Source organism: Pseudomonas sp. P1_C12 (assembly GCF_056406435.1).
Window position 1 is genome coordinate 228936 of record NZ_JBFUAE010000001.1, and the last position, 55941, is coordinate 284876.

The window sequence follows — 55941 nt, forward strand, 5'->3', positions numbered from 1 at the left end:
ATAGAAGAAAACGGTATCTAGGGTGACACGGGCTTTTCTGTGATGCGCGCCATGCCGAGGAACGGACTGGCTTCGATGTAACGCATGGCTGACTTCATGTCTTTCCAGCCTACATAGCTCATCAGCGACTTCAAATCCCAGCCACTTTGATGCGCCCAGGTCGCAAAGCCACGGCGCAAGGAGTGACTGGTGTAAAGCTCGCCGGCGATACCCGCCCGCGCCAACGCCTGACGCAATAACGGAATCACGCTATTGGCGTGCAATCCCTCCTCACCCAAATGCCCCCAACGGTCGATACCACGGAACACCGGCCCACGTACCAGTGCCGCCTCGGTAATCCAGTCGATATAAGCCTGCACCGGACACAAGCGTTGCAAGGCCGGCGTCTGATAGGTCTTGCCGAGGTTGTCGCGATCACTCTTGCTGCGCGGCAGATAGAGACTGATGCCGGAACCGGCGCTGGCCTGCACGTGTTCAACCTGAATCCGGCACAACTCATCACTGCGAAAGCCGCGCCAGAAGCCCAGCAGAATCAACGCCATGTCGCGCCTGGCCCGCAGCAAACCCGGCCGGTCGCCTGCGGCCCTGGCGGTTTGCACTTCTAGCTCCAGACAACTGACCACCTGTTCCAGATGCCGAAGCTGCAAGGGTTCGGCTTGTTTTTCCTGGGCCGGGTGCAGCGCACGAATACCCTTGAATACTTTGCGCACCACCGGCGCCTTGGTGGGATCGGCAAAGCCCTGACTGTTGTGCCACTGCGCCAGCGCCGAAAGCCGCAACTTGAGCGTATTGATCGATAACACCCCGGCATGCGCCACCAGATACCGCGCCACGCTGTCGCCGGTGGCCGGCAGAAAACCACCCCATGTCACCTCAAAGTGTTCGATGGCCGCGCGATAGCTGCGGCGAGTGTTGTCGCGTGTCGCAGCCTGCAGGTAACGATCCAGCTCGGTCATGGGGTCAACTCTTGAATTCATACCGCTTTGACGGGTCAAAAACCGGTACTTGGCGTATCACACGGGGTAATACCAGTATATCCCGTGTTAACAGCATCCAGTATTTAACTTTGCTCATTGAATGGTACAATGTGTATTTACGTGGTACGTACCACATCACAAAAACCTGGGAGATCTCATGGCACGCGGCGGTGTAAATAAAGCGGTGGTTCAAGCCGCTCGGTTGGCGATCCTCGCCCGCGGCGAAAACCCCAGCATCGATGCCGTACGCATCGAGATGGGCAATACCGGCTCGAAAACCACAATTCATCGCTACCTCAAGGAGCTCGATGACAGGGTTGAACCTGTCGAAGCGCCGACAGAGCCGATTGACGACGAACTGATGGCGCTGGTGGCGCGGCTCGCGCAACGGCTCAAGGAGCAGGCGCAAGAACCTATCGATCAGGCGCGCACGCAGTACGAAGAACAACGCAAAGCGCTGGAAAACCAGCTCGGCGAAGCCCAAGAAGCCAACAGCGAACTGCACCAGCAATACGAATTTCAGAGCCTGGCGCTGACTCAGGAGTCCGAGGCCCTGCACGAAACCCGCGCCATTCTGCAAACGGAGCAAACCCGCAACGCAGGACTGAACCAGGCGCTGGCCGATTTCGAACTGCGCCTGAAGGACAAGGACGAGCAGATCCGCTCCCTTGAAGAAAAACACCTGCACACTCGCGACGCGCTGGAGCACTACCGCAATGCGGTCAAGGAACAGCGCGAACAGGAAATGAGTCGCCATGAAGGCCAGGTGCAACAGCTACAGATGGAACTGCGCCAGGCACAACAAAGCGCACTGGTACGCCAGGATGAAATCACCCAATTGCACCGTGACAATGAACGCTTGCTGACTGAAAACCGCGGCACATTGCGAGAGCTGAGCCTGCTGCAAGAACAGCTCAAGCAAAGCAATAGCCGTCAGGATCAGTTGCTGGAACAGGCCACCCGCGTCGACGGCGAGCGCACCCTCCTCCAGGAACGCCTGCGCGTTGCCCTGCTGGAAAGCCAGGCACTCAAACAGAACGTCGATGAGCAGTCGCAGCTCAATAGGTCACTGGAAATGGATCTGGCCAAGACCCGGGCGGATCTGGAAGAACGCGTACGTCTGGCCGCGACCCTTGCGGCAGCGGCAGACGCAGCGAAGGACAATTAACCGGCGACCGGCGTACGCATGGTGACGAACTCTTCGGCGGCCGTCGGATGCACCCCGATGGTTTCGTCGAAGTCGCGCTTGGTGGCGCCGGCCTTCAAGGCAATCGCCAGGCCCTGGACGATTTCACCGGCGTCCGGGCCGACCATATGGCAACCCAAGACCTTGTCGGTCCTGGCGTCCACCACCAGCTTCATCAGCGTGCGCTCATGGCATTCGGTCAGGGTCAGCTTCATCGGCCGGAAGCGGCTTTCGAAGATCTGCACCTCGTGGCCGGCTTCGCGGGCCTCTTCCTCGGTCAAACCGACGGTGCCGATGTTCGGCAGGCTGAACACCGCCGTCGGGATCATCTTGTAATCCACCGGACGATACTGCTCTGGCTTGAACAGGCGCCGTGCAACCGCCATGCCTTCAGCCAGCGCCACCGGAGTCAGCTGAACACGACCAATCACATCACCCAGCGCCAGGATCGACGGCTCGGCGGTTTGATACAGCTCATCGACCTCGACGAAGCCTTTCCTGTCGAGTTTGACCCCCGTGTTTTCCAGCCCGAGATTGTCCAGCATCGGACGACGACCCGTGGCGTAGAACACGCAATCGGCTTCCAGTTGGCGACCATCCTTGAGCGTGACTTTCAGGCTACCATCGGCCTGTTTATCGATGCGCTCGATGTCCGCGTTGAATTGCAGATCCATGCCGCGCTTGGTCAACTCTTCCTGCAAATGCTTGCGCACGGAACCGTCGAAGCCGCGCAGGAACAGTTCGCCGCGATACAGCAACGTGGTCTCGGCGCCCAGCCCGTGGAAGATCCCGGCGAACTCGACCGCAATGTAGCCACCACCCACCACCAACACTCGCTTGGGCAACTCTTTAAGGAAGAATGCCTGGTTGGAACTGATGGCATGCTCGTGCCCCGGAATCTCCGGAATCTGCGGCCAGCCGCCGGTAGCGATCAGGATGTTTTTGGCGGTAAAGCGCTCGCCATTGATCTCGACCTGATGTGGATCGACGATCCTGGCGTGACCTTCATGCAAGGTCACGCCGCTGTTAACCAGCAGGTTGCGATAAATGCCATTGAGGCGATTGATCTCGCGGTCCTTGTTGGCGATCAGCGCCGCCCAGTCGAACTGCGCTTCATCCAGGCTCCAGCCAAAACCGGAAGCCTGCTCGAAGTCTTCGGCGAAGTGCGCACCGTAGACCAGCAATTTTTTCGGCACGCAGCCGACATTCACACAGGTCCCGCCCAGGTAGCGGCTCTCGGCCACGGCCACTTTCGCGCCGAACCCGGCGGCAAAGCGTGCAGCCCGTACACCGCCGGAACCGGCACCAATCACATAAAGGTCAAAATCGTAGGCCATTTTCAATCTCCTCGGCAGGTGACCAGCATACCCGCAGACATTTGTGGGGCAAGCGCTGCACACGATATGAGGCCGGAAAATGAAAAAGCCACCCGAAGGTGGCTTTTCAATACAAACAGGTTGCTGGCTATCAGTACGCCTTGCCCGTCTTGTAGAAGTTCTCGAAGCAGAAGTTGGTTGCGTCGATGTAGCCTTCGGCGCCACCGCAGTCGAAACGCTTGCCCTTGAACTTGTAGGCAATCACGCAACCATCCTGCGCCTGTTTCATCAAGGCGTCAGTGATCTGGATCTCGCCACCTTTGCCTGGATCGGTTTGTTCGATCAGGCTGAAGATGTCCGGCGTCATGATGTAGCGACCGATGATCGCCAGGTTCGACGGGGCATCTTCCGGCTTTGGCTTCTCGACCATGTTGCGCACGCGGTACAGGTCGTCACCAATCAGGTCGCCGGCAATCACACCGTACTTGCTGGTTTCTTGCGGGTCGACTTCCATGATCGCGACGATGGTGCAGCGATACTGCTTGTACAGCTTGACCATCTGCTTCAGTACGCCGTCACCTTCCAGGTTGACGCACAGGTCGTCCGCCAACACCACGGCGAACGGCTCGTCGCCGATCAGTGGACGACCGGTCAGGATCGCGTGACCCAAACCTTTCATTTCAGTCTGGCGAGTGTAGGAGAACGAGCACTCATCCAACAGGCGGCGGATGCCGACCAGGTATTTTTCCTTGTCGGTGCCCTTGATCTGGTTTTCCAGCTCGTAGCTGATGTCGAAGTGGTCTTCCAGGGCGCGCTTGCCGCGACCGGTGACGATGGAGATTTCGTTCAAGCCAGCGTCCAGTGCTTCTTCAACGCCGTACTGGATCAGTGGCTTGTTCACCACCGGCAGCATTTCTTTGGGCATGGCTTTAGTCGCTGGCAGGAAGCGAGTGCCGTAGCCGGCTGCTGGGAACAAGCATTTCTTGATCATATAAGTCCTTGTAAGGGCTGTGCGTGTACGAGTTTCGGCGCAGTCTAATCAGGCGGCGTGCACCTTACAATGCCCCCGCGCTGGCTAACCGATGCCAACATAGAGAAATAAACTGGCCGATAGTTCCCTGCGCAAGCCCTTATGCATAGCAGAGACTTGCGCAATTGCACGGCTTTCAACCGCCAGGAACGAAGCACCATACGCCCTTCGGCACCCGTTGAGTGCGTTTGGCGGTATCATGGCGCGATTGAACCAGACAACGAGGCAAATAGATGTCGGCAGTAAAAAGCGTCAACGGATTCCTGATCAATCAGGTGAAAGACGGTCAATGGTGGGTAGCCAGTGTCGCCGGTGAAAATATCGCCGGACCTTTCCCTTCCGAAGCCCTGGCAATCGAAGTGGCCTCGGTGCTGGAGCTTGAGCACCCGGAGCCCAAGCGACGTGGCAAGGACAATAGCTGATCGACGTCCAATGCGAATAGCCCTGCCATTGCGCAGGGCTTTTTTATGAATGCATGCAATAACGTGGCGTTTGGCTATAACCTTTTGCCTGCGGCGCTGTCTCAGCCTTAGCCCCTCCCCTGATGATGATCAAGCCATGAACAAAATTTTGCCTTTGCTAGCGGTATTGGCCCTGAGCGGCTGCGCAACGTCGAAAGAAACCTACCTGGGCAACGGAGAACAAGGCCTATCGATTGATTGCTCCGGGGAAGCCAATTCCTGGGCTGCGTGCTACGAAAAGGCCGATGCGTCCTGTGCCGGCACCGGCTACAAGATTGTCGGAACCGATGGCACGCCCTCGCTCAAGGAGAGCGACAAGACCCTCGGCGCCGATATCGGCAACTACAAGAGCCGCAGTGTCGTGGTGGTCTGCAAAGAAGGCGCTCGGCCCTACAGATGAATTTCGGCGAACTTGATCCCAAGTCCACGCACGGTATCGATCAAATCATCAAGGCGACTGAAAGACTCGACTTCATCATTGTCATCCACCAGGAAATAGCTGCGCCCGGCGCTTTTCTTGAAAAACACGATCCATTCCCCCAGCTCCGCCGGATTCTGAATCACATGAGTGGCAGAGATTAAACCCTCTGCATGGCGCTCCCGGACCTGCTCTCGCTTCATGTTCGACTCCAGAAATGACGATGCCGCCAAAGCATGGCTTTGGCGGCATCGGTGCTGATCGTCGACAGTCTATCAGCCGGAAATGCACTCGTTGGCAGCATTCTGTACGTCCATTGGACGCACCGGGACATTGGACATGCTCTCGTGCAGCTTGATGCTGCTGCCACCCGAACGCTCTTCAATGTCGAATACGGCAGACGGGCCCGAGGAATACTTGAGTGGCACGATGACACGCAACCCATCCTTGTGCGGCTCGATTTGCAAGGCGCCACGACTGTCGGCCAGTTTTTCGCTCAGGCATTGCGCATATTCATGGGGTTTCTTGCCAGAAATCACGTTCATGGTCGGCAGCGACTCGTTGATTTCCGAGACGTTCGCACAACCACTCACCAATACCGCCAGCGAAAGAACCAAAAAACCCCACTTCATACAAAACCTCCGATAAAGAGGCTCGGACAGCGCAGATGCGTTTTTTCTCCGAGACAAACTGCTTTATCGCTCATCAAACGTGAAATTAGCGTTTTTAATTGTCAAAGTGGCCGGATAATAAGCCCTTCGGGCTGATAAACTGCGCCAATCGCCCATGCTATCGTTTTGATTTTGTAGAAAAAGCCCTTCTGGAGGCGCCTCATGAAATTTATCCATCAGCGCGAGCACCTCAATGAAGACGACATTGTCGTCATTCAATGCTCCCAAATGTGCAACATCCGCTTGATGAACGACGCCAACTTCCGCAGCTTCAAGAATGGCGGTCGTCACACCTATCACGGCGGCGCATTCGACACGTTTCCGGCCCGCATCACCGCTCCTAGCACCGGTTTCTGGAACATCACGATCGACACCGTCAACCGCCGCGCTATCAGCGTGACGCGCAAACCCACCCTGACCCACTCGATCAAAATCATTCGCCGTTCCAGCACGAAACTGAGCTGATCAGCGAACCCGAAACACAAGACAGGCAGATACAACCGTGGCCCAAACGACCAAGTACGTCATCAAATACAAACTCAACGGTGAGCGCCGCTTCGAGTTTGCCCAGCTTGAAAACGGTACCGCAGAAGAAGCCAAAGCGGCGCTGGATGCCATTCATGGACAGGACGACGTCATCAGCGAAATCAGCGTCAGCAAAGCGCTGTAACGCGATCCGGAGCGACAATGGACGTCAGCTCCCACTCGCAATTCGACCGCAAGCACCGGAGTGCCTGCTTCATCCTTGCCATGCAGACTGGCCACCTCAACAACAAGAGGCCCGGCAATGAGCGAGCAATATCTGGACAGGCTGGACTGGCCCCGGCTGGAACAGCAACTTGATCAGGACGGTTACGCCGTCATCCCGTCACTGTTGAGCCACAAGGCTTGTGATCAGGTCAGCACCTTGTACCCTCGAACCGAGCCCTTTCGCTCGCACGTGGAGATGGCTCGTCACGGGTTCGGCCGCGGCGAATACAAGTATTTCAACTACCCGTTGCCGGAATTGGTGGCCCGCTTGCGCAGTGCGCTCTACCCGCGCCTGGTGCCCATCGCCAATCGCTGGCAGGAACAAATGGGTTTGCCCGAGCGTTTTCCTGAAACCCATCAAGCCTTCCTCGAGCGCTGTCATGCCGCTGGTCAGAACCGTCCGACACCGTTATTGCTGCAATATGGTCCGCAGGACTACAACTGTTTGCATCAGGATTTATACGGTGAGCATGTTTTCCCACTGCAAGTAGCGATTCTGCTGTCGGAACCCGATGAAGACTTCACCGGTGGCGAGTTTGTCCTGACCGAACAGCGCCCGCGAATGCAATCACGCCCGATGGTCATCAGCCTGAAGAAAGGCGACGGGTTGATCTTTGCCGTCAACCAGCGGCCGGTCAAAGGCGTTCGCGGTTACTATCGCGTGACCCTGCGTCACGGCGTGAGTCGCCTGCACAGCGGCAAACGGCATACCCTTGGAATCATCTTTCACGATGCGTCATGAACCCATGAATCCGCTGACTTTCGATCTGTTTGCCGATGCAGAGCCCGAGCAACAGCCCAGGCGCGGGCAGATCGGTGAACAGTCCTACGTACTCAGAGGCTTCGCCCTGCCCTGGCTGGAGCGCTTGCTGCCCGCCTTGGAGGCGGTGCTGGTGGCCGCGCCGTTTCGGCAGATGGTCACGCCCGGCGGCTTTACCATGTCGGTCGCCCTGAGCAGTTGTGGCCAATTCGGCTGGACCACTGACCGCAGTGGTTATCGGTACACCCGCGATGATCCACAGACCGGCCGGCCCTGGCCAATGATGCCCGAGGTGTTTTTCCAACTGGCGCAAGCGGCGGCGCAGGCAGCGGGTTTCGCCGATTTTGCACCGGACTCCTGCCTGATCAACCGCTATATCCCCGGGGCAAAAATGTCATTGCATCAAGATAAGGACGAACATTCCTACGCAGCCCCCATCGTTTCGGTATCCCTGGGCTTACCGGCGATGTTCCTGTTCGGTGGCTTTGCACGCGGCGATAAAAGCCAGCGCATCCCCCTGCTGCATGGCGACATCGTGGTCTGGGGTGGCGTGGATCGCCTGCGTTATCACGGCGTGTTGCCGATCAAGGACGGCCATCACCCGAGACTCGGCGAGCAACGCATCAACTTCACCTTCCGTACTGCCGGATAAAGACTTCGAATTTGACCGCAAGCGCCGGAGTGTGTGGGAATTGCCCCATGGTTAATGTACAGGCAACCCCTCAATGGACGTGACGCCATGACTACCCAATCGACCAAGATCTCCATCGAAAACGATCCGCGCTGGGCCGCCGTGGTCGCGCGCGATCCCAAGGCTGACGGGCAGTTTGTCTATGCCGTGAAGACCACAGGCATCTATTGCAACCCCAGCAGCCTCGCGCGCTTGCCCAAGCCGCAGAACGTCGAATTCTTCGATAGCGCCGAACAGGCCCGGGCCGCGGGTTATCGTCCGAGCAAACGCGCGACAAAGGATCAGAGCGAACTCGCCGCGCAACATGCCGCCACCGTGGCAGCCGCGTGCCGCCAGATCGAAACCGCCGAAACGCTGCCGGCCCTGGGCGAATTGGCCGAGGCGGCGGGACTGAGCAGCTTTCACTTCCATCGTGTGTTCAAAGCCGTCACCGGCCTGACGCCCAAGGGCTACGCCGATGCCCATCGTTCACGCAAGGTGCGCGAGCGACTGGCAGACGGCGGCTCGGTGACCGATGCCCTGTATGACGCCGGCTTCAACTCCAACAGCCGGTTTTATGAAGCGGCAGACCAACTGCTGGGAATGAAACCCGGGGACTACCGCGCCGCCGGTCAAAACAACGACATTCGTTTTGCCGTCGGCCAGTGTTCGCTGGGCGCGATTCTGGTGGCGCAGAGTGAGCGCGGGGTCTGCGCGATCCTGCTCGGCGATGATCCGCACCAACTGGTTTGTGATCTGCAAGACAAGTTTCGGCGCGCCAACCTGATTGGTGCTGACCAGAAGTTCGAGGCGTTGATTGCCAGGGTCGTCGGCTTTATTGAGGCGCCGGCCATTGGCCTTGATTTGCCATTGGACGTGCGCGGCACCGCATTTCAGGAAAGGGTCTGGCAAGCGCTGCGGGAGATCCCTGCCGGAAGCACGGCGAGCTACGCCGACATCGCCCTACGCATCGGTTCGCCGAAAGCCGTTCGCGCCGTGGCTCAAGCCTGCGGCGCGAACAGCCTGGCCGTGGCGATCCCTTGCCATCGCGTGGTGCGCAGCGACGGAAATCTGTCGGGCTATCGCTGGGGTGTCGAGCGCAAACGGCAGTTGCTGGAGCGCGAGTCGCCGTAATCAGCGATTCACATCCACTACCACGCGCCCGCGCAACTGCCCGGCAAGCAAGCGCGGCGCGGCTTCGATGGCTTCGCTCAAGCCGATTTCGTGACTGATAAGCGGCAACAGGTTGAAATCCAGATCCTTGGCCAGGCGATTCCAGGCCTCTACGCGCTTGGCCTTGGGCTGGGTCACGCTGTTGATACCGGCCAGGGTCACGCCGCGCAAAATGAACGGCGCAACGGATGCCGGAAAGTCCATGCCTTGCGCCAGACCGCATGCCGCGACGGTGCCATTGGCCCTGGTGCTGGCGCAAGCGTTGGCCAGGGTGTGGCTGCCGACCGAGTCGATGACGGCCGCCCAACGTTCCTTGGCCAGCGGCTTGCCTGGCTCGGACAGCGTGGCGCGGTCTATGATTTCGCCAGCACCCAGTTGCTTCAGGTAGTCATGCTCCGACGTACGCCCGGTGGAAGCCACCACCCGGTAGCCGAGCTTGTTCAGCAACGCGATGGCGAAACTGCCGACACCACCGTTGGCGCCGGTGACCAGGATTTCACCCTGTTCGGGCGTAACGCCATTGTGCTCAAGGGCCAGGATGCACAGCATGGCCGTGTAGCCCGCCGTACCGATGGCCATCGCCTGGGCAGCGGTGAATGCCTTGGGCAGCGGGATCAGCCAGTCACCGTTCAGGCGAGCCTTCTGCGCCAATCCCCCCCAATGCCCTTCACCCACGCCCCAGCCATTGAGCAGGACCTGGTCACCGACCTTGTAGTCCGGATGGTCGCTGACTTCAACGACACCGGCCAGATCGATGCCCGGCACCATCGGGAATTTACGCACCACCGGGCTGCTGCCGGTGATCGCCAGGCCATCCTTGAAGTTCAGCGTGCTATAGGCAACGCGCACCGTGACATCGCCCTCGGGTAACTGATCGTCCTGGATCTCTTGCAGTGTGGCCCGGTAACCGCTGTCGTCTTTGTCGATCAAAATACCTTTGAACATTACGGCCTCTCAATGGAATCAGTCTGGTTGGGGTACAGTGGAAATAACACATGGCAGCAGATTGTCGTACTCGACTTTAAGCCAATCTGCCAATTCCATAACTCTTCCCAAGTGATGAATCACTCCTTCGGTGGCGGAGGTGGAGGCTTCCATCGACGCTGAAGAAAGCTTGAAGTACTGAAATGACGACTGGCCTTGCGCCAGTCGTTGCGTTACAAATCCTGTTCTACCGTCCCTGCCCTGCTTCAACGTCGGAGAACACAGCACATGAACCAATGGCCAGATACCCGCATTCTTGACCTGCTCGGAATCGAACTGCCGATCATTCAGGGGCCGATGGCCGGTGCCACGAACTCGTCCATGGTGATTGCAGCCTGCAATGCCGGCGGCCTGGGCTCGATGCCAGCGGCGATGCTCAGCACCGATCAACTGCGCGAAGAGCTGAAAACCATCCGCCAACACACCCAGCGCCCGATCAACGTCAACTTCTTCTGCCATCAACCGCCAGCTCCTGACGAGCAACGCGCGCAGGACTGGAAAAACCTGCTGCAACCCTACTACCAGGAACTCGGCGCCGACTTTGATGCGCCAACACCGGTGTCCAACCGGGCGCCGTTCGATAACGCCGCCTGCGAGGTGGTCGAAGCGTTTCGCCCTGAAGTGGTGAGTTTTCACTTTGGCCTGCCGGAAAAATCCCTGCTTGACCGGGTCAAAGCCACCGGTGCGAAAGTGCTGTCCTCGGCCACCACCGTCGCAGAAGCGGTGTGGCTTGAGCAGCATGGCTGCGATGCAATCATTGCCATGGGCTACGAAGCCGGGGGCCATCGCGGGATGTTTCTCAGCGATGACCTGAGCAGTCAGGTGGGGACTTTCGCCCTGGTGCCGCAAGTCGTCGATGCGGTGAAAGTGCCGGTGATTGCCGCCGGCGGCATCGCTGACGCACGAGGCGTCGCCGCCGCCTTCATGCTGGGCGCTTCGGCAGTGCAGGTGGGTACGGCGTACCTGTTCACCCCAGAGGCCAAGGTCAGTCCGTCCCATCACAAAGCCTTGCGCACCGCCAGGGAAAGCGAGACGGCCGTCACCAACGTGTTCACCGGTCGCCCGGCCCGGGGCATCCTCAATCGGGTGATGCGTGAACTGGGGCCCATGAGCGCCAAGGCCCCGGCCTTCCCCCTTGCCGGTGGCGCGCTGATGCCTCTGCGGGCCAAAGGTGAAGCGGACTTCAGCAACCTCTGGGCCGGCCAGGCCTTTACCCTCGGGGTTGAATTGACCACCGCGGCACTCACTCGACAGCTGGCTGAAGAAGGATTAGCCAGACTGCTACGTCACCCCTGAGCAGCACTTGCGTTAAAATTGTATACAGTTTTGTGACAGCACATTCCGTTCAAAGGCAATTCGCTATATATTTTTGTACATAACGATTAACCTGCTGCAATTGCCTTTAACGGAGCCGTTTCATGACCATTGGTGCCTCACGTTTTGCCCCTGCCTGCCTGACAAGCCTTCTCGCCATATTCGCCTTCGGCTCAGCCCAGGCGGACGAAGTCCAGGTGGCTGTCGCCGCCAACTTCACCGCGCCCATCCAGGCCATCGCCGCTGATTTCGAAAAAGACACCGGGCACAAGCTGGTCACCTCCTTTGGTGCCACCGGCCAGTTCTACACCCAGATCAAAAACGGCGCGCCGTTCGAAGTGTTCCTCTCGGCAGACGACAGCACCCCGCAAAAACTTGAAGCCGAAGGCGATACCGTCAAGGGGTCGCGCTTCACTTACGCGGTCGGCACGCTGGCACTGTGGTCGGCCAAAGAAGGCTACGTCGATGCCAAGGGCGATGTGCTGAAAAAGAACGAATACCAGCACCTGTCCATCGCCAACCCGAAAGCTGCACCGTATGGCCTGGCGGCGACCCAGGTGTTGGCCAGGGAAGGTCTGACCGACAAGGTCAAAGCGAAGATCGTTGAAGGCCAGAACATCACCCAGGCCTACCAATTCGTCTCCACCGGCAATGCCGAGTTGGGTTTTGTCGCCCTGTCGCAGATCTACAAGGACGGCAAGATCACCAGCGGTTCGGCCTGGATCGTTCCAGCCAGTCTGCACGACCCGATCAAACAGGACGCTGTGATTCTCAACAAGGGCAAGGACAACCCGGCCGCCAAGGCACTGGTTGACTACCTCAAGGGGCCGAAAGCGGCAGCTGTCATCAAGTCCTACGGTTACGAAATCTAAATGTCGCTATCGAGTGCCGATTATTCCGCCATCTGGCTGACCCTGAAACTGGCGTCCCTGACGACCGTCATCCTGCTGATTGTCGGCACTCCGATTGCGCTATGGCTCTCGCGCACCCGCTCCTGGCTGCGCGGCCCGGTCGGGGCGATTGTTGCCCTGCCCCTGGTGCTGCCGCCGACAGTGATTGGTTTTTATCTGTTGCTGGCGCTCGGCCCTCACGGGTACATCGGCCAACTCAGCCAATCACTCGGCCTTGGCACCCTCACCTTCAGTTTTGCGGGGCTGGTCATCGGTTCGGTGTTGTATTCGATGCCGTTCGTGGTCCAGCCGCTGCAAAACGCATTTTCCGCAATCGGCACGCGCCCGCTCGAAGTGGCCGCGACGCTGCGGGCCAATCCCTGGGACACCTTTTTCAGCGTGACGCTGCCCCTGGCCCGCCCCGGTTTCATTACCGCCGCCATTCTCGGCTTCGCTCACACCGTCGGCGAGTTCGGCGTAGTGCTGATGATCGGCGGCAACATTCCCGAGAAGACCCGCGTGGTCTCGGTGCAGATCTACGATCACGTCGAAGCCATGGAATATGCCCAGGCCCATTGGCTGGCCGGGGCGATGCTGATGTTCTCGTTTGTCGTCTTGCTGGCGCTGTATTCCAGCCGAAAAACCAAAGTGGGCTGGAGCTGATCGATGATTCAAATGCGCCTGAAACTACGCTACTCGAGCTTCGCCCTGGACGTCGACCTGCAACTGCCGGGGCGTGGCGTCACTGCGCTTTACGGTCACTCCGGCTCGGGCAAGACCACTTGCCTGCGCTGCATTGCCGGCCTGGAACGGGCCGATCAAGGCTTTATCCAGGTCAACGATGAAGTCTGGCAAGACAGCGAAAACAGGGTGTTCGTCGCGCCGCACAAACGCGCGCTCGGCTACGTGTTCCAGGAAGCCAGCCTGTTTCCTCATCTGTCGGTGTTGGCCAACCTGGAGTTCGGCCTCAAGCGCATCCCCAAGTCGCAGCGTCGGGTCGATATGGCCCACGCCACCGAGTTGCTGGGCATCAGCCATTTGCTGGACCGGCACCCACAACACCTTTCGGGCGGTGAGCGACAGCGCGTCGGCATGGCCCGCGCACTGCTCACCAGCCCGAAACTGCTGTTGATGGACGAGCCTCTGGCCGCGCTCGATGCCCAGCGCAAAAGTGAAATCCTGCCCTACTTGCAACGTCTGCACGACGAACTCGACATCCCGGTGCTGTACGTCAGCCACTCCCAGGATGAAGTCGCGCGGCTGGCCGACCATATCGTGTTGCTGAGCAACGGCAAAGCGCTGGCCAGCGGCCCGATCGGCCAGACCCTGGCGCGCCTCGACTTGCCGCTGGCAATGGGGGATGACGCCGGTGTGGTGATCGAAGGTCGCGTGAGCGCCTATGACGCCGACTATCAACTGCTCAGCCTGCAGTTGCCCGACACCACTCTCAACATTCGTGTGCCTCACACACCGATGGATACGGGTCAGACACTGCGCTGCAAGGTCCAGGCGCGGGATGTGAGCCTGAGCCTGCACAGTGCCGAGCAAAGCAGCATTCTCAATCGCCTGCCGGTCACGGTGGTCAGTGAAATGAATGCCGACAACGCCGCCCATGTGCTGATTCGCCTGGACGCCGCAGGCTCGCCGCTGCTTGCACGGATCACGCGTTATTCCCGCGACCAATTGAACGTCCATTCCGGTCAGCAACTCTGGGCACAAATCAAAGCGGTCGCGGTGCTGGCGTAAATCCGGCGGCACCTGAGCCGACGAATTAACCTGCCTGTTTTTTGCACGATCACCAATGGCTTCTATAGTTGATCTGTACACGAATCAGCTGCGGAGACGCCATGGAAGAGATTTTCGTAGTGAAGCGTTGCAACAGGATCATCATCCATGGCCGCCGTGCGGGTGAATATGACCACCTGCCACCGGATGCCGCGGCCTGGTACCGCATCGCCGATACCCGAACCCAAGGCTTCATCGGTGACGGCTACGATGTTGAGGAAGACGCCCAGCGCGTTTGCCGGTTGTTGAACGCTAAATCACAATTGACAGCCCGACAAAGTTGACGGCCCGTCACCATTTTTGAACGGGTCTATACTGAAATTGCAGAAGGATCAGTAACCCATTCGGCAGAAAGCTCGCTCCCGGCGGGCTTTTTGCTGCCACACTCAGGTTTCTTGAACGGAGGTGTCTCCCATGTCCGAAAAAGAGTCCATCACCACCCTGCTCACCTTGCTGGACTCCCGTCAGGCCCGCTTGGCCGCGGCCTGCAAGGAAATCGCCGACTGGGTCGATCATCAAGGCGGGCACCCCACCGCCCTCAGAATTCGTGATCGCCTGAACGACATCGAGAAGGACGCGCCGCTGATTCGGCACACGCTGTCGTCACTCAAACCTGTCGACCCGCCTCTGCCCCGGTTCAGATGATCCGTCGCGGATTTGCGGTACGAGGACAGGTCCGATTCGGGCAGCATGATCGGTGACGGTGACGTCTCCGAACGTTTGGCTGCCTGCCAGGTTTTCACCCTCTCTCACAACCCGACCTGGCGCCGGGATTTTTTGTTGCGCAAAACCAAACGAACGTCACCGCTCACGTGGGGTCAACCGATCACACGTCACCAAGGAGACGTTCCAATGGTCACTCACTTCAAAGTCAGCGGGCACCTGGCCTGCGGTCACAACGGCAACAACCTCGTATCGACCCGCGAGCTCAATCGGGTGAAATGCAGAAGCTGCCGAAACACCGACGCATACAAGGAAGCCCGCAAGACCGAACGCAACGCTGCCCGCCGCGCAGCACGCAAAGCCAAAGCCGTCCACACCGCCAATAACTGGCGTTCAGCCTGGACCGAGCGACTGACTGCGATGGCCGGCCTGCAACGACTGCCGCGCGGCTTTACCGGCCAACCTTTCGTTTAGGAAATTGAAACAACTGCCAGGCTTTTACTGCGATTAGATGTCCCTGCACGCTGGGTCCGTGACCTCGCGCAGGGACATGCGCTTGAACGCCTCGACCAGCGCGCGTCCTTCCTCTGGCGTACAAGTGACAGCCAACCGCATGGTCGCCTCACCCAGGTGCCAAATCAAAAACGCGGACTCCTGAACCTGTAGCTCATCGCTTTGCGGAAATACGCGAAGCATGGCCTGGGCCAACAGCGCTCCGGCAACCCGACTCTCCCCCAGCTCCAGCTGCAACAACTGTTTGTCGGCCTGCATGCCGGACCAGATGTCACGCATCACCGGTGTCGCCATCACGATCTCGTAATACTGATCGAGCAACTGCGAATAAGCCGCCTGCAAACCCTGGGCATCCTCGACCGCCTCCATTGCCTCTGTAATGCAACGACGGCTCTCAGCGTTGTAGCGTTCGGCCAGCATCCGGATGACGGAACTCTTGTCGGGAAAGTACTGATAAAGAGAACCGATCGAGATTTCGGAGCGCTCGGCGATTTCACTCATCTTGAGCTGATCGCTGCCCTTGTCTGCGATCAATTGAGTCGCCATCGCCAATATCCGCTCCTGACGCTCACGGCTGCGCTGTTGCATGGGATTGCGTCGAACCGCTTGCGCAGCAGGCTGTTCGGGGGTTTCAGAGGTTTTTTTGCGCACGAGCGAATTTCCCGGTCAATAACGTGACATGTACTCACCTTAGCATCGCCACTCCTTACGCCCAATATCAGATGTCCACACGTCGGGCAATTCGATCTGATGGGTTGACGACAAAACATGAGCATCTATCATCTTTTAAACGTGAGTATCACTCACATTAACCGATGGAGATGAACGCGATGAAAACCGATCAACCAATCACACTGGTCCTTGGCGCCACGGGCAAAACCGGGCGGCGAATCACACAACGACTCGAAGCGGCCGGCTTGCCCGTTCGCCAAGGCTCCCGCGATGCGAATCCCCCTTTCGACTGGGAAGATCGATCAACCTGGGACGCGGTGATAGATGGCGCTCATGCGGTCTACATTTCCTTCCAACCTGATCTCGCCGTTCCAGGCGCCCTTGAAACCATTCAGGCGTTCACCGACCTGGCAGTGAAAAGCGGAGTCCGCAAACTGGTTTTGTTATCCGGGCGTGGTGAGATCGAGGCGGAACAGGCCGAACGCGTCGTACAGAACAGCGGGATTGACTGGACGATTCTGCGGGCCAGTTGGTTCTGCCAGAATTTCAGCGAGGCGCACTTTCTTGAACCCATTCTGCAAGGCGAACTCGCACTCCCCGTCGGCCGAGTCGCCGAACCCTTTGTCGATGCAGAGGACATCGCCGAGTGCGCCGTCGCCGCACTGACCCAACCCGGACACACCAACCAGCTCTATGAATTGACTGGCCCTCGGGCGCTGACCTTTGCCGAAGCCGTGACCGAGATCGCCCGCTCCACCCATCGCAACATCGAATTCGTGGCCGTACCAGCGGATGCCTATCGACAAGCATTGGAACAGGAACAACTTCCCCCGGAGTTGATCGATCTGGTGCTGTATCTGTTCACGACTGTGCTCGATGGCCGCAACACGCCCGTGACCGATGGCGTACAACGGGCACTGGGTCGGCCGGCACGCGACTTTAGCGACTACGTACAGCGCACGGCCGCTACGGGCATCTGGGGAAATGCAAGTCCGACGTAAAGCAGTGGCGAGAACCCGCTTCGTCGACTAGGGTATTTTGCGTATCGAACTGCGGCGCCTTTATTGGCAGGAGCCTGATCAAGGAGGTACCCATGTCACCCAATCGTAGTGCTGAACAAACCTATCGCCAATGGTCCAGCCCGATCCTGTTGGAACTCAAGGAGCGAGAACATCAAATGAACCCGTCAGACCGCCAGGCTTTGGAAAACGTACTGCTGGAAAGAAGACTGATCAATACCGGCAACCCGACCGGCAGCGATCGCCGCAAGGCAGATCCGGCGTCCTGAAAAACATCAGGCAACCACGATCTAGACAGATGAAATGAAGCAGAAACAACCAAGGGTTTGCACAGCGTTCGCTCGCGAACCCTTGATTTCAGAGAATGCCGGGCAACGGAATCAATGGCTTTGCCGCGCTAAAACCACCCACTACGTTCGTCTTCCAACTCCTGACGACACTGCTTGAGTTGGGCGCTGTAAATCTCTGACTGCTTTTGCACTTTCTGGGCAACCTGCATCAGCCACGGCTTACTGCGATAGGTATTGCGGCTATAGCCCCCACGCCCCTCGTGGTAAGCCAGGTACTGATTGTAGGTGTCCCATTTGGAGATTCCGAGCTGGCGGTGGGTGCCAGTGGTGTACCAACCGATAAACATGATCGCGTCGTCGAAGCTGTCACGCGAACCGCCGTTGCCAGTATCGTCCCTGTACTCGCCCCACACCGGATCTTGAGCCTGCGCATAACCATAAGCCGAACTGACTCGCCCCCAAGGGATCACCCAGAGCAGGTAGTCACGAGGCGGCAATGCGTCAGCCACGTAGCTGCTTTCCTGCTTCATTATCGCCATGGCCACATGCGCAGGCGTCCCATATTCATTCTGCATTTCCAGCGAGTCCTCGTACCAGTCGGGATACTCACGGTAAATACTGCAGAGATTGCTTTGATCTTTGGGTGGCGTAGTCGTGCAACCTGTCAAAAACATAAACAACAAAGCCAACAGCGAAACCTGTCTTTGTTTCATCCAGCACCCTCAAAAAAAATAAGGGCATACAGTGCCCTCTGATTACTGCAAGGAGCTTGAGTCGGCAGTTGCAGGCAAAAACTTCAGAAGACATCCATCTTGACCACGTCACCCTTATTGAGAGACTGCTTTGTAAGTCCCTATTGCAAAGCCAGGCCCTGCAAGGACTTCATGCCTGAGGTGATTCTTTTTGCGTGGGCATGACCGGGTAGTCCGTTCGGATGCGTAACGTGATGGATTGGAGCAGAGGCTGGTTTTTGCAGAGTAAAGAAAAAGGGCCTACATTAGGTATCTCACGCAAGCCCTTGATATTCATGGTAAGAAGCCGGAATCGACCCGGCACGCCCTTACGAGCGGGGGATTTTAATTCAACTCGATATCTTAATATAATTCAATAGCTTACACGAATATTCCTGCCTCAATTCTTTCCGAGGCACGCCGCCACAAGCCTTATACCCAGTGGTTTGAGATTTTTTTGCGGCATCTTTTCGGGGTCGTGCCGAGATATGGTAAAAATTAGGACATCCGCTCTGTAACACAATGAATTAGAAGGTAATTTATAGGTTATTACTTTCTGCTCACCCGCCGTTTGGTTAGATGTCTACTTCAGCGCCAAGGCCAGGCCGGGGTCCATGGCGCACTATAATTTAGTGCAGGGGGACCGTCAGAGGTGGCGCTATGCGTATCTTCAAACAGCTCCTGCTCTTGGTCGCGGGGCTTCTGGCAAGCAGCCTCTCCCTGGAGGCAATCAGCGGTGGCGGCCTCGGTCAAAATCCTCACCCGACCGTTCTGGTCAGTGGGCAGCCACAGCAATGCGGGCAATTCCACCATTTCCACACGGGCCCGTTTCATATGGGAAACCGGCATTTCGTGCCAATGCACAACCGGCATTTCGTACCAATGGATAACCGGCACTTCATACCGATCCACCGGATGAACAGCGTCAAGGTGATCAGAGGGCCCGGGGTCAGCGACCAGCCCTTCGGTTCCAGGCACGTTCACTTTGTGCGCCACTTCGATCCGAGGACGGGGCAGTTTCTGAGTCAACCGGCAACATCCGGGAGGTAATGGACCAGCTTGGTCACACCACCGTAGTGATGACTAAGCAATACATCCGCCACCGCAAAGGGAAGAAGGTGACGTCTACAAAATAGGAATTGCGGCAAGAAAAAACTAAGGGCCTGCATGAGGTATCTCACGCAAGCCCTTGATATTCATGGTGCCGAAGCCGGAATCGAACCTTTCTCTTTGTTATTGAAAATAAAGGGATTTTTTAGTTCGAAAAATTTTTCTACCTCTATGTGTACCCTCAGTCTGCGAGCAGGCTCAGTATTGAGCGTTGCTACCGGTTTCCACCGAGTAATCGCCATGGAAAATTCGGGTGTGGTCATCCACACGGAAGGGGTCACCGATTTCATCGGATTTGATCAGCAGGGAACGACCCAATACTGTCGATGGCGACAGGCAGCATCAGTCGATAAATGCAGTCGATCGGTTTTGCGAAAACCTTCAAACCGCCTGATTTAGAAACCCAAGACCACCCAGCTTTCGTGGACTGAATGGTCTTGGGACTGTCTTACGATAACTCTTTCAGGGCTGTGCCTATAGCTCACAGGGACAACCCTTGTGCAATTCGGCCACCACCACCTGTTCCTATCTGCGTTTGCAACCCACTATTTCAGCAAGCTTCGTCAGCTCACAGGACACTCTCAATGGTGCTTCCCCGCAAAGCATCATAATGGGCATGTCGATCTCAAGGTCGTCAGCAAATAGCTTGGGGACCGCCAATCACGTTTCAAAAATCGCAAGCCGCTAGCACGTCGCCGACACGATGACATCCTGGTGCTGTCTGGTGGTTTGAATGGGGAATGAACACCTCATGACTTGAGGCGAACCAGTGCAGCCATGATGCAATCCTCGGGGTAAGCCTTGATGTGATAGACCGGTGCCAGAACCACGTACTGGCAGGTTCGCGGGGCCGTCGTCACCACTTACACCATGATTATGCCGCAGAGAGAAAAGAAGCTTGGAACCTGTTGGGCGACAAGCTCATTGATATCTTGACAGGTCAGGATGATTAGGAGGGACTTGAGACACAATAAGAGATGTCATCGCCTCCGTCATCTTTATACGATAAAGCGCTGATTATTCAGGGCTTTGTCGTTTTTTGCCTTTTGGAAAAGCCTGCCATCCCACTTCAGCCCACACCTTGGATGAAGTCTCGCTTTTCGACCAGCGACTAATTTTTCGAATGGTCTCTTGCCTACACCTACGGGCCTGAAAAATGAGTTTAGCGGCAGCTTCCGCAGGAAACGCCGGAGCGAAAACAAAATTAGTGATCACTCTTCGATGCAGTCCAGCAAACTTACGTAAACAAAACGCCGCTCAGTGAGCGGCGTTTTTACGTTTTTGGAGGGGCAGCCGGGACGTGCATTGGGTGGTTTAACTGTTGATTTGTATGGGTTTTGTTTTATTACGCTGATGCAAGAATACTTGATGATGTACTTTGTTTTTTGAAATTTTCAAACGCGAAGAGACCAACGGCGCATGCGCCCATCGGTAGCGGTTGACCATTCATCTCCGACGCACGATAGCGCACCAATAGTTTTGTCAATGAAGTCGTTGGCGTAGGTCGTTATCTGAAAGATGTGCTGACACGGCTGCGGACGCAGCGGGAGAGTGAAATTACAGAGTTGCTGCTAAATACGTGGTGCCCGCATAGTATGACTGCGAGTAGATAGTGGCACCGGTACAGCGATACCTAACCCGTTCATGATGATGGCCAGCAGGATGGTCAAACAAGGCCACAAGTAGTTCACGACACCCAGCTAATCGCTTGTGTTCGATTGCTGGCAAAGCCCGGAGCGAGCGAAAGGCACACCTCATACGCGACAAAAAGAGCGATTCCCACTACGAGATAAAACTTGGACGTCGCGCGCAGTCGCGGGCGCCCCAAACTCCCTACAAGCATGAGCGCGCCCAATGAATAAATCATTGCCGCACCGCCCAAGGGGCCGAAAATTTCGCTAATACTCCTGATGAGCCCGGCGGCGGTACTCCATAAAACTATCGCCACTAAACCATACGCCGTGGCGGGACGCTCACCTCTGATCCGCATCATTCCCTCTCGCTCAAATAGCGGTGAGTCTAAGCATTTTGCTTTCCCAATGTTCTCTTAACCAACGGCTACTTTGAGGCGAAAATGAGCGTTCTACCAATATTGATCTCGTACCTGACAGCCGAAAGCTAGTAACCCTTAGCTCGATCTACCACATTGACCAATGGCAGCCCTTCCCGCTCTCTGCGCAGGTTCTCGACTATCACTGCCACACCGCCTTCAATCTGCACATCACTAGCGACGTGAGGGGTCAAGAGGACATGCGGGTGTTTCCAGAAAGGACTTTGTGGTAAGGGAGGCTCTTGTACCAGCACATCCAGAACGGCACCTGCGATTTGACCTGTATTTAACGCGTCAAGCAGATCCTGCTCAATGACGTGGCCGCCGCGTCCTACGTTGATGATTCCAGCGCCATAAGGCAGGCAACCGAGCCTAGCCGCATTGAGTATTCCATTTGTTTCGGGAGTCAATGGCAACATGTTCACCAGGATGTCGCATTGCCCAAGAAAGTCGTCCAATTGCCCCATTCCGACGTAGCAGCGCCCACCAGGAACCTCCTTCAAGGAACGATTCCAACCACTGAGTTGAAACCCCAATGGCTGAAGTCGATCAAGGGCAACTCGCCCTAAATTGCCTACGCCCATGACACCGATCCGCCGCTGTGAAGCATGCACTATCGGCCGTGGTTGCCAACGATTTCGGCGTTGATCCTCCTGGTAGGCGAGGATGTCTCGATGTAAGGCAAGAACACTGAACAGAACGTACTCGGCCATGATGTCTGCCATTAAGCGATTCACCAGCCGAACGAGTGATACCTGACGAGACAGCTGAGCCAAATCGAACTGGTCTACACCAGCCCCGGCAGCGTAAAGGATTCGAAGATTACGAAACTGCTCTGCAAGGTCCCCTAGAGGCTCCCACGCCACGATATAGAGCACCTGCGCCGGGTTGCCAATATCAGGCCACTGGCGGAACTCCAGTTCAGGGGCGAGCGTCGATAAGTAATCCCGCCACACTCCCGCATCGGCTGGGTCTGCGATGTATAGAATGCACATTAGAAGCTCCATGTTCGCAACAGAGAACCGATTGCAGTCTTCGGACAACTCGATGTCAGATAGGGTATGACGGACCTCGATGTTAAGGCGATCCCTACTCGGTTGAACCGACCAATCACGCCGTTTTGGTGGCCCCTTGCGACACGTTAATCAATCAAGGCGGCGATGCATTTGCGGCATGAAAAAAGCCGATCATTTAAGAAAGACGCGCCCTATGAGTTCAGATATGGTTGCATCATCAGGCACAAGCAAAACCACCTCACCTTGCCTCAACGATGCTCCGCAGATCGGCGTATGCCGAGGCGTATTCGAAGAAATCGCGCAACTGACCGGCAGCCTGAGAAAGGAATACAGAATGCTTTATTTTCAGGAAATGGTAGGCATCGCGGTATTTTCCATCACCGGTGTGCTGGCAATTAAAAAAGCCGATGTCGATTTTTTCGGTGCAATGGTGCTGGGCATCATTACCGCTATAGGCGGTGGTACCCTCCGCGACCTGCTTCTGGGTCTGCCTATCTTTTGGATAGTCGACTTCAATTACATTTGGGTGGCCTTGGTTGCCGCCCTGGTGGCGTTTTTCCTTACTCAAAGACTGCACCAGCGTTATCGCCTGTTGCTCTACCTCGACGGGCTGGCGGCTGCCCTATTCGCGTTAGCTGCCACCGAGAAAGTCCTGGCACTCCACCTCGCCGCGCCTTTAGCCGTGATGATGGGCGTGCTGACCAGCATTGGCGGCGGCATAGCCCGCGATGTCCTGGCCGGAAGAGTTTCGCTGCTGATGTCCCGAGACATATACGCGACACCATTATTATTAGGGTGCACCCTCTATGTGGTGTTGCGGGACCTATTCCCATCGATCTGGATCGCGGGGTGGATTGCCTTGATCTTCACTTTTGGCCTGAGGTTTTTCGCCATTTACCAGCATCTGCAGATGCCGGCAATTTTCTCCACCAGGCAAGGATGAGTCACATAGGCGTACTCATCCTCTGTCTGGCCTTCCCTTACTGGAGATAGGGCAACTACTGCGGTGGCGGTAACCTGTTCACCCTGGCGGTGCTCCTCCCCTTCTGCTCAGCATTGTGCTTTGCGCTGTACCAGTTGCTTACACGCAGACTCAGCGCCTATGACAACGCGATCACCAGCAATTTCCTGGGCGGGTTGTTCGCGACGGGAGTCATGTCGCTATTAGCACCCTTTTTCTGGGTTACCCCGTCCATGAACGATGCGGTCATGATGGGAGCATTGGGCACCCTTGGAATGATTTCACACCTGCTGCTCTCACAGTCCTTCCGCTGCGCGGCGCCGGCGGTCCTGGCGCCGTTCAGTTACTGCCAAATTCTCTTTTCCAAGATCCTGGGCGCTGTCATTTTTCAGCAGGTCCCGGAAACGCTCAGCCTTTACGGTATGTTGATCATTGCCATGAGTGGGGCCTGGGCGTTGCTAAAAGGGAGCAAGGCCGCCTGACAACCACAATCAACATTGCATCCAGATACGCTGTAGAACACACAGAATAAATACTATCGCGACAAAACTAACAGCGCTTATACCCACCATGATGCAGTGAACTCCTGGGATTATTAAATTCAGCTCTATGCCAAACCCCATCCTCAAAAGCCTGAGTGTCGCAATTAGACAACGGCCGTCGTTCCAAACAGCCTCGATAACGACAGGTTATCTATAACACCTTGTAAATGTTGTTGGATTTGTCACCAGGATGCTTATAGATTGAAATAAAGTCCGCCCCACGGGCACATAATAAAAACAGGTACATGTCTTGCGTAAATTAATCTTTTATCACTGCCTACCTAATATACCAGCGCTCTAACCTAACTCAATTTAGAGGGTTTGTAGCGTCACGCGCAGAGAAAAGTAAGCGATGACTAATTCAGACACAGTCATGTCGCTTGGTCACGCATAGCCTTTTTAGCAGATTGGACATTGGACGCCACGATGACAACTTCTCCTTTTTCAGTTCCAACGAATGCCCGGCGAATCGACCCCGCCAGGCAACGTGCAGCGGCACTTAAAAAAGATGGCTCCGTCGATGACAACGACCGCGTCGAGATAGGCCCAACTCCCCTGGCTTTTGCGGAGTGGGAGCACTTGGGCCTGGAGCCGCCCCATTTGCCCACCCTACGTTCCTACCGATTGCAACGCATAGTTGATCAGTTGGTAGCCCGTGACCTGGGCGGCATTCTGTTATTCGATCCACTGAATATCCGCTACGCGACCGATACCACCAACATGCAACTATGGACGACCCATAACCCCGCACGGGCATGCTTCGTCGCTGCCAGCGGGCATGTTGTTTTGTGGGACTTCCATGGCTGCGATCACCTTTCTGCCCACTTGCCGCTGGTGACTGAGTTGCGCAGCGGCGCGTCTTTTTTCTTTTTCGAGACGGGCGAGCACACCGATCGACACGCCAGGCATTTCGCCGCACAAATGGACGGGTTGCTGCGCCAGCACGCTGGAGTCAACCGCCGGCTTGCGGTAGATAGAATCGAAGTCGCTGGCGTGCGCGCATTGGATGCCTTGGCTATCGAAATTTTCAGCGGCCAGGAAGTGACCGAGTTCGCGCGCGTGATCAAGGGCCCCGATGAAATCAAGGCGATGCGCTGTGCGGTGGCATCGTGTGAAGCCTCGGTAGCCGAAATGCACCAGGCAATGCGCGCTGGCGCAACTGAAAACGATGTCTGGGCCGCCCTGCATGCCGGCAATATCCGCCGCGGTGGAGAATGGATCGAGACCCGAATCCTCAGTTCCGGTCCTCGCACCAACCCCTGGTTCCAGGAGTCAGGCCCGCGGGTGTTGAGTAACGGCGACCTGCTGTCGTTCGACACGGATCTGATCGGCACCTACGGTATGTGCGTGGACATGTCCCGCAGTTGGATTTGCGGAGGCTTGGAGCCCACGGCCGAACAGAAACGCCTGTATCGAATTGCCCATGACCATATCGTCTATAACACCGAGCTGATCAAGCCGGGCGTGCGCTTTACGGAACTGACCACCAAGGCCCATAGGCTGCCCGAGCCCTGCCGCGCCCAACGCTACGGCGTGCTGTTTCATGGTGTCGGCCTATGCGACGAGTACCCCTGCATTCGCTACCCGGAAGACCTGGAATCCTACGGATACGAAGGCGAACTGCAAGCGGGCATGGCCCTTTGCGTCGAAGCGTATGTGGGTGAAGTGGGCGGCCGCGATGGCATCAAGTTGGAGAACCAATTATTAGTCACTGAAACCGGCTATGAACTGCTGACACGTTACCCATTCGACGACAGCTTTCTGCGGACATGAAGACGGTTGGCTTTGTCCAAATTCTCGTTTAACACGAACGCTACTAAAGAGCCCAGCGACTGATAAAGAATCCAGGCCTGTGTACGGCTATTCCCTTCAGAGGCCACGTCTGAAGCCATTAGTTTCGTTCGGTTGTCCCACTCCGAAATTTAAACACTCACCACCACGCCTCTGCCATTCAAAGAACTATAAATACTCGCCGGAGAAATAATGAATATCAAACAGAAGCTGACTTGGGCGTTCGCGACCATCGCCTTCGTTCCGGTTGTCCTGGTAGCAGTGCTCGTTGTGTTAAACCTGCGCGACGCCGCCAAAGCCAACTTCCTGGAAAGCAGCGGCCGTGAAATCCGTCAGATAGATCACGGCATGAAACAGTTCTTCGACGGCATCAGCCAAAACGTCGAATACATCGCCAAGGATCCACGGGTCACCGCGGCCAAGGGCTTGAAAAACTATTCCGCTGCCGACGCGGCACAAGCACCCTTCCCCGAGATCAATCAACAACTTCTGGGGATGTTCGAGCGTTTTGCCAAAAGCCACCCGAACACCGCTTACCTTTCCATGGGGCAGAACGACGCCGGCTACGCCACCTGGCCTGATGATCCGAAAATGGCCAACTACGACCCGCGCGTGCGCCCATGGTACAAGGCTGCCATAGCCGTCCCCGGTACCACCATTCGCACGGACGCGTACTACTGGGCGCCAGACGACGTCTCACTGATCGGCACCGTACGCACCATTGCCGACGCCAGTGGCAACTCGGTAGGTGTCGTCGGCCTTGATGTGTCGCTCAAGCAACTGACCGAACTGGTCAAGACCATCAAGCTGGGCGAAAGCGGTTACCTGATACTGCTTGAGGGCAACGGCAACGTTTTGGTCGATCCCAGCGATGCCAAGCACAATTTCAAGCCATTGGCCAACCTGGGGCCCAACTATGCCGAGCTGGCCAAGAGTAGCGATGGCGTGACCCAGATCGAGATTGACGGCGTGGCCTACATGGCCAACGTGGTCAGCTCCAAAGACCTGGGCTGGCGTTTTATTGGTCTGATCAAACGTGACGAAGTGATGGCCGAAGCGTCGAGCTTGACTTGGCTGATCGGCGTCATTGCCGCTGCGCTGGCCGTAGTCTTCGCCATTGTGGGCGCCACTTTCGCCAGCGTCATCGTGCGGCCGATCCGCGGTGTTGCCAACGGTCTGCAGGAAATCGCCGAAGGTGAAGGTGACCTCACCCGCAAACTCACCGTACAAGGCAAGGACGAAACCGCCACCCTCGCCAGCTGGTTTAACCAGTTCCTGGGCATGATCGCGCAGCTGGTGCAGCGCATCGGCAGTGCCTCTTTCGACCTGCAAAATGCGGCGGCCGACACCAGCGAAGTGGCCCAGAACATGAACGAAGCCGCCGGGCGCCAGCGCCAGGCCGTGGAACTGGTGAGCACCGCGTTCAACGAAATGGTCGCGACCGCCAACGAAGTGGCCCGCTCTTGCAGCCAGGCCGCCTCCAGTGCGGACGAAGGCTATCGCGATGTACACGATGGCCAGCATCACATCGGCGAGGCTACCGGCAGTGTGCTGAAGCTGAGCGAAGAACTGCAAAAGTCGACCGTGACCATGCAGGCTTTGGAGCAGGACAGCAAGAACATTAACACCATCCTCGATACCATTCACTCGATTGCCGAGCAGACCAACCTGCTGGCGCTCAACGCCGCCATTGAGGCCGCGCGCGCCGGCGACCAGGGCCGCGGCTTTGCCGTGGTGGCCGACGAAGTTCGCGCCCTGGCTCGGCGTACTGCCGACTCTACTGGCGAGATCGACAGCCTGCTAGGCAACCTCGCGCGGCGCACACAAGAAGTGACCCAGCAGATGCAGGGCAGCCTTCAGGTGTCGCAATCCAGCGTCGAACGCATCCAGCAGGCGCGAGACAGTTTCGACAAGATCCGCAATTCGGTGGACTCGATCCGCGATCAGAACACCCAGATCGCCACCGCTGCAGAAGAACAGCACCAAGTGGCCGAAGACATCAACCGGCACATCACGCAGATCCATGCCGATGCGCAGCTGGTCGAGGAGTTCGCCCACTCCGCACAGACGGGTTCAGGGCGTTTGACCGATATTTCCGAGCAACTGAAGGGCTTGGTTGGGCGTTTCAAGTTCTAGTTCAACCTGAGGCAGATATGACCAAAGAGGAGCGCAACCCAGTGCCTACTTCGCAGGACCCTGCCCCACGATCTGTCGGATTCCTGTTGTTGGATGACTTCACGTTCATCTCGCTGGCATCGGCAATAGAACCGTTGCGCATGGCCAATCATCTCTCCGGTAGAGAGCTGTATCGATGGTGCACGCTGGGTAAGAACGCAAAACCAGTGCGCGCCAGTGCCGGCTTGCAAATAACGCCCGACGCCAAAATGGACGAGGCCGCGACGTTGAATACCGTGATCGTATGCGGCGGGATGAGTGTTGAGGACAGCGTAAGCGATGAGCATGTGCTTTGGTTGCAGCACCAGGCCTACCTGGGCCGCAGGTTGGGCGCGATCTGCACAGGAAGCTGGGCCTTGGGCAAGGCCGGACTGCTGGAGGGCCACCGGTGCAGTGTTCATTGGAAATGCCTGGCACAGATGCGCGAAGCGTTTCCCGACGCCGATTTCACTGCACACCTGTTCTCCATCGATAGAAGCCACCTGACCTCTTCGGGGGGCACGGCGCCTATGGACATGATGCTGCACTTGATCAGGAGCGAGCACGGCCGTGAACTGGCCGCGGCAATCTCCGACATGTTCATGTATGAGCGCATGCGAGACGACCAGGATCAGCAACGGATACCGCTCAGGCATACACTTGGCGAAAATCAGCCCAAGTTGCAAGCGGCTGTCCTGTTGATGGAGGCCAACCTGGACACCCCTCTCGAACTCAAAGTGCTGGCGTTTAAGGCCGGGATTTCACGTCGCCAACTGGAGCGCCTGTTTCATAAATACCTGGACGTCTCTCCGTCGCGCTACTACCTCAAGCTGCGTTTAGTCCGGGCACAACAGTTATTGAAGCAGACCTCATCGTCAGTCCTGAAAATAAGCGCGCTGTGCGGCTTTGGTTCAGCTGCGCATTTCGCCAAAAGCTATCGCGACTATTTCGGCTTAACGCCTCGTGATGAACGCGCTTGAATACCCAGGGGATAACCCCCCAAGGCTCCACCATCAATCAGGTTAAGGCCGGCATTGACGGGGGCACCGCAGAGCTCGGATTCGCCAGACACGAATTCGAACGATACAAGAACCTCTCCGAGCAAGGCGCGGGCACGCGTCAAAACTCACAGCAAGCCGGCACCCGGCTGACCAAGGCAACGGCTCAGCTACACACCCGCCAAGCTGCGCTCGAAAGCGCGACCACCGAGACTTCAAAGAACGATTCCAGCCGCTGAGCTGAAATCCCAATGGCTGAAGGCGATCAAGCGCGGCGCGTCCGAGATTGCCAACCCCCATGACACCAATACGCCGCTGAGAAGCGTGCACGATTGGTCGAGGTTGCCAGCGCCCACTGCGTTGATCCTCCTGGTAAGCGAGGATGTCTCGATGCAAGGCGAGAACGCCAAACTGAACATACTCGGCCATGATGTCAGCCATCGAGCTATCTACCAGTCGTATTACCGACACGTGAGCAGGCAAACGGGCCAGATCAAACTGGTCGACTCCAGCCCCGGCAGCGTAGAGGAGTCGAAGATTACCAAGCTGCTCCGCAACGTCGGCAAGAGGCTCCCAAGCCAGGATGTAGTGCACCTCTGCCGGGTTACCGATTTCAGGCCATTGGCGGAACTCTAGTTCAGGGGCGAGCGTTGACAGGCAATCTCGCCATTTCTCCGCATCGGCTGGGTCGGCCATGTATAGGATGCACATTGAAAATTCCCTATTCGCCTTTCAGGTGCGCATAGCTATCAACGAATCGTTTAAATTTGTGTTTACCACATGTGTAGGCTTCATACTTCGCGGGTAACGCCTCACTCACGCAGGTTGGCACAGGCTCAACAACCGCATCGAAATCCAAATCAATAAAGAAAGGTATTGAATAACGCTCTAGACCACTAGTATTTATGACGCGATGCATTGTCGAGGTGTAGCGATCGTTGGTGAGGGTTTGAACCAGATCACCAATATTGACGATAAAAGTGCCTTCAACGGGTGGGGCAGTAACCCACTCCCCTGCACGGTTCCTGACTTGCAAACCGCCAACTGCATCTTGGGATAGGACCGTCAAGAAACCATAGTCCGTGTGTGCCCCAATACCGATCTCCTCTTGGGAAACCCTTCCGATCTGGGGCGGGTAACGCAAAATCCGCTGAATAGTGATGGGCTTACGCTGAAGATGTTCAAAGTAATCTTGTGGTAAACCCAAGCTCAGCGCGATCCCGCCAATAAGCATTCGCGCGAGTGCCAATACAGAGGAATGGTAATCTTCGGCAACCTTCTCAAATTGCGGCAGTACAGACGGCATTTGATTAGGACCAAAAAATGGAGAGACCTCATCATAATGAGCTCCGCAATCAAAACACTCTTTGAAATCACGGGTATTAGCAGGGTCGACGTTTTCCGCGTACATCGGTATATAACCACGTAGCGTTAGCCCGGAGTTCACGACATTAAGCTTGTTCTTCTCCTCATAAGGAAGCTTGAAAAAACTTTTGGTAAGCGCATACATCTTATCTATTAACTGCTGGTCAATACCATGGTTTTTTATATAAAAAAACCCCACCTTTTCGCATGCATTACCTATTTGGCTTGCCACCTTCAGCGGATTTTCGCCGTTTATGAGCGACGATATATCTATGACTGGAATTTCAGTGAACGCTGTCTGTTTGCTAGCCAAGCGAATATCAAATAACTCTGTCACCTATGCTCTCCTTTCCGAAATATCAATAAGGCAGAAGATTAAGAAAGCACGACTGTGCCCTCGTCGATCCCACTGAATCACACCTGAACCATCACCTATAACACCCACTTTCACGTCCATCTCAACGAGTGCGGTTTGCCGCTGCGCGCACTTTCATCACGCCGCGGGCAGACCGCTCAACGCGATGGAAGGCAGGCCCGTACGAGTCAAATCAGTCCTTGTTTTGTCGGATGTTAATCCCGGTTTTTTGGACACGCAAGCAAAATGTACACCTATGTCATCATTAGTTGACACATATGTACATTTATCCTAATTTTAAGTCACCGAGCCTGATGAAGCCCACTTTGGAGCGCACCACGATGTCCAGCGATCCCTTGCTGCAACCCTATAAAATCAAGAATCTGACCCTCAGAAACCGGATCATGACCACCTCCCATGAACCGGCCTACCCTGTGGACGGCATGCCCAAGGATCTCTACCGCGCCTACCACGTGGAGCGTGCAAAAGCCGGTGTCGCCCTGACCATGACTGCCGGTTCCGCTGCCGTTTCCCGAGACAGCCCGCCGGTGTTCAACAACGTGCTTGCCTACAAAGACGAAGTGGTCGGATGGTTGAAGGATCTGACAGATGAGTGCCACGAACACGGCGCGGCAGTGATGATCCAGTTGACTCACCTGGGCCGTCGCACCCGCTGGGACAAGGCCGACTGGTTACCGGTGGTGTCGCCGTCACATCGTCGGGAAGCTTCACACCGCTCCTTCCCGAAGAAAATGGAGGAATGGGACATTGAGCGGATCATCAAGGACTATGTCGACGCCGCGGAGCGTATGAAGGCGGCAGGTCTCGATGGCCTGGAGCTTCAGGCTTATGGGCATTTGATGGACCAGTTCTGGTCACCGTTGACCAATGACCTTGATGGCCCTTATGGCGGCTCGCTGGAAAACCGCATGCGCTTTACCTTCGACATCCTGCGTGGCATCCGCCAGCGGGTCGGCGAAGATTTTCTGCTGGGAGTTCGTTACACCGGTGATGAAGAATTGCCCGGTGGCTTCACAGCCAGCGAGGGCATGCAGGTTTCTCACATGCTCAAGGACAGCGGACTGGTCGACTTCCTGAACGTCGTGCGTGGTCACATTGATACGGATGCCGGCCTGACTGATGTCATCCCGATTCAGGGTATGCGCAACTCACCCCATCTCGACTTCGCTGGCGAGATCCGCTCCTCAACTGGCTTCCCGACCTTCCACGCAGCGAAGATTCCAGACGTGGCCACGGCGCGCTACGCGATCGCCTCGGGCAAAGTGGACATGGTGGGCATGACCCGCGCGCACATGACCGATCCGCACATCGTGCGCAAGATCATCGAGAAGCGCGAAGAAGACATTCGCCCGTGCGTGGGCGCCAACTATTGCCTGGATCGCATCTACCAGGGCGGCGCGGCCTACTGCATCCACAACGCAGCGACGGGTCGGGAAACCACCATGCCTCATGACATTCCCAAAGCCGCCGTCAAGCGCAAGGTGCTGGTGGTCGGTACCGGCCCTGCTGGGCTGGAGGCGGCGCGGGTCGCCGGTGAGCGCGGCCATGATGTGACGGTGCTTGAGGCGGCTGACCAACCAGGCGGGCAGATTCGTCTGACTGCGTTGAGCGAGCGTCGTCGCGAGATGATCAGCATCATTGATTGGCGCATGGCGCAATGCGAACGGCTGGGGGTGAAGTTTCACTTCAATACCTGGGCCGAAGCCGACACTGTGCAAGCCTTCGAGCCTGACGTGGTCATCGTTGCGACCGGCGGCCTCCCTGATACCGAGGTGCTCCGCGAAGGCAATGAACTGGTGGTTTCAACCTGGGACATCATTTCCGGTGACATCAAGCCCGGTCGCAACGTACTGATCTTCGACGATGCTGGCGACCATGCCGCCCTGCAGGCTGCCGAGGTCATCGCGCAAAGCGGTGCGACCGTGGAGATCGTCACCCCTGACCGCTCGTTTGCACCTGAAGTCATGGCTATGAACCTGGTGCCCTACATGCGCAGCCTGCAGGACCTGGACGTCACCTTCACCGTGACCTACCGGGTTGATACAGTGGAAAAACGTGATGGCGGGCTCGTTGCAACCTTTGGCAGCGATTACGGAAAGGTTCACAAGCAGCGCGTGGTCGATCAGGTGGTCGTCAACCACGGCACCCTTCCCCTGGACGACTTGTACTTCGACCTGCGTCCTCTCTCCACCAATGGCGGCGCGGTAGAGCAGCATGACCTGATCGCCGGCACGGCACAGAACATCGTCACCAATCCCGAAGGACGCTTCCAGCTGTTCCGGATCGGCGACGCCGTGTCTGCTCGCAACACCCACGCGGCCATCTACGACGCTTTGCGCCTGGTGAAAGAAATCTGAATCCGAACCTCCATTCCTGTTGGAACGGAGGCTCGCCATGAACAAGAGGGAACCATGTCAGCAGTGACCATTAAATCGAAGGCGGCAGTCGCTTTCGGCCCAGGACAGCCGTTACAGCTGGTGGACATTGATGTCGCACCGCCCAAGGCTGGCGAAGTACGAGTACGAATCGTGGCAACCGGTGTCTGCCACACGGATGCTTTTACCCTGTCGGGCGACGATCCCGAGGGGATCTTTCCTGCCGTGCTGGGCCATGAGGGCGGCGGGATCATCGAGTCGATCGGCGAAGGCGTGACATCATTGTCGGTCGGCGACCATGTGATTCCGCTGTACACGGCCGAGTGCCGGCAATGCAAATTCTGTCTGTCGGGCAAGACCAATCTGTGCCAGGCAGTCAGAGCGACACAGGGCAAAGGCCTGATGCCTGACGGAACATCGCGTTTCTCCTTTCAGGGCCAGCCGGTGTTCCACTACATGGGCTGTTCGACCTTCTCCGAGTACACGGTACTGCCGGAGATTTCCCTGGCCAAAATCCACAAGGATGCGCCGCTGGAACAGGTGTGCTTGTTGGGCTGTAGCGTGACCACAGGCACTGGTGCCGTACTCAATACTGCCAAGGTCGAGGCTGGGGCAAGCGTTGCGATATTCGGGCTCGGCGGGATCGGGCTGGCGGCCATCATCGGCGCGAAAATGGCCAACGCCGGGCGAGTCATCGCCATTGATATCAACCCGGCCAAGCGGGACGTCGCCCTATCGCTCGGCGCGACCGACTTCATCAATCCCATGGACTATGACAAGCCCATCCAGGACGTGATTGTCGAGCTCACTGACGGTGGCGTGGACTATTCGTTTGAATGCGTCGGCAACGTCAAGTTGATGCGAGCTGCTCTGGAGTGCTGCCACAAGGGCTGGGGCGAATCGATCATCATCGGTGTTGCCGGTGCGGGCCAGGAAATCAGCACCCGCCCTTTCCAACTGGTGACCGGGCGCGTCTGGCGCGGCAGCGCGTTTGGCGGGGTCAAGGGCCGCACGGAGCTTCCCAGCTACGTCGAGAAAGCGAGCACCGGCGAAATTCCGCTGGAAACCTTCATCACTCATAACCTTGGTCTTTCGGACATCAACAAGGCTTTCGAATTGATGCTGGCAGGGCAAAGCATACGCACCGTCATTCATTTCTGACCAAGGCACTGCCGTGATATCGGCCAGCGCTCACACCCGCATCACAACCCAAAGGAAATCAAAATGTCTGTTTTTACCCATGTCACTGTCGGTACCAATGACCTTGCCAAAGCACGGACCTTCTATGATGGCGTTCTCAAAGAAATTGGTCTCAACCGTGTTGCCGACCTTGATGAATCCGGCTCCATTTGGGGCGTGGATAAACCGTCATTCTTCGTGCTCAAACCCGCCAATGGCAATCCTGCCAACGTTGGCAATGGCGTGACTGTCAGCTTCGAAGCGCCAAATCGCGCTGCGGTACATGCATTCCACGAAACCGCACTCGCTGCTGGTGGCATCTGTGAAGGCCAACCGGGTTCTCGTAACTGGGCTGAAAATGCCTATGCCGCTTACGCTCGGGACCTTGATGGCAACAAACTGGCTGTCTATTGCTTCAAGGCCGAATAATCGCAACCGGCTGACGCCTTTTACAGCGAAGGCCCTTCAGCGGGCCTTCACTGTATATCCCCTGCCCTGGCTACATTCCCCGCCGCGCAACCTCAGCGCCTGCCATTATTGCCCGCCCCACAATGGACTCGATGTTTTGATCGGCCATCGACTGCAGCGCTGCTGCCGTCACGCCACGGTAAGCCATCAACGATTCAATCATTTGCTGCGGATCGCGACTGGCAAGCATCTGGCCGCCCCCCACCACCACGCCTTGTGCAGCGCGCTGCGCGATGGCAAGGGGAATTCCCGCAGCCACCGCCTGATTAGTCAGAGCCATTTGCAACATTGCCGGGAAGGCCGGCCCAGTCCCGGACAACGCGCTGAGGTAATCAATACAGTCTTCATCAGGCACTTCGTCCGCCGAACCTACACACTCGAACAGTCGCTGCACCCACTTGCGGTCGCACTCTGGAAGGTTTCCGACACTGTACCAAGGCGTGAACGACTGCCTGATTTCCACGGCCGCATTCGGCATGGCCCGCACCACGACATCCGCACCGGTGGCCGCGCTGATGGCTGCCGCCGGAACTCCGGCCATCAGAGAAATCACTAGCTTGCCGCGGACGTTGATCCGCAGTTCGCGAAACTGCTCCGGCCGGATGGACAGCACGACAATATCGCTGAGGTCCACCAACTGCTGGTTGTCGGCCAGCAGCCTCACGTCTGGCTCGAAGGTATTGACGCCGGAGCGGTTCGAGATCAACAAACGGTCAGGCCCGACGAACCCGCTATCGAGCAGCGCCACCGCGATTGCACGCCCGAGCCAGCCGGTGCCCCCGATGATTCCCAGAGTTCTATTCTCCATCGGCAGTGGACTCCTCGAATGTTTCGACCAAGGGAACGAAAACGCCAGGCTCTTTTTCTGCGTAGCCAAACTTTCCATAAAAGCGATCCAGCTCGCGCCTCTTCGGTACTTTGCCGGTAAACACGCTCACGTACTGAGGAATCCGTCGAAATCGAACGACGATATCTTCATTGGTTTTCATGGAGATGTAGCCGATCTGTGTGAGGTAGATCGTCCTGGCCCGAACGTCAGCCCCCTCGCCGTCGTAGCCAAACCGTCGGAACATCGCGGCCAGAGCATTCATCCGCGCCTCATCGGCTAAAGCGATTTCAGCTTTGACCTCGTCCGATTGCAGCGCCCAACTGCGCACAGCAAATTCGAACTGCGAGTCGAACAGCTCAGGGTTCACCCAGCATTCGAAGACGTTGAGAATTGCTTCGGAAATACTTTCTGCATAACTCTCGCATTGGCTGACCATACCGCCGGTGTTCTTGTCCCGCCATCGAGCGAGGAGTGCCGCGAGCAGCTGTTCCCGATCTTCATAGAACCAATAGAAGCTGGTACGAGACAAATTCAAGCGTTTGGCCAGCGGCATCACCCGCACAGCATCCACACCCGACTCTTTAAGAGCATCGTAGGCGGCGTCCAGCCAACCATCGACGGAGCCTCGCCAGCCTGCGTCCTGAGCTTTGGTTTTCGCCCTTCCTGTCTGTGACATTCGGGTTGCACCTTTCTCTGAAAATTCTTCGTCACTGTACACCTCAGGATCTGTGGCGTACACGGCATGTACAGCTGCGTACATTTTCGAGACGCTCAATCGCCAAATCAAGCGCACGCCATCAATAATGCCCCGAATCAATTCACTGGTCGAATTGCGAAGCCCGGCACTAGAACGGCCGATTCTCAACAGGTACTCGCAGCATGTTTCGTGTTGATATCAGTGTTATTGACTCCAGCAGCGCCAACTTTTATCAAGTCTTCGACGACACCAGAAGAAACTCTCGAGTCAGAAACTTTGGATAACGCCACGTTATCTTTGGCCCTGTAAAAAAGTTGCTGGACGCTGTGAGCCATTGAAATTAAATAATGGCTGCGCCAAAAAAACTACCAGGTAGGTTGCCCAATGAAATTCAATAATAAAGTGGTGGTCATTACCGGCGCTGCCGGTGGTGTCGGACAGGCGTTAGCATTATTGTTCGCCCGAGAAGGCGCAAAGCTTGTTTTGTCTGATCTTGATGAAGCCGGTTGCAAATCAATTTCCGCCAAAGTCCGTGACTTGGGCGCCGAAGTGCACTACGTGGCAGGCGATTTACGCAGAAAAGAATATTGTGAAGCGATTGTCCAAACTGCCGTCGATGTTTTTTCCGGGATTGACATCGTATTGAACAATGCGGGCATCATTCCCCGCGGCACGATTGAGGAAACCACTGACGACATGTGGTTTGACGCCATGGGCGTAAACCTGAATGCGGTGTTCTTCATCTGCCGTGCCGCAATACCGCACATGAAAAATCGCCCGGGCGCCGCAATCGTCAACACATCATCTGTCTGGGGAATTTATCCAGGCCCCGCCCACGTGGCGTATTGCACAAGCAAAGGGGCCGTCGCGGCTTTAACCAAAAATCTGGGCCGCGATTGCGCCCCTTTGGGCATCCGTGTCAACGCCGTATGCCCGCACGAAATCAATACCCCAATGATACGCAGCGGCTTTGAGCGTCGTGGCCTGGATCCGGATAAGGCCGTGCAAGAACTGAACAAGAGCGTGCCATTAGGCCGTATCGCCGAGCCTGAGGACATTGCGGACGTCATCGCATTTCTGGCGTCCGACGAGGCCAGGTACATCGCCGGTGAAACGGTAGAAGTCACAGGCGCCAAGCCGGTATCCGGCTAAGGAGAAGTAGCGATGCTCAAAGGTAAAAATGTAGTGGTGACCGGGGGCGGCAGAGGAATTGGTCGAGGCATCACCGAACAATTGCTTGAGGCGGGAGCTACTGTTTTGATCGCTCAGCGCCAGGCACTGGACGACGACTTGCGAGATCACCCCCAAATCTATTTCGTCGAGGCTGATCTCGCCTCGATGGAGTCACCCGGTTTGATTGCACAGTCCGCCCAGGAGCAGCTTGGCGGAATCGATGTATTGGTTAACAACGCCGGGTTCATGTTCGAGAAATCCGTTGATGATATGACCGAACAGGACTGGGATCGCATGATGGCTGTCAATCTGCGAGCGCCAGCATTCTTGTGTAAGGCGTTGGTGCCCCAGATGCGTCAGCGAGGCGGTGGCAGCATCATCAACATCGGGTCGATCGAAGGGATAGGCGCCAACCCTGAACATGCCGCGTACTGTGCCTCCAAAGCCGGCATCCATGGGCTGACCCGAGCCTTGGCAGTCGATCTCGGCCGGGACGGCATCCGCTGCAATGCCATTGCTCCGGGGTGGATAAATTCCGAGCTGAGTGATGCGTACCTCGCCGCTCAAGCTGATCCGCGTGCGGCACGCAAAGCACTCCTGCGTCTTCACCCGGTTGGACGTACCGGACTGCCGACGGATGTTGGCGGGACAGTCGTCTTCCTGGCCTCGGAGTCATCGGCCTTCATCACCGGACAAGTGCTGGTGGTGGATGGGGGGCGCACGGCGAAACTGCCGCTGCCGTTTTGATCGAATCAGCCTGACTTGCGACGGAGGGAGTCACTTACTCTCCTCCGTTGCAGGTTGCGTGGAGCCAGACTGTTGTCCGCTGCAAAATTTTGCGGCGGGCACGCATTGATTACTTGGGTGCTTTGTTCTCTGTCAGACAATTGCCACCATCAATCACCAGTAACTCGCCGGTAATGTAACTGGACTCAGGTGATGCCAGGAACGTAACGGCAGCCGCTACTTCTTCCGGGCGACCTGCCCTGCCAACCGGGACATACTTCGCTGCATTCTCTTCCTCCGGAGTGCTTGACCCTGTAGCGATCCAGCCCGGCGCGACCGCGTTCACAGTGATTCCATAACCCGCGACTTCTATGGCCAGGCTCATGTTCATACCCACCATTGCTGCTTTTGCCGCGGCATAAGCCGCCTCTCCCGGATTACCGGCTCGAGTGCCAGTCGTGGAGCTGACATTGACGATACGGCCGTAGCGTCTGTTACGCATCCCCGGCAAAATTCCACGGGTCAATAGAAAGGCAGTTGTCAGATTCCGAGCAATTGAGAGGTTCCAGCTATCGACACTCATGTCCGCCAGTTCGACAAAAGGCTCGGGGTGACCCTGCGCGGCCATGCCGGCATTGTTCACAAGAATATCAATTCGTCCCCAAACCGATTCGGCCCAAGTGGTCAGCTCAAGGACTTGATCCTCTTGGCTCAGGTCAGCCGCACGCCCTTGCACTTCAAATCCTGCGGCGCGTAACTCCTCCACCCGATCCTGGATGCGAGCGCTGCTGCCTGTGACGATTAATCGCACGCCGAGGCTGCCCAGACGCTTCGCAATCGCAAAGCCAATTCCACGTTCACTACCGGCGCCACTAACAAGCGCAACCTGACCACTCCAGTCCGCAACCACATTTTGCTCCTGTTGTCCGGGATTAGTCCCTGAGCCCATGGCAGTCTAGGGGAGAGAAAGCAGCTGAGCCAATAAGCCTCGAAAGGATAGGTTGAATGTTCACGCCTTCGCTTTAATCGCATACAGCCCACCAATAATCACCAACGCTGCTCCAACAACCACCCACATATCAGGGTGCTCGGCAAAAACGATCACACCGATCAACGTGGCGAACACCAGAAGCGCATAGTTGAAAGGCTGTAGCGTAGAAGCGGTCGCGTATTTCAGTGCTTGAATGAGGAGAATCTGAGCGACTACTCCCGTCAATGACAGTATCGCCATCAAGAGGCCCTGAACGGGAGTCGGAGCAACCCATGCAGGCAGCCCCACAAAAGTGATCGTCAGGGCACCCACAATTGCCATGAAGAGCATGTTCGTAGCAAAGGAGTCGTGCTGGCTAATCCGGCGCGTCAGCACGTTGAACAATGCAAAACCCAATGCAGCTAGCAGGGGAATCAGCGCTGCGAGTTCAAAGACGCCCGCGCCTGGCCGGAGGATGATCAGAGTCCCGGTGAACCCTATGACCGAGGCAATCCAGCGTCGAAGGCCTATAAACTCTCCAAGTACGGCGCCGGCCAATGCCAATGTCATCAGCGGAAATACGGCATAGAGCGCATGCATTTCGGCCAGGCCCAGATAGCGTAGCCCGATCGCAAACAGTATCGTTTCAGCCACGGCTAACAGCGCTCGAATGATTTGGAGCCAAGGGTGCTTGCTGCGAAACGACGCCTTTACCCTACCTTGATAGGCAGCATATCCGAGGGCAAAAACGACAAACACCCAATACCGCACCATGACCAGTTGGGCAACCGGGAAGTCTTTGACAAGCACCTTGGTTATGCCGTCCTGGGTCGCAAAGATAAGCATTGAAAGCAGGCACAGGAAAATCCCGAGTTTGGGCCTTGCGACCCCAGAACTAACGGCAACGGTGGGCGTAGTTAAGTACGCCGTGTTTTTTGTTTGATCGCTCTTCAATCGCACCTCGGTCATGCCCTCCTCCTTAGCGTGTCAGCTGTCGACGAAGCGCTTCTTTATTTCACTAGCCGCGTTTCTCTCGATGGCCGGTAACCAAAATACGAGCTGTAGCATTTGCTGAAATGGCTCGGCGAAACGAAGCCGCATGCGACCAGCACATCAACCTGAGACAGCTCTGTGTGCTGCAGCAATCGTCGTGCTTCGGTAATGCGTAATTCCAGGTAATACCGCTGCGGTGTGGTACCCAGTTGTTCTTTGAACAAGCGCTCTATTTGTCGACGGGAACGTCCGGCATAGGCTGCCAGTTGCTCCATTTGCAATGGCTCTTCAAGGTTGGCGTCCATCAGCTTGACCACCTCTTTGAGGGGGGCGCTCAACGAGATGTTCTGTGTCGGTTTGATACGCCGATACCGCGACTCTTCGAAAGACAGAATGTCTTCGATGCCCTCGACAAGTGCCTTGCCGTGCAGCCCCTTGATCCACTCCAGGGCCATGTGAAAAGCACCCGCCGGACTCGAAGCCGTGAGCCGGTCGCGATCCATGACAAATGCTTCACTGGTGACATGCGTGACTTTTGAAATTTCTGCGAGCGCGGGTCGGTGTTCGGGATGAATCGCACAACGATACCCTTCAAGCAAACCTGACACGCCCAAAAACCACGCCCCATTCCATAGCCCGGCCAGTGTGATACCCAGTTCTGATGCTGTTTTGAGGAGGCTGATCAGCTCGTGATGGACTTTGAGCTCGGTGCGATAGCCGCCGCATATGACCAGCAAATTGAGGTGTTTGAGTGCTGCGACGTCTAAACGCCCATCCGGTCGAATGACCAAGCCAAGGTCGCTGGTGACCTCTCCGTCCTGCAACCCGAAGGTTCGTGAAGAGAACAACGTGGGACGCATGAGGTTGGCAGTGACAATCGTATCCAGAGCTTGCGTAAATGCAGGCAGCGAAAAGTTTTCGAGCAGTAAAAATCCTGCCCGGGCATGAGTCGTCGGCTCATTCCGGGTCTCTTCCACATAGCGCAGGTTTTTACCTTTCATACACCGGCTGAAATCTCGTCGTTCGATCACTTTACGCCTCGCTTCTTTACACTGACGAACACAGCCATTGTGCAAACCACGGTTGAATCTGCGCATCCGAAGAATCAACCGCTGGCGCCGTGACCAAACTTTTTATGCGAGCTGGAAACCGTGGGCTAGAGGGTCTTTGTCATCAACGAAAATAGTGTTGTGACCTATCACCTCAGCCCAGCCGCTGACACTTGGATTCATGCCGTCGAAGGTTCCGACTTTTACCGACGCCTCAACTTTTCCTTCGTAGATCGTGCCGATCAGACTTTCGAGTCGATAAACGTCGCCGACGTTCAGCCGACCCTTTCCGAAGAGCTGAGCCATCCGGGCCGAGGTACCGGTACCGCCGGGAGAACGATCAATAGCTTTATCACCGTAGAACACGGCACAGCGTCCATGCACGGTTCTGCTCTGTGGTTTGTCACACCAGATGATGTGATGAACACCACTGATTCTGCTGTTCTCTGGATGCACTGGGTCACAAATGGCCGAGAGCGCTGCACGCAGCTTCTGGCTCAACCCCACGATGTCAGCCGTCGTCTGCCCTTCGAATCCAGTCCAGCACTCCTGTGGTTCGACCACCGCGTAGAAATTCCCGCCGTAGGCGATGTCCACCGTAAACGTTCCAACACCAGGTACTTCCACCACCACATCGGCGCTGTGCAGGTAGCTGGATACGTTGAACAAGCGAATTGACTCAACAAATTCACCGCCCATGGTGTATTCGACATCGACCCGTCCCGCCGGTGTTTCAATGGCCAGTTTTCCCGGCTCGCGAGGTGTCACCAAGCCCTCTTCAATGACCACGGTCGATAATCCGATGGTGCCCGCTCCACACATCGGCAGGCAGCCGCTGACTTCGATAAACAACGCACCGAAGTCGCAGTCATCACGTACCGATGGATAGATGATGACGCCAGACATGATGTCGTGCCCCCGGGGCTCGAACATCAATGCGGTGCGTACCCAGTCGTGGTCACGCACGAAAATATCGCGCCGCTCCGCCATCGATACGGAAGGCATCAGCGGTGCTCCGCCCGCTACCACCCGAACCGGGTTGCCGCACGCGTGCGAATCAATGCAAAAAAAGCTGCGTCTCATACTGATGCCCTTTCAAAGGAGTTTGCTGGGAGAGTGACGCTGCAACGCGCCCCGTGACAGTCGATCCAGCAGCAGCGCAATAGCGACAATGGCCAAACCTGCTCGCAGCCCCAAGCCCATCTCCATCCTGGAGAGGCCACGGGTCACTTCAGCCCCCAGACCGCCGGCCCCCACCAGACCGGCCAGCACCACCATCGCCAGCGACATGAGGATGCATTGGTTCAGGCCTACCAACAGCGTGGGTGCGGCACTCGGCAGTTCAATTTTGAACAGAATGTCTTTAGGTGAAGCACCGGACGCCTGCCCCAACTCAAGGAGATCCTTGGGCAGTTGCTTGAAGGCCAGGGTCGTCAATCTGAGCATCGGCGGGATGCCGTAAACAATCGTTGCGATGATCGCGGGCACCCTCCCCAAGCTGAACAGCATCACCGCGGGGATCAGGTAAACCCAAGGCGGCACCGTCTGCATGATGTTCAGAATCGGCAGCAACGCTTCATCTACACGCTTCACCCGGGCAGCTAGAACGCCCAGCGGGAAAGCGATGGCCACCGAGATCAGGACCGCCACGCTGACGAGCGCGATCGTCTGAATGGACGCAACCCAAAGGCCAGCGAACAAACAGAAAGCCAACATCACCGCAGCGAAAACGGCGACCCGCTTATTGGCAAAAAAGAAGGCCACAACGACGACAATACCGATGAATAAATACGGATGGGGAGCAAGCAACGCTCCCTCCACTGCACCGAGTACCGCCTCAACGACCAGACTGATCCCTTTGAACAAGCCATGTAAATTCGTGTTCAGCCAATCAACGGCAGGCGCCAGGTAATCGCCTGGAGAAAATTGAATGTGCGTTGTCATTGAGATGCCCCCACCCGCGACTGTGCAGCGCTCTGCGCCAGACGATCCAGAATCATGGTCAGAATGACGATTGCGATAGCTGCGTTGATCGACTTGGCGATATCCAAAGTACGAACGGACCCGTAAATCGCCTCGCCCAAACCGCCCGAACCTACAATGCCGGCGATGACGACCATGCCGAATGCCATCATCAGGCTCTGGTTAACGCCGGCCATGATGCTGGGCATGGCGAACGGTAAGCGGATCTTGAAAAACATCTGCATACCAGTCACGCCGCTGGCATCTCCCAATTCGATGAACTCCTTGGGCGTCATGCGAATACCCAGGGAGGTCAGTCGTAGCGCGGGGGGAAGCGCGACGATAAAAGTCGCCAGCAGCGCCGTGGCAGGGCCGTAGCCGAGCAGCGCAATGGCCGGTAGCAGGTAGATGTAGGGCGGCATCGTCTGGATCAAATCCAGACAAGGATCAACCACACGATCAAAGGCCGGCGCCAGACCCGCGACGACTCCCAGCGGAATGGCGACCGCCAGTGCCAACACAGTAGCGGTGAGCACCAGTGCAAGCGTACTGACTGTCTCTGGCCACAAACCGATAAGGTCGCACAGCAACAATGCCAGACCTGAGAGAATCGCGAAGCGGACGCCGACAACACGCCAGCCAATCAACGCCATGACAATCGCCACGACGTAATGCGCTGGATAAGCAATACACCACAGCACGCCTTGGTAAATGCCATTCAGCCCCGCATTGACGGCATCGAACACGAACTCGCCATTATCTGAAAGCCATTCCAGCCCCGTATCAATGGATGCATCGAACTGACTGGAAAAATCCGGCGTGCTCATGCGGACGCCTCCATCGCATTGGCAGTTGCTACGGGCGCCAATTCATTGGGAATACCTTGCACGCCCCGCAACAGATCACGGGGGGTAATGATCCCCACCACTGTTCCGTTATCGACGACGGCAAGCGCGTCGCGCTCGGACTTCATCGTCAATCCGATAAGTTCATTGATATCGGCATCAAGCGAGGTTTTGGTGAGCCTGGAGATGTCACATGTCAGGTGAGCTGCCTTGTAGGCCAGGACCGACGTCATGACCGAGTGAGCCTTCACCAGATGCAGTCGGGAAATGCCGGCGACAAATTCCGCCACGTAGTCGTCAGCCGGGTTGAGCACGATCTCCTCGGCGGTGCCGACCTGAATGATGGCGCCATCCTTCATGATCGCAATGCGATCACCAATGCGGATGGCCTCGTCCAGGTCGTGGGTAATAAACACCGCGGACTTGCCCAGTTCCTTGGTCAATTGGCGGAACTCATCCTGCAACTGTCGGCGAATCAGCGGATCAAGCGCGCTGAACGGCTCATCCATCAAAATCACTTCTGGATCGGCAGTCAGTGCGCGCGCCAGCCCGACTCGTTGTTGCATGCCCCCGGACAGCTCGCTGGGATAGCGCGAAGTCCACTCGCTCAATCCAACCTTCGCCAACGCCTGCTCGGCCACTTTGTAACGCTCGGCCTTGCCCACACCCTGCACTTCCAGGCCAAACGCGGTGTTCTCAAGAACCGTACGGTTAGGTAGCAAGGCAACGCTTTGAAAGACCATACCGATGTGACGCGCCCTCACCTCTCGCAGTTGTGCCGGCGACAAGGATGAAACGTCCTTGCCTTTGACCAGCACCTTCCCCGAGCTCGGGGTGATCAGCTTGTTCAGCAACCTTATAAGGGTGGATTTGCCACTGCCGGACAAACCCATGATGCAAAAGATTTCCCCCCGGCGAACCTGGAGACTGACATCGGAAACCCCGACTACGCAGCCGTAGTTTTGCAGGATCTGGGTCTTTGAAAGACCCTGCTGGACAACCGCATCCATGGCTGCCGGTGCACTTTTACCGAAGATTTTCCAAACCGACTGGCAATCTACCAGCACTTCGTCAGTATTAATTGTGGCCATTGTCATTTCGCAATCCATCGAACCAGTTGTTTGCTGGTTTCTTTAATTAATCAAAGGGCGGCAGTGGCAAACAAACAAAACTTAATAGTTCTTGATATTTCCCCAACGATTTACAAGATCGGTATGACTATCAATCCAACCCTTGATAGCCTCGTCCATGGTCTTGCCATCCTTGACTTCAGCATTCATCGCGGTGATGTCCGTGATAGGCACATATACGCTGGCCATTAGTTCACGCGCACGCGGATTGGCTTCAGCGAAGCCTTTGTGTCCGATCCAGTAATAACCCTGCAATGGCGGGAAGACCCCTTTTGGATCTTTCAAGAATTTGAGATCAAATTTCTTGGTCATCCACGATGGATCCCAGACGGTTACCGCCACCCACTCTTTGCGGTCGACTGCCGACTTTAAAGCCGCGGTCATGGCGGAAGTACTGCCTTCGACCAGCTTGAGCTTGATGTCGTACGCTTTGACAACGTTGTTCGCGTCACTCATCAAACCCGAACCAGGCTCGATGCCTATGATTCTGTTACCCAGTTTGTCCGCGTTTGCATTCAGCTGCTCGATGGAGTCGATGTCCACGTAACTGGGTACTGCCATGCCCTGATAAAGACCATAGGAGACCGGTGACAGCTTCTCGATTTTGTTTTTGTTCTTTTTCCAGTAATCGGCTGCGGCGTAATCAGTCTGGGATGCCAACACTTGAATATCCCCTTTGCTGAGTGCAGCGTAGGCGATACCCCACTCGGAAAACTCCACTACTTTTACGGTATATCCAGCGTTCTCGAGTACCTTCTTGGTAATGCCGCTGATAGGCACCAAGTCCTCCCAAGACATGGTGCCCATTACTATGTTTTTTTCTTCAGCGTGTGCCTGCAAACTCATCATACCCACAAGCGCGAGCGCGCAGAATGCCTTCCAAATATTCTTCATGGATTGTTCCGTTCTTATTAGTGACTTATTAAACGGCCTTTATAGGAAAAGCCGACAACTTAAACTTGTTAACCTTCTCGCCCGGCCCAAAACTCATGCCAGCGAATAACTGAACTGACGCCCAGCTTCGTTATTATCTTGGGTGGTAGCTTGCTGGGGCCTGGTGCGTGACTGAAGCTATCGAGAAACTCCGAACGCGTACCCGATGCCAACTCCGCAGCCATCACACCTGCCAGGGTGCTTTTCACAGTACCCAGCCCATTCTCGCAGCAAGCCGAGTACAGGTTTTCTTCAATCTCGCCAAATGCAGCGGCGCTGTTACGACTCAGACACAGACGGCCGGCCCAACTGAATTCCAACGCAGTGGATTTCAATTCGGGAAAGCGGGCATCCAGGGAATGTCGCTGTTCTTTGGCCACCGCAGCTACCCGCTCTGGAGTGACCTGGATACTCGGGTCATAGGTGAACTTGGTCCGGATGACGATACGCGAGAGACCGTCTGAAGAGATCTTGCGAACGGTCGCGCCCATTGGATCCGCCGGCAACAACGCCCACCTGGCTTTGCCCGGTACGTCTTTCTTGAACTCATCATCACTGTACGCCGCCGTCATGGAAGCGTAAGTGAAGACGTGCAGTAGTCGTCCTTGATAATGGCCAAAGTCTTCAATGTGCCCGTTGACCCCCAAGATGACCTTGGGTGCGTGCACCGTCCCGTTATGAGACCGAGCGCTCCAACCGCTTCCCTGCTTGGTCAATTCAATAATCGGAGAACGTTCGAACAGCGTGATTTTCCCTTCGAGCCCTGCTGCCAGGTCTCTAATGTATTGCGCGGGTTGAATCATCACTGCGCCGGGGGTGTAGATCCCACCGTGGTAATAGGTGGACCCGGTGATTTCGCGCATTTGCGCGGCATCAAACATCTCGAACTTTTCGCCAATGCGCTCAAGGGATTTGGCGTAATTGACGTTCAGCTTCAGTCCACGCTCAGTGGCGGCCGCGTTGATCTTCCCTGAAGGGTCGAAGGTGTCTGGGGACATGCCGTACTCGCGTGCGGCTTCAGCGGCAAAAGCAATTGCAAAACGATTTTGGGTGATTTCCAGCGCCGTTGCAGACTCACTCGCTACGGAGTATTCCCCGGACGACAGACTGTGCGGCACATCGATCATGAAACCAGAGTTTCTGCCCGACGGCCCCTTGGCGACTTCATGCGCATCGACCACAACAATGCTGTCACCCGGGTGTAGCTGTGAAAGTCTGCGAGCGGCGGACAGGCCGGCAAAACCGGCCCCGATAATCAGCCAGTCCGCCGTCACGTTTCCATCAAGCATGCGGACAGGCGCAGTGCGTGCGGAAATCGCCTCCCAACCTGAAACCCCGGTGTCTACCGGCAGGCGCTTGATGGTATGGGTGCTCATTTTTCGGTCTCTTCATCCGACCGATCAGACACATCGATCCAGATGGTTTTGATTTCGGTGTATTGATCGTGGGCAAAAATCGATTTGTCCCGACCGCCGAAGCCCGACTCCTTGTAGCCACCGAAAGGCGTGGATGCATCGCCCTCGCCAAAGCAGTTCACGGTGACGATGCCGGCGCGAATTTCCCGCGACAACTTGATTGCCCGCCGCAGACTGCCGGTGTAAACAGAGGCCGCCAAGCCATAGACCGTGTCATTGGCCAGCGCAATGGCTTCGGAGATCGTGTTGAAGGAGGTGACCGAGAGAATCGGGCCGAAGATCTCTTCCTGAAAAAGCCGGTTGTCTCGACCTACACCGTCAATCACCGTTGGCTCTACAAAGGCACCGTCTTTGGTCGCGCCACCGTAAACCACTTCAAGCTTTCCGGCGGCGGCGTGCTCAAGGTACGACTTCACTTTGGCAAAATGCTCAGGGCTGACCAGCGACCCTACGCGGTTTTCCGGATCGAGTGGATCGCCCATTTTCCATTCGCGGATGTAGGTGCCCATGCGCTTCAGTAGCTCGTCTTTAACAGACGCGTGGACGATCAGACGAGAAGTCGCGGAGCAGTTTTCGCCCATGTTCCAGAACGCGCCATTGACGACGTGTTGAGCGACGAGATCCAAATCCTGGGCATCGTCCATCACCACGGCCGGGTTTTTCCCGCCGCACTCAAGGACGATGCGTTTCAGGTTCGAATCGGCGGCGTAATGCAGGAAGCGGCGGCCGGTTGCGGTGGAGCCGGTGAAGCTCACCATGTCGACATCGTTATGCAAACCGATCGGCTCTCCGACGTCCTTGCCCGTACCGGTCACAATGTTGAGTACACCAGCGGGTATACCGGCTTCAAACGCCAGTTGCGCGACACGCAAGGTGGTCAGCGAGGTTTGTTCAGCAGGTTTGACGATGACCGAACAGCCCGCAGCGAGGGCGGGGCCGATTTTCCACGCTAGCATCAGCAGCGGGAAGTTCCAGGGCAATACGCAGCCCACCACGCCGATCGGCTCCCGAACTACCATGGTCAGCGCGTCGCTGCCCACCGGGGCGGTGTTGTCATAAATCTTGTCAATCAGTTCTGCGTGCCAGCGGATCGTGTGGATGGTGTCCGGGATGTCGACCAACTGACATTCACTGACCGGTTTGCCGCTATCGAGACTTTCGAGGACGGCCAGTTCGTATTGATGGCCTTCAAGCAGGTTTGCAAACTTCAACAGAACCGCTTTGCGCTCCCGCGGAGAAATAGATCTCCAGCGCCCATCCTCAAAGGCCTCCTTGGCAGTGCTTACCGCGAAGTCGACATCTTCGGACGAACAAGCTGCGACGTCGGTTAAAAAGTCACCGGTCGCCGGATTGTTCGTGGCGAAGGTTTTGCCGGAGATCGCGGGTTTAAACGCGCCATTGATGAACGCCTTGGACGGCAACGAAATGTCTTTGGCCAGAGCGGCATACTCGGCCTTGCTCAGAAGATCACCCATGGCTGGCTCCCGAAGAAATGTTGGCTACGTTACGTTTGAGTTCAGTAATGACCGACGCGAAGCTCTGCTTTTCGTCCGCTTCAAGTGGCTGCAATGGCAGGCGCACGTTACCGACTTTCAATCCGGCAACTTCGCAGCCGTACTTGATCGACTGCACGAACTTGCCACCGTCCAGGGCATTCATCAGCGGCATCATTGCAGACATGATTTGACGGCCTTTGTCGAAGTTCTTTTCGATCACGCAGGCTTCATAAAGCGCGACGTGTTCCTTGGGCAGGAAGTTGGAACCTGCGCACACCCAGCTGCGGGCGCCCCAAGCAAAAAACTCGAGGGCCTGGTCGTCCCATCCGCAGGACAAGGCGATGTTGGGGAACTGCCGGGCCAGCATATGCACCTGGCCCATGTCGCCGGAACTTTCCTTGATGGCGACGACGTTTTTCGATTGGCTGACACGCGTGAAATATTCTTCATCCATCGAAACGCACATGCGTCCCGGATAGTTGTAAAGCATGATCGGCAAGCCTGCTGCGCGATCGATAGTCAGCGCGTGAATCGCGTTTTCCTGTGAGGTTGGCAGCGCATAAGGCGGGGACGTGACGAGAATGGCGTCCGCTTTGATCGCTTTGGCATCCTTGGCGTACTGAACCGCATCTTCGGTACGAATCGCCCCGGTACTGACGATCAGTTGTACTCGAGTGCCGATCACGTCTTTGGCGTAGGCCGCCAACTCGGTGCGTTCTTCTGAAGTCTGCGCATAATACTCGCCGGTCGACCCGCCGATAATAATGCCGTGCACCTTCGCCTCAATCAGCGACTCCAAAACCTCCGAGTACACATTCCAGTCAATCTCCCCATCAGAGTTATAAGGAGTTACTGCTGGCGTATAAATACCTTCAAATTTCAAGATAAATGCTCCGAATGCGAGTTAAGTGGAAGATCAACGAGCGCGTCAGCTTTGATGTCTTGAGGCGCGATAAACATCTCCATGTTTTTACGGGACAGCTCCCAATGTTCAAACACGAGATCAACTACGGCAGTTTCATCACGCCGTTCAATGGCTTGAATAAAAGCGTCATGATGTCCGGCGGATTGCTCGAGACGTTTCTCCATGTCCCTGGTTTGAGGGCGAAAAAACGTATTGCCGATACGAGCATGATCAATAAGCAGTCGCCCCAGACTAGGTTCCAGGTAATGATTGCAAGCCATTTCACCCATGATGGCGTGAAACCGATTGTTCTCAACAACCATCACCAGTGCATCTTTTGAAACAGTGCCCTTGCGAAAGCGTTTCTGGGTTTCTTTTAAATCAATCAATTGGTGTGGCTTGAAATTTTGTACCGCCAGGCGGCCAATAGCTGCATAGATCATGGGGGCTACCAGAAAGAAGTTTCGAAGCGTCGCATAATTCATAGGAATGACCCGGGCGCCTCGATTCTCTCGAATGTCTATATAACCTTCGCCAGCCAAACGTCTGAACACTTCACGAACAGGGGTTCGCGATAGACCATAACGCTCACTGATAACAACCTCGTCCAGCGCTTCATCTGGATCAAGTTCCATTGTCAGAATCTGACGTTTCAAGTCTTCGTAAAGAGCACTTTTACTGCCTTTCACAAATGACCTCCAGAGGTTGTTTTGCCGACTAGTACGGGTTAACTGTTGAATCCAGACTGGCATGGGCCAAGAAGACGGTCAATAGAGTGTATTTCTGGCGTATACATTTCCAGATAGGTGCTTCATACGTCCTGAAAAATTATTTTCCCTTTGTTTTCAATGATTTGTAATTTCCGCATCAGCGCCGCAGCTTCAATTGATAACATTTGTTTATGCATTGATAAGAGTAAATGTTTCTTGTTGATGCATGATTGTCGTCGTAGCCTTATAACAGCGATATTCTACCGACGAATTGGATAAGAAAATTTCTCGTACATTCGTTCCATTACTTAGAATCTGTCTGCTCGGACTGAAATAAGGAGCTGTAGAAAAATGGCTATTGATGCAACATCGGCATTACAGAAATGCCTGCATCAGTAAGGACTCGAACGAAATGAGTGCACGGATGGCACCACCATCCAAGAAGGCACATTTTTCGGAAGACGCTCCTGGACGTGGCAAACCGTTCCGGTTCGCGGATAGAAGCAGCACGGTTTGATGGACTTGCATCCACAGACGGTACTGCGAACTCAAGACCGTTTGGCTCACCTCACCTCGTTGAGCAGGCTGAACATGTCGCCCCTTTGGTATTTTGGAGTGTGTTGACCGTGAGCACTAAATCGGCAGTTTCAAATCTTATTGCGCAGCGCAAGCCTGACCACGCGCTGCCAGGTGCCCTTTATAGCGATCCAGACGTTTACAGGCAGGATCTGGAACAGATCTGGCACAAAAGCTGGATCTTCGCAGGACACACATTTGAGCTGGAGAAGTCAGGTCAGTACCTGTCGCTGCAAATCGGCGATTACCCTGTCGCTATCGTGCGCGGCGCAGATAAACAGATTCGGGCCTTCCACAACGCCTGCCGTCATCGCGGTTCCAAGGTGTGCCCGGAAGCCAGCGGCAAGGTCGCCAAACTGGTGTGCCCTTACCACAAATGGACATTCGAGCTGGATGGCAGACTGCTTTTCGCCGGGAACATGGGGGAGGATTTCGACAAGTCTCAGCATGGGTTGAAAACCGTGCATTGTGAGGTCGTCGAAACGTACATCTATGTCTGCGTCGCTGACGTCGCCCCAGACTTTTCTTCGTTCAGGAAATCCGTTACTCCTTTCGTTGCGCCTCATAACCTGGACGACTGCAAAGTCGCGTTTGAGTCGAATATCATCGAGAAAGGCAACTGGAAACTGGTTTTCGAGAACAACCGCGAGTGTTACCACTGCGATTTTACTCACCCGGAATTGATGCACTCATTCGTCGACAACCCATCAGTGGGTGGCGCCGGCGGCGATGAGGATCTTGAACTCAAAGAGCATTGGGATCGTTGCGAAGCAGCAGGCCTGCCCAGCCAATTGGTCATGGACGAAGACGGTCGCTTCCGCATGACGCGCATCCCCCTGTTTTCCGGGGCCGTCAGCTACACAATGGATGGCAAGCCTGCGGTCGCTGGCCGGTTGGACACAACCGGTGAAGCCAACATCGGCGCGCTGCTTTATTTCAACTACCCATCAACCTGGAACCACTTTCTGGGCGATCATGCGCTGAGCTTCCGAGTCCTGCCCCTTGGTCCGGGCGAGACAATGGTCACTACAAAATGGCTCGTCAAAAAGGACGCGCAGGAAGGTGTCGACTACGACATCGATCGCCTGACCAAGGTGTGGCTTGCAACCAATGACCAGGATCGCACCTTGGTTGAAGGCGCACAGGTCGGCGTCAGCTCTCCTGCTTACGAGCCGGGCCCATTGTCGGTGGCCAGTGAAATTGGCGTGTGTCAGTTTGATGATTGGTATTGCAAAACGATGCTTGATCAGCTCAACGACACGATCCCGTTAAGATCTGTCGGCTAAGTGCAAAACTGCCGGTGGTGAGAACCACGAATGATCACCACCGGTACATCCACGCAATCCGAGTACTGCTCCGCCAGTGCTCCTATCTTCTAAACAGCTCCGGAAAACTGGGTGAGAATCCAGTCGCGTAGCCGACAGCACGCGTCATCATTGATCCGGTCTTCACGAAATGTCAGATAGTGCTGACTTTCATGGAGAACCACTTCTTCTTCGATTGGACGGATCAACGTGCCGTTTTCGATCAGGTTTTCGACCAGGTGATTCCATCCCAGCGCTACGCCTTGGTGGGTTAATACCATGCTAATCACCAGGTTGTAGTCATTCGCGTTGAAAACGTGAGGGCTGTCGTGGGGGCGTTTCTCGATATCAACTTCGTGATAAGCCAGCCAAACGCCCCAGTCAACGTGCTCCGCTACTTGGGATCTGCCATAGGGGCTGAGGTTTAGCAAAACCCCGTCGCGTATGCCTTCCAGGCTGGACAGTTCAGGATGCTCCTCTTTGTAACGAGGTGTGCACACCGGGTAGATAACATCATGGCACAACGGATAACTACGGTAGCCATCCTGGATCATGGCCATCTTGGTGATGAAGATGTCCGGAGTCACACCCGGTTCCATCGACAAAAAGTTTTGGGTAGCCACCACGTTGAGATCGATGTCAGCGTTAGCCGTAAAAAACACTGGCAGCTTGGCTGCGAGCCAGAGTGCTGAGAACGCTGGAGAACAGCAAAGCGTCAGCGTGCGCTTGCCTGAGTTATTGGAGCGAATACGTTCCGCCGCCTGGGAAATGTTGACGAAAGATATCTGGGCAGCATCAAAAAATATGGATCCGGCTTCTGTCAGCTCGACCGCTCGACCCACCCTCTTGAAGAGATCTACCCCAAGGTACGCTTCAAGCTCCCGAATCTGACGGCTGATTGCCGCTTGAGTAACGCACAGTGCTTCTGCCGCACGCGTAAAGCTCTGATATTTGGCAGCTGCTACAAATGACTTCACGGCTTTCAAAGACGGCATTTTCAGCAGCGTCATGTCTGGATCTATGTGCTTAACCATAACCTAGAGTATTGAATATCCGGTTCGGGGCCCTTTGGAGGGCCGTTAGTGGCGAGATCAGCGGATGGGTTCCACCTAGAGCCTTCGCTGGAGCTTAGCTGATACAGAGGGTCTAAGACAGAGCCATCGGCAGCCGCCGTCGCAAACCATCACAGCCATCATCGCAAACCGACACAATTAAATGATCGATAACATGACGTTATTGATTGGCCAGAAGAAATGTTGTTAGACGTTGACTCTATTAGGTAATAACTTGTTCTCAAGGTCTGCTTAACTCAGCGCCGATAAAACAAAAATAATAAACATCACATAATAAAGAGGATGGTCACAATGACTAACTCCCAACCTTTCTCCCAGCTTGACTGCCCCCACAAGCACCGTCTTAACTGATCAAGATACGTATATCTAAATTCTTGATCTTACGTCGCATTTGCAGCAGGAGGGGTTATGAGTCTTGGTGACGAGATACTCTCGGTAAAAAACATTTACAAAGTCTTCGGCGCTCAGCCGAAGCTCGCGATGGAGATGCTGGCTCGCGGTGCTGACAAGAATGAAATTTTCAGCAAAACCGGTCAAGTCGTTGGCGTTTTTGATGCCAGTTTCTCCGTAAAACGTGGAGAGATTTTCGTCATCATGGGGCTTTCCGGTTCCGGCAAGTCGACGATGGTCCGATTGTTCAATCGACTGATCGAGCCAACCTCCGGAACGATCCATCTAAACGGCCAGGAAATTACAGGTCTGTCGGACGCTGATCTCCTCAGCGTTCGTCGCAAAGACATGAGCATGGTGTTTCAGTCGTTTGCCCTAATGCCCCACATGAGTGTGATCGACAACGTTGCTTTCGGCCTGGAAATCTCGGGTGTCGAGGAAAGTGAACGGCATAAACGTGCACTCGAGGCACTCAAACAGGTGGGGCTCGAGGGCCACGCCTATAGCTATCCGCACCAACTGTCCGGCGGTATGCAACAGCGGGTAGGCCTGGCCCGAGCGCTGGCCAACGATCCCGCCATCCTGCTGATGGACGAAGCCTTCTCGGCACTTGACCCGCTGATTCGCCACGAAATGCAGGGCGAACTGATCCGCCTGCAGGCAGAACAACATCGGACCATCATCTTCATCTCCCATGACATTGACGAAGCGATTCGCATCGGCCATCGCATTGCGATCATGGAGGGCGGCCGGGTAGTACAGATCGGTACACCACAAGAGCTGCTGTGCAACCCCGCGAACGATTACGTCAGGGCTTTCTTCAAAGGTTTTGATGCCTCGAAGATCCTTAAGGCTGGTGATGTTGCCAAAATCTGCGCAGAGCATCCGTACGCCATGGATCAAGCCACTCCTACGCTGCGCGACGATGTACTCCTGCAGGACGTCTTTCACATCGTTGCTGATGCCGTTAATCCAGTTGCTGTGCTGGATCGCCAAGGTGTGTTCAAAGGCACGATCTCCAAGAGCCTACTGCTCCAGACAATGAGCCGTCACTAATAGGCTCTACTCGCTGGCTTGCCAGGCTCGGACATTCAGGTGATTAGCATGAACGAATTCAGTTTTCTAGACCCGTTTCAATCCATCAACGTCCCTTTGGGCCAATGGGTAGAAGTTGCCCTGAATTATATGGTCCATAATTTCCGCGAGATATTTCGCTCGATAAGATGGCCTATCGACCAGGTACTTAACGGTATTCAGTACGGATTGCTGGCTATTCCTCCGTCAATATTCATTATTATTGCGACGCTCTTTGGCTGGCAGGTAGGTGGGAGAAAAATAGGTATCCTTTGCTTCGTTACGCTCACTCTATTAGGCGTGATCGGCGTGTGGAATGACGCCATGATTACCCTCGCCCTGGTGCTCACTTCACTGTTTTTCTGCGCAGTTATTGGCATACCGCTGGGTGTCCTGTGTGCCCGTAGTGACCGACTGGAGATGCTTCTGCGTCCGGTACTCGACGCCATGCAAACACTGCCTGCATTTGTTTATCTGGTCCCCGTCGTGATGCTGTTTGGTATCGGCAACGTACCGGGTGTACTGGTCACGATCATCTTTTCGGTAGCACCACTGGTCAGGCTCACCAATCTGGGAATTCGCCAGGTACCGGAAGACAAGGTTGAAGCGGCCCGGGCTTTTGGATGCACCCCACGCCAGATGCTGAGGCGGGTTCAACTTCCTTTAGCGGCACCGACAATCATGGCGGGTCTGAATCAGGCATTAATGTTGTCGCTTTCCATGGTGGTGATCGCGTCAATGATTTCGGTTGGCGGCTTGGGGATGATGGTACTTCGCGGGATTGGTCGCCTTGATATGGGCTTGGCAACCGTCGGTGGATTGGGGCTGGTGTTGCTGGCGATTTTCCTTGACCGGCTGACTCAGGCAATGGGCGAACGCAGTAACAGGGCAACCCAAGGGGAGCATTGGTATCAGACCGGCCCGGCGGGTGTCATTTATCGCCTGAAGAGAAAAAACACTGTTACAAAAATAGAAGTTAGTCCCAAAGAAAGTTAACTCGCCTAGCGGCGCGTCGGGAATCAAAAAAACTGCCA

At 55.9% G+C, this 55941-nt stretch carries 57 protein-coding genes and 4 pseudogenes; 35 read left to right on the plus strand and 26 right to left on the minus strand.

Annotated elements, in window-relative coordinates; all coding sequences use genetic code 11:
- Window positions 1-17: 17 nt before the first annotated feature.
- Window positions 18-956, minus strand: a complete 939-nt coding sequence (locus AC1D19_RS01040; RefSeq protein ID WP_477762035.1) for a site-specific integrase — start codon at window positions 954-956, stop codon at window positions 18-20.
- 178 nt (window positions 957-1134) lie between these two features.
- On the opposite strand from AC1D19_RS01040, the gene AC1D19_RS01045 reads away from it, so the two are divergent.
- Complete coding sequence (locus AC1D19_RS01045; RefSeq protein WP_477762036.1) at window positions 1135-2145, plus strand: DNA-binding protein; 1011 nt, start codon at window positions 1135-1137, stop codon at window positions 2143-2145.
- On the opposite strand, the gene gorA is transcribed toward AC1D19_RS01045, so the two are convergent.
- Together gorA and galU are read right to left on the minus strand one after the other, a co-directional pair.
- Complete coding sequence (gene gorA, locus AC1D19_RS01050; protein ID WP_477762037.1) at window positions 2142-3500, minus strand: glutathione-disulfide reductase; 1359 nt, start codon at window positions 3498-3500, stop codon at window positions 2142-2144. The genes AC1D19_RS01045 and gorA overlap by 4 nt on opposite strands.
- Window positions 3501-3630: 130 nt before the next feature.
- On the minus strand, window positions 3631-4470 hold the full coding sequence (gene galU, locus AC1D19_RS01055; protein ID WP_093220174.1) for a UTP--glucose-1-phosphate uridylyltransferase GalU: 840 nt from the start codon (window positions 4468-4470) through the stop codon (window positions 3631-3633).
- A gap of 272 nt (window positions 4471-4742) precedes the next feature.
- On the opposite strand from galU, the gene AC1D19_RS01060 reads away from it, so the two are divergent.
- Window positions 4743-4931, plus strand: a complete 189-nt coding sequence (locus AC1D19_RS01060) for a hypothetical protein (protein ID WP_477756506.1) — start codon at window positions 4743-4745, stop codon at window positions 4929-4931.
- 136 nt (window positions 4932-5067) lie between these two features.
- Entirely contained in the window at window positions 5068-5370 is a 303-nt protein-coding gene (locus tag AC1D19_RS01065; protein WP_477762038.1) for a hypothetical protein, read from the plus strand.
- Here the strand turns inward: AC1D19_RS01065 and AC1D19_RS01070 are convergent.
- On the minus strand, window positions 5361-5591 hold the full coding sequence (locus AC1D19_RS01070) for a hypothetical protein (RefSeq protein ID WP_046038394.1): 231 nt from the start codon (window positions 5589-5591) through the stop codon (window positions 5361-5363). The two genes, AC1D19_RS01065 and AC1D19_RS01070, sit on opposite strands and share 10 nt — an antisense overlap.
- A gap of 72 nt (window positions 5592-5663) precedes the next feature.
- On the minus strand, window positions 5664-6020 hold the full coding sequence (locus AC1D19_RS01075) for a hypothetical protein (protein ID WP_218430727.1): 357 nt from the start codon (window positions 6018-6020) through the stop codon (window positions 5664-5666).
- A gap of 201 nt (window positions 6021-6221) precedes the next feature.
- Between AC1D19_RS01075 and AC1D19_RS01080 the strand changes: the two genes are divergently transcribed.
- The 5 genes from AC1D19_RS01080 (at window position 6222) to ada (ending at window position 9373) form a co-directional block, all read left to right on the plus strand.
- Complete coding sequence (locus AC1D19_RS01080) at window positions 6222-6524, plus strand: DUF1883 domain-containing protein (protein ID WP_007912251.1); 303 nt, start codon at window positions 6222-6224, stop codon at window positions 6522-6524.
- A 37-nt stretch (window positions 6525-6561) separates the two neighbouring features.
- Entirely contained in the window at window positions 6562-6729 is a 168-nt protein-coding gene (locus tag AC1D19_RS01085) for a hypothetical protein (RefSeq protein ID WP_007985513.1), read from the plus strand.
- Window positions 6730-6846: 117 nt separating this feature from the next.
- Window positions 6847-7551, plus strand: coding sequence for a 2OG-Fe(II) oxygenase (locus AC1D19_RS01090; RefSeq protein ID WP_477762039.1), 705 nt, complete (start codon window positions 6847-6849; stop codon window positions 7549-7551).
- On the plus strand, window positions 7541-8221 hold the full coding sequence (alkB, locus tag AC1D19_RS01095) for a DNA oxidative demethylase AlkB (protein ID WP_477762040.1): 681 nt from the start codon (window positions 7541-7543) through the stop codon (window positions 8219-8221). The genes AC1D19_RS01090 and alkB overlap by 11 nt, the downstream gene beginning before the upstream one ends.
- 87 nt (window positions 8222-8308) lie before the next feature.
- Window positions 8309-9373, plus strand: a complete 1065-nt coding sequence (gene ada, locus AC1D19_RS01100) for a bifunctional DNA-binding transcriptional regulator/O6-methylguanine-DNA methyltransferase Ada (RefSeq protein ID WP_477762041.1) — start codon at window positions 8309-8311, stop codon at window positions 9371-9373.
- Here the strand turns inward: ada and acuI are convergent, their stop codons facing one another.
- A complete protein-coding gene (gene acuI, locus AC1D19_RS01105; RefSeq protein ID WP_477762042.1) occupies window positions 9374-10357 on the minus strand; it encodes an acrylyl-CoA reductase (NADPH) in 984 nt (327 codons plus the stop codon). It abuts the gene before it with no gap.
- A 267-nt stretch (window positions 10358-10624) separates the two neighbouring features.
- Between acuI and AC1D19_RS01110 the strand changes: the two genes are divergently transcribed.
- From AC1D19_RS01110 to AC1D19_RS01140, 7 genes are all read left to right on the plus strand, one after another.
- Entirely contained in the window at window positions 10625-11692 is a 1068-nt protein-coding gene (locus AC1D19_RS01110) for an NAD(P)H-dependent flavin oxidoreductase (protein WP_477760452.1), read from the plus strand.
- A 122-nt stretch (window positions 11693-11814) separates the two neighbouring features.
- Window positions 11815-12582, plus strand: a complete 768-nt coding sequence (gene modA / locus AC1D19_RS01115) for a molybdate ABC transporter substrate-binding protein (RefSeq protein ID WP_477762043.1) — start codon at window positions 11815-11817, stop codon at window positions 12580-12582.
- The gene (gene modB, locus AC1D19_RS01120; protein WP_477762044.1) at window positions 12583-13263 is read left to right on the plus strand and encodes a molybdate ABC transporter permease subunit; all 681 of its coding nucleotides are present in this window, start codon (window positions 12583-12585) and stop codon (window positions 13261-13263) included.
- Between the two features lie 3 nt (window positions 13264-13266).
- Complete coding sequence (modC, locus tag AC1D19_RS01125; protein WP_477755541.1) at window positions 13267-14346, plus strand: molybdenum ABC transporter ATP-binding protein; 1080 nt, start codon at window positions 13267-13269, stop codon at window positions 14344-14346.
- Between the two features lie 101 nt (window positions 14347-14447).
- Window positions 14448-14669 (plus strand): hypothetical protein, encoded by a 222-nt coding sequence (locus AC1D19_RS01130; RefSeq protein ID WP_477762045.1) that lies wholly within the window; start codon window positions 14448-14450, stop codon window positions 14667-14669.
- 130 nt (window positions 14670-14799) lie between these two features.
- Window positions 14800-15030, plus strand: a complete 231-nt coding sequence (locus AC1D19_RS01135; RefSeq protein ID WP_477760451.1) for a hypothetical protein — start codon at window positions 14800-14802, stop codon at window positions 15028-15030.
- A 207-nt stretch (window positions 15031-15237) separates the two neighbouring features.
- Window positions 15238-15522: a hypothetical protein gene (locus AC1D19_RS01140; protein WP_477762046.1), complete on the plus strand. Its 285-nt coding sequence runs from the start codon at window positions 15238-15240 to the stop codon at window positions 15520-15522.
- 33 nt (window positions 15523-15555) lie between these two features.
- Here the strand turns inward: AC1D19_RS01140 and AC1D19_RS01145 are convergent, their stop codons facing one another.
- Entirely contained in the window at window positions 15556-16212 is a 657-nt protein-coding gene (locus tag AC1D19_RS01145) for a TetR/AcrR family transcriptional regulator (RefSeq protein WP_477762047.1), read from the minus strand.
- A 179-nt stretch (window positions 16213-16391) separates the two neighbouring features.
- On the opposite strand from AC1D19_RS01145, the gene AC1D19_RS01150 reads away from it, so the two are divergent.
- Both AC1D19_RS01150 and AC1D19_RS01155 read left to right on the plus strand, forming a co-directional pair.
- Complete coding sequence (locus AC1D19_RS01150) at window positions 16392-17234, plus strand: NAD(P)H-binding protein (protein ID WP_477762048.1); 843 nt, start codon at window positions 16392-16394, stop codon at window positions 17232-17234.
- A gap of 92 nt (window positions 17235-17326) precedes the next feature.
- Entirely contained in the window at window positions 17327-17521 is a 195-nt protein-coding gene (locus AC1D19_RS01155) for a hypothetical protein (RefSeq protein WP_477762049.1), read from the plus strand.
- Between the two features lie 128 nt (window positions 17522-17649).
- Here AC1D19_RS01155 and AC1D19_RS01160 read toward each other — a convergent pair whose 3' ends face one another.
- Entirely contained in the window at window positions 17650-18255 is a 606-nt protein-coding gene (locus tag AC1D19_RS01160; protein WP_477762050.1) for a transglycosylase SLT domain-containing protein, read from the minus strand.
- A gap of 678 nt (window positions 18256-18933) precedes the next feature.
- On the opposite strand from AC1D19_RS01160, the gene AC1D19_RS01165 reads away from it, so the two are divergent.
- Window positions 18934-19323, plus strand: coding sequence for a hypothetical protein (locus AC1D19_RS01165; protein ID WP_477762051.1), 390 nt, complete (start codon window positions 18934-18936; stop codon window positions 19321-19323).
- A gap of 573 nt (window positions 19324-19896) precedes the next feature.
- Window positions 19897-20336: pseudogene (locus AC1D19_RS01170) on the plus strand (site-specific integrase); the annotation flags it as partial.
- A 1165-nt stretch (window positions 20337-21501) separates the two neighbouring features.
- Here AC1D19_RS01170 and AC1D19_RS01175 read toward each other — a convergent pair.
- Window positions 21502-22428, minus strand: a complete 927-nt coding sequence (locus AC1D19_RS01175) for a 2-hydroxyacid dehydrogenase (RefSeq protein ID WP_477762052.1) — start codon at window positions 22426-22428, stop codon at window positions 21502-21504.
- A gap of 178 nt (window positions 22429-22606) precedes the next feature.
- Here AC1D19_RS01175 and AC1D19_RS01180 point away from each other — a divergent pair, with 178 nt between their 5' ends.
- The 7 genes and pseudogenes from AC1D19_RS01180 (at window position 22607) to AC1D19_RS01210 (ending at window position 29134) form a co-directional block, all read left to right on the plus strand.
- Window positions 22607-23392 (plus strand): trimeric intracellular cation channel family protein, encoded by a 786-nt coding sequence (locus AC1D19_RS01180; RefSeq protein ID WP_477762053.1) that lies wholly within the window; start codon window positions 22607-22609, stop codon window positions 23390-23392.
- Window positions 23393-23481: 89 nt separating this feature from the next.
- Window positions 23482-23892, plus strand: a complete 411-nt coding sequence (locus AC1D19_RS01185) for an EamA family transporter (protein WP_477762054.1) — start codon at window positions 23482-23484, stop codon at window positions 23890-23892.
- 474 nt (window positions 23893-24366) lie between these two features.
- Window positions 24367-25725, plus strand: a complete 1359-nt coding sequence (gene dddP / locus AC1D19_RS01190) for a dimethylsulfonioproprionate lyase DddP (protein ID WP_477762055.1) — start codon at window positions 24367-24369, stop codon at window positions 25723-25725.
- 366 nt (window positions 25726-26091) lie between these two features.
- Window positions 26092-27018 (plus strand): annotated as a pseudogene (locus AC1D19_RS01195) (cache domain-containing protein); the annotation flags it as partial.
- A gap of 93 nt (window positions 27019-27111) precedes the next feature.
- Window positions 27112-27879 carry a methyl-accepting chemotaxis protein gene (locus AC1D19_RS01200; RefSeq protein ID WP_477762338.1) on the plus strand — a complete coding sequence of 256 codons (768 nt, stop codon included), beginning with the start codon at window positions 27112-27114 and terminating at the stop codon, window positions 27877-27879.
- Between the two features lie 17 nt (window positions 27880-27896).
- Window positions 27897-28871 (plus strand): annotated as a pseudogene (gene gbdR / locus AC1D19_RS01205) (choline metabolism transcriptional regulator GbdR); the annotation flags it as partial.
- 2 nt (window positions 28872-28873) lie between these two features.
- Entirely contained in the window at window positions 28874-29134 is a 261-nt protein-coding gene (locus AC1D19_RS01210) for a hypothetical protein (protein ID WP_477762056.1), read from the plus strand.
- Window positions 29135-29165: 31 nt separating this feature from the next.
- Here the strand turns inward: AC1D19_RS01210 and AC1D19_RS01215 are convergent.
- Window positions 29166-29336, minus strand: a pseudogene (locus AC1D19_RS01215) (NAD(P)-dependent oxidoreductase); the annotation flags it as partial.
- On the opposite strand from AC1D19_RS01215, the gene AC1D19_RS01220 reads away from it, so the two are divergent.
- On the plus strand, window positions 29286-29531 hold the full coding sequence (locus AC1D19_RS01220; protein ID WP_477762057.1) for a hypothetical protein: 246 nt from the start codon (window positions 29286-29288) through the stop codon (window positions 29529-29531). The pseudogene AC1D19_RS01215 and the gene AC1D19_RS01220 sit on opposite strands and share 51 nt — an antisense overlap.
- Before the next feature lie 85 nt (window positions 29532-29616).
- On the opposite strand, the gene AC1D19_RS01225 is transcribed toward AC1D19_RS01220, so the two are convergent.
- On the minus strand, window positions 29617-30597 hold the full coding sequence (locus tag AC1D19_RS01225) for an isopenicillin N synthase family dioxygenase (RefSeq protein WP_477762058.1): 981 nt from the start codon (window positions 30595-30597) through the stop codon (window positions 29617-29619).
- 359 nt (window positions 30598-30956) lie between these two features.
- On the opposite strand from AC1D19_RS01225, the gene AC1D19_RS01230 reads away from it, so the two are divergent.
- The 3 genes from AC1D19_RS01230 (at window position 30957) to AC1D19_RS01240 (ending at window position 34619) form a co-directional block, all read left to right on the plus strand.
- Entirely contained in the window at window positions 30957-32993 is a 2037-nt protein-coding gene (locus AC1D19_RS01230; protein WP_477762339.1) for an oxidoreductase, read from the plus strand.
- Between the two features lie 54 nt (window positions 32994-33047).
- Window positions 33048-34172, plus strand: coding sequence for an S-(hydroxymethyl)glutathione dehydrogenase/class III alcohol dehydrogenase (locus AC1D19_RS01235; protein ID WP_477762059.1), 1125 nt, complete (start codon window positions 33048-33050; stop codon window positions 34170-34172).
- Window positions 34173-34235: 63 nt separating this feature from the next.
- Complete coding sequence (locus AC1D19_RS01240) at window positions 34236-34619, plus strand: VOC family protein (protein ID WP_046046576.1); 384 nt, start codon at window positions 34236-34238, stop codon at window positions 34617-34619.
- 70 nt (window positions 34620-34689) lie between these two features.
- Here AC1D19_RS01240 and AC1D19_RS01245 read toward each other — a convergent pair whose 3' ends face one another.
- On the minus strand, window positions 34690-35466 hold the full coding sequence (locus AC1D19_RS01245; RefSeq protein WP_477762060.1) for a pyrroline-5-carboxylate reductase family protein: 777 nt from the start codon (window positions 35464-35466) through the stop codon (window positions 34690-34692).
- Window positions 35456-36163, minus strand: coding sequence for a TetR/AcrR family transcriptional regulator (locus AC1D19_RS01250; protein WP_477762061.1), 708 nt, complete (start codon window positions 36161-36163; stop codon window positions 35456-35458). Before AC1D19_RS01250 ends, AC1D19_RS01245 begins: the two co-directional genes overlap by 11 nt.
- Before the next feature lie 405 nt (window positions 36164-36568).
- On the opposite strand from AC1D19_RS01250, the gene AC1D19_RS01255 reads away from it, so the two are divergent.
- Both AC1D19_RS01255 and AC1D19_RS01260 read left to right on the plus strand, forming a co-directional pair.
- Window positions 36569-37336 (plus strand): SDR family NAD(P)-dependent oxidoreductase, encoded by a 768-nt coding sequence (locus tag AC1D19_RS01255; RefSeq protein WP_095942149.1) that lies wholly within the window; start codon window positions 36569-36571, stop codon window positions 37334-37336.
- A gap of 12 nt (window positions 37337-37348) precedes the next feature.
- Window positions 37349-38104 carry an SDR family NAD(P)-dependent oxidoreductase gene (locus tag AC1D19_RS01260; RefSeq protein WP_477762062.1) on the plus strand — a complete coding sequence of 252 codons (756 nt, stop codon included), beginning with the start codon at window positions 37349-37351 and terminating at the stop codon, window positions 38102-38104.
- A 109-nt stretch (window positions 38105-38213) separates the two neighbouring features.
- Here the strand turns inward: AC1D19_RS01260 and AC1D19_RS01265 are convergent, their stop codons facing one another.
- From AC1D19_RS01265 to AC1D19_RS01320, 12 genes are all read right to left on the minus strand, one after another.
- Complete coding sequence (locus tag AC1D19_RS01265; RefSeq protein WP_477762063.1) at window positions 38214-39032, minus strand: SDR family NAD(P)-dependent oxidoreductase; 819 nt, start codon at window positions 39030-39032, stop codon at window positions 38214-38216.
- 60 nt (window positions 39033-39092) lie between these two features.
- Entirely contained in the window at window positions 39093-40022 is a 930-nt protein-coding gene (locus tag AC1D19_RS01270; RefSeq protein ID WP_457327385.1) for a DMT family transporter, read from the minus strand.
- A gap of 41 nt (window positions 40023-40063) precedes the next feature.
- On the minus strand, window positions 40064-41077 hold the full coding sequence (locus AC1D19_RS01275; RefSeq protein WP_477762340.1) for a GlxA family transcriptional regulator: 1014 nt from the start codon (window positions 41075-41077) through the stop codon (window positions 40064-40066).
- A 102-nt stretch (window positions 41078-41179) separates the two neighbouring features.
- The gene (locus tag AC1D19_RS01280; RefSeq protein WP_123366501.1) at window positions 41180-42178 is read right to left on the minus strand and encodes a 4-hydroxyproline epimerase; all 999 of its coding nucleotides are present in this window, start codon (window positions 42176-42178) and stop codon (window positions 41180-41182) included.
- 12 nt (window positions 42179-42190) lie between these two features.
- Window positions 42191-43039 (minus strand): ABC transporter permease, encoded by an 849-nt coding sequence (locus AC1D19_RS01285; protein ID WP_477762064.1) that lies wholly within the window; start codon window positions 43037-43039, stop codon window positions 42191-42193.
- Window positions 43036-43884 (minus strand): ABC transporter permease, encoded by an 849-nt coding sequence (locus AC1D19_RS01290; protein WP_477762065.1) that lies wholly within the window; start codon window positions 43882-43884, stop codon window positions 43036-43038. Before AC1D19_RS01290 ends, AC1D19_RS01285 begins: the two co-directional genes overlap by 4 nt.
- Entirely contained in the window at window positions 43881-44999 is a 1119-nt protein-coding gene (locus AC1D19_RS01295) for a quaternary amine ABC transporter ATP-binding protein (RefSeq protein ID WP_477762066.1), read from the minus strand. Before AC1D19_RS01295 ends, AC1D19_RS01290 begins: the two co-directional genes overlap by 4 nt.
- Before the next feature lie 75 nt (window positions 45000-45074).
- Complete coding sequence (locus AC1D19_RS01300) at window positions 45075-45926, minus strand: glycine betaine ABC transporter substrate-binding protein (RefSeq protein ID WP_477762067.1); 852 nt, start codon at window positions 45924-45926, stop codon at window positions 45075-45077.
- A gap of 68 nt (window positions 45927-45994) precedes the next feature.
- Complete coding sequence (locus tag AC1D19_RS01305) at window positions 45995-47341, minus strand: NAD(P)/FAD-dependent oxidoreductase (protein WP_477762068.1); 1347 nt, start codon at window positions 47339-47341, stop codon at window positions 45995-45997.
- Complete coding sequence (locus AC1D19_RS01310; protein ID WP_477762069.1) at window positions 47338-48855, minus strand: aldehyde dehydrogenase; 1518 nt, start codon at window positions 48853-48855, stop codon at window positions 47338-47340. Before AC1D19_RS01310 ends, AC1D19_RS01305 begins: the two co-directional genes overlap by 4 nt.
- On the minus strand, window positions 48848-49759 hold the full coding sequence (locus AC1D19_RS01315) for a dihydrodipicolinate synthase family protein (RefSeq protein ID WP_477762070.1): 912 nt from the start codon (window positions 49757-49759) through the stop codon (window positions 48848-48850). Before AC1D19_RS01315 ends, AC1D19_RS01310 begins: the two co-directional genes overlap by 8 nt.
- Window positions 49756-50469, minus strand: a complete 714-nt coding sequence (locus AC1D19_RS01320; protein WP_477762071.1) for a GntR family transcriptional regulator — start codon at window positions 50467-50469, stop codon at window positions 49756-49758. The genes AC1D19_RS01315 and AC1D19_RS01320 overlap by 4 nt, the downstream gene beginning before the upstream one ends.
- Before the next feature lie 647 nt (window positions 50470-51116).
- Between AC1D19_RS01320 and AC1D19_RS01325 the strand changes: the two genes are divergently transcribed.
- On the plus strand, window positions 51117-52352 hold the full coding sequence (locus AC1D19_RS01325) for an aromatic ring-hydroxylating oxygenase subunit alpha (RefSeq protein ID WP_477762072.1): 1236 nt from the start codon (window positions 51117-51119) through the stop codon (window positions 52350-52352).
- Window positions 52353-52441: 89 nt separating this feature from the next.
- Here AC1D19_RS01325 and AC1D19_RS01330 read toward each other — a convergent pair whose 3' ends face one another.
- Complete coding sequence (locus AC1D19_RS01330; protein WP_477762073.1) at window positions 52442-53404, minus strand: LysR family transcriptional regulator; 963 nt, start codon at window positions 53402-53404, stop codon at window positions 52442-52444.
- 447 nt (window positions 53405-53851) lie between these two features.
- Between AC1D19_RS01330 and AC1D19_RS01335 the strand changes: the two genes are divergently transcribed.
- The gene (locus AC1D19_RS01335) at window positions 53852-54889 is read left to right on the plus strand and encodes a quaternary amine ABC transporter ATP-binding protein (RefSeq protein ID WP_477762074.1); all 1038 of its coding nucleotides are present in this window, start codon (window positions 53852-53854) and stop codon (window positions 54887-54889) included.
- 48 nt (window positions 54890-54937) lie between these two features.
- On the plus strand, window positions 54938-55903 hold the full coding sequence (proW, locus tag AC1D19_RS01340) for a glycine betaine/L-proline ABC transporter permease ProW (RefSeq protein WP_477762075.1): 966 nt from the start codon (window positions 54938-54940) through the stop codon (window positions 55901-55903).
- Window positions 55904-55941 lie beyond the last annotated feature (38 nt).

What these genes read in the sequence shown, in the direction of transcription:
- AC1D19_RS01305 (WP_477762068.1), bottom strand. Translation starts at nt 47,341, where the DNA reads ATGAGCACCCATACCATCAAGCGCCTGCCGGTAGACACCGGGGTTTCA.
- AC1D19_RS01330 (WP_477762073.1), bottom strand. Translation starts at nt 53,404, where the DNA reads ATGGTTAAGCACATAGATCCAGACATGACGCTGCTGAAAATGCCGTCT.
- modC (WP_477755541.1), top strand. Translation starts at nt 13,267, where the DNA reads ATGATTCAAATGCGCCTGAAACTACGCTACTCGAGCTTCGCCCTGGAC.
- AC1D19_RS01180 (WP_477762053.1), top strand. Translation starts at nt 22,607, where the DNA reads ATGAAAAAAGCCGATCATTTAAGAAAGACGCGCCCTATGAGTTCAGAT.
- AC1D19_RS01140 (WP_477762046.1), top strand. Translation starts at nt 15,238, where the DNA reads ATGGTCACTCACTTCAAAGTCAGCGGGCACCTGGCCTGCGGTCACAAC.
- AC1D19_RS01285 (WP_477762064.1), bottom strand. Translation starts at nt 43,039, where the DNA reads ATGACAACGCACATTCAATTTTCTCCAGGCGATTACCTGGCGCCTGCC.
- AC1D19_RS01255 (WP_095942149.1), top strand. Translation starts at nt 36,569, where the DNA reads ATGAAATTCAATAATAAAGTGGTGGTCATTACCGGCGCTGCCGGTGGT.
- AC1D19_RS01090 (WP_477762039.1), top strand. Translation starts at nt 6,847, where the DNA reads ATGAGCGAGCAATATCTGGACAGGCTGGACTGGCCCCGGCTGGAACAG.
- AC1D19_RS01235 (WP_477762059.1), top strand. Translation starts at nt 33,048, where the DNA reads ATGTCAGCAGTGACCATTAAATCGAAGGCGGCAGTCGCTTTCGGCCCA.
- AC1D19_RS01135 (WP_477760451.1), top strand. Translation starts at nt 14,800, where the DNA reads ATGTCCGAAAAAGAGTCCATCACCACCCTGCTCACCTTGCTGGACTCC.
- AC1D19_RS01335 (WP_477762074.1), top strand. Translation starts at nt 53,852, where the DNA reads ATGAGTCTTGGTGACGAGATACTCTCGGTAAAAAACATTTACAAAGTC.
- galU (WP_093220174.1), bottom strand. Translation starts at nt 4,470, where the DNA reads ATGATCAAGAAATGCTTGTTCCCAGCAGCCGGCTACGGCACTCGCTTC.
- AC1D19_RS01130 (WP_477762045.1), top strand. Translation starts at nt 14,448, where the DNA reads ATGGAAGAGATTTTCGTAGTGAAGCGTTGCAACAGGATCATCATCCAT.
- AC1D19_RS01045 (WP_477762036.1), top strand. Translation starts at nt 1,135, where the DNA reads ATGGCACGCGGCGGTGTAAATAAAGCGGTGGTTCAAGCCGCTCGGTTG.
- AC1D19_RS01080 (WP_007912251.1), top strand. Translation starts at nt 6,222, where the DNA reads ATGAAATTTATCCATCAGCGCGAGCACCTCAATGAAGACGACATTGTC.
- AC1D19_RS01175 (WP_477762052.1), bottom strand. Translation starts at nt 22,428, where the DNA reads ATGTGCATTCTATACATCGCAGACCCAGCCGATGCGGGAGTGTGGCGG.
- AC1D19_RS01290 (WP_477762065.1), bottom strand. Translation starts at nt 43,884, where the DNA reads ATGAGCACGCCGGATTTTTCCAGTCAGTTCGATGCATCCATTGATACG.
- AC1D19_RS01245 (WP_477762060.1), bottom strand. Translation starts at nt 35,466, where the DNA reads ATGGAGAATAGAACTCTGGGAATCATCGGGGGCACCGGCTGGCTCGGG.
- modB (WP_477762044.1), top strand. Translation starts at nt 12,583, where the DNA reads ATGTCGCTATCGAGTGCCGATTATTCCGCCATCTGGCTGACCCTGAAA.
- AC1D19_RS01110 (WP_477760452.1), top strand. Translation starts at nt 10,625, where the DNA reads ATGAACCAATGGCCAGATACCCGCATTCTTGACCTGCTCGGAATCGAA.
- AC1D19_RS01310 (WP_477762069.1), bottom strand. Translation starts at nt 48,855, where the DNA reads ATGGGTGATCTTCTGAGCAAGGCCGAGTATGCCGCTCTGGCCAAAGAC.
- AC1D19_RS01075 (WP_218430727.1), bottom strand. Translation starts at nt 6,020, where the DNA reads ATGAAGTGGGGTTTTTTGGTTCTTTCGCTGGCGGTATTGGTGAGTGGT.
- AC1D19_RS01250 (WP_477762061.1), bottom strand. Translation starts at nt 36,163, where the DNA reads ATGTCACAGACAGGAAGGGCGAAAACCAAAGCTCAGGACGCAGGCTGG.
- gorA (WP_477762037.1), bottom strand. Translation starts at nt 3,500, where the DNA reads ATGGCCTACGATTTTGACCTTTATGTGATTGGTGCCGGTTCCGGCGGT.
- AC1D19_RS01200 (WP_477762338.1), top strand. Translation starts at nt 27,112, where the DNA reads ATGAACGAAGCCGCCGGGCGCCAGCGCCAGGCCGTGGAACTGGTGAGC.
- AC1D19_RS01300 (WP_477762067.1), bottom strand. Translation starts at nt 45,926, where the DNA reads ATGAAGAATATTTGGAAGGCATTCTGCGCGCTCGCGCTTGTGGGTATG.
- AC1D19_RS01230 (WP_477762339.1), top strand. Translation starts at nt 30,957, where the DNA reads ATGTCCAGCGATCCCTTGCTGCAACCCTATAAAATCAAGAATCTGACC.
- acuI (WP_477762042.1), bottom strand. Translation starts at nt 10,357, where the DNA reads ATGTTCAAAGGTATTTTGATCGACAAAGACGACAGCGGTTACCGGGCC.
- modA (WP_477762043.1), top strand. Translation starts at nt 11,815, where the DNA reads ATGACCATTGGTGCCTCACGTTTTGCCCCTGCCTGCCTGACAAGCCTT.
- AC1D19_RS01060 (WP_477756506.1), top strand. Translation starts at nt 4,743, where the DNA reads ATGTCGGCAGTAAAAAGCGTCAACGGATTCCTGATCAATCAGGTGAAA.
- AC1D19_RS01165 (WP_477762051.1), top strand. Translation starts at nt 18,934, where the DNA reads ATGCGTATCTTCAAACAGCTCCTGCTCTTGGTCGCGGGGCTTCTGGCA.
- AC1D19_RS01070 (WP_046038394.1), bottom strand. Translation starts at nt 5,591, where the DNA reads ATGAAGCGAGAGCAGGTCCGGGAGCGCCATGCAGAGGGTTTAATCTCT.
- alkB (WP_477762040.1), top strand. Translation starts at nt 7,541, where the DNA reads ATGCGTCATGAACCCATGAATCCGCTGACTTTCGATCTGTTTGCCGAT.
- AC1D19_RS01065 (WP_477762038.1), top strand. Translation starts at nt 5,068, where the DNA reads ATGAACAAAATTTTGCCTTTGCTAGCGGTATTGGCCCTGAGCGGCTGC.
- AC1D19_RS01220 (WP_477762057.1), top strand. Translation starts at nt 29,286, where the DNA reads ATGCAAGGCGAGAACGCCAAACTGAACATACTCGGCCATGATGTCAGC.
- ada (WP_477762041.1), top strand. Translation starts at nt 8,309, where the DNA reads ATGACTACCCAATCGACCAAGATCTCCATCGAAAACGATCCGCGCTGG.
- AC1D19_RS01240 (WP_046046576.1), top strand. Translation starts at nt 34,236, where the DNA reads ATGTCTGTTTTTACCCATGTCACTGTCGGTACCAATGACCTTGCCAAA.
- AC1D19_RS01160 (WP_477762050.1), bottom strand. Translation starts at nt 18,255, where the DNA reads ATGAAACAAAGACAGGTTTCGCTGTTGGCTTTGTTGTTTATGTTTTTG.
- AC1D19_RS01040 (WP_477762035.1), bottom strand. Translation starts at nt 956, where the DNA reads ATGACCGAGCTGGATCGTTACCTGCAGGCTGCGACACGCGACAACACT.
- AC1D19_RS01295 (WP_477762066.1), bottom strand. Translation starts at nt 44,999, where the DNA reads ATGACAATGGCCACAATTAATACTGACGAAGTGCTGGTAGATTGCCAG.
- AC1D19_RS01280 (WP_123366501.1), bottom strand. Translation starts at nt 42,178, where the DNA reads ATGAGACGCAGCTTTTTTTGCATTGATTCGCACGCGTGCGGCAACCCG.
- AC1D19_RS01270 (WP_457327385.1), bottom strand. Translation starts at nt 40,022, where the DNA reads ATGACCGAGGTGCGATTGAAGAGCGATCAAACAAAAAACACGGCGTAC.
- AC1D19_RS01265 (WP_477762063.1), bottom strand. Translation starts at nt 39,032, where the DNA reads ATGGGCTCAGGGACTAATCCCGGACAACAGGAGCAAAATGTGGTTGCG.
- AC1D19_RS01150 (WP_477762048.1), top strand. Translation starts at nt 16,392, where the DNA reads ATGAAAACCGATCAACCAATCACACTGGTCCTTGGCGCCACGGGCAAA.
- AC1D19_RS01260 (WP_477762062.1), top strand. Translation starts at nt 37,349, where the DNA reads ATGCTCAAAGGTAAAAATGTAGTGGTGACCGGGGGCGGCAGAGGAATT.
- AC1D19_RS01155 (WP_477762049.1), top strand. Translation starts at nt 17,327, where the DNA reads ATGTCACCCAATCGTAGTGCTGAACAAACCTATCGCCAATGGTCCAGC.
- proW (WP_477762075.1), top strand. Translation starts at nt 54,938, where the DNA reads ATGAACGAATTCAGTTTTCTAGACCCGTTTCAATCCATCAACGTCCCT.